Origin of the sequence: Microvirga sp. CF3062, from assembly GCF_036314045.1 — a bacterium.
Taxonomy (GTDB): domain Bacteria; phylum Pseudomonadota; class Alphaproteobacteria; order Rhizobiales; family Beijerinckiaceae; genus Microvirga.
This window is the reverse complement of record NZ_JAYGGN010000001.1, coordinates 672,940-717,183: the sequence shown is the minus strand read 5'-3', so window position 1 is coordinate 717,183 and position 44,244 is coordinate 672,940. Positions and strand designations below refer to the sequence as shown.

Sequence of the window (44,244 nt, the reverse complement as noted above, 5' to 3'; positions counted from 1 at the left end):
GCAGTCTGAACCCTTTTGCCGCCGCGGATCACGCCCAAACAGCTGCCATCACACGTCGCTCGAAATCGCGTTTTCACACGACCTCGGTCAAACTGAGTCATTCAGCGCGACCGTAACAAGGTCCGCTCTCTGGCTGATTCCTGACGTTCGTTGACTCTGGCAGTAGGATTCGACCTGCGGCTGAGCCGATGGAATCGCGGCGGAAATAGCTACCTCAGTCGAGCTTGCTTCTCACACGCTTCCCAATCCGGTTTTCTGGGAAGCAGGGCCAAACCAGATCATCAGCTAAGTGCTTGAGAAGGTTTGGTGAGCGCGCTGGGACTCGAACCCAGGACCCTCTGATTAAAAGTCAGATGCTCTACCGGCTGAGCTACGCGCTCCCAGGGGTGAGCCCGAGATAGGGGGTCTGAGGGTTCAGGTCAATCGAAAAGCCCTGCCTCCCGACCTTATTCCTCAGCTCCGAAGTCCTCAAAGGGCTAATGCCCGAACAATCTTTTGCGAGGAGGCGCCCCGGCGCCGGGCAAGCTTAGCTCTCCGACGCCATGGCCATGTTGTTGGCGTGCTGGCCCACCTCCGCCTTGCTGTCCCGCTCGCCCTTGGCCCAGCCTTCCTTGACCTCCCCGATATAGCTCTCGAGGCGCCCTTCGCCGATGGCTTTGCGCAGGCCGGCCATGAGCTCCTGATAATAGGCCAGGTTGTTCCAGGTCAGCAGCATCATGCCAAGGATCTCGTTGGAGCGGACGAGATGGTGGAGATAGGCGCGGGAATAGGTGTTGGAGGCCGTGCATTTGGACTCCGGATCGAGGGGGCTGGTATCCTCGGCGAAACGGGCGTTGCGCAGGTTCATGCGGCCGTGGCGGGTAAAGACCTGGCCGTGGCGCCCGGCGCGGGTGGGCATGACGCAGTCGAACATGTCGACGCCGCGTCGCACAGCCTCGACGATGTCGTCCGGCGTGCCGACGCCCATGAGGTAGCGGGGCTTGTCGCCTGGCATGTGCGGCTCGACCGTCTCGATCATCTGCAGCATCACGTCCTGCGGCTCGCCCACGGCGAGGCCACCGATGGCGTAGCCCTTGAGGTCGAGACCTGCGAGTTCCCTGGCGCTCTCGATGCGCAGCCGCTCCACCGCCCCGCCCTGGACGATGCCGAACATGGCCTTGCCAGGCTGCTCGCCGAAGGCAACCCGGCAGCGCTCCGCCCAGCGCAAGGACAGGCGCATGGCCTTCTCGGCCACCTCGTCGGGGCACGGGAGCTTCACGCACTCATCGAGCTGCATCTGGATGTCGGAGCCGAGCAGGCCCTGGATCTCGATGGAACGCTCAGGCGTCAGCACATGGGTCGAGCCGTCGATATGGGACTGGAACGTCACCCCCGTCTCGTCGATCTTGCGCAGGGCCGACAGTGACATGACCTGGAAGCCGCCGGAATCGGTGAGAATGGGATAAGGCCAGTTCATGAAGTGGTGCAGCCCACCCAGCCGCGCTACCCGCTCCGCGCCGGGACGGAGCATGAGATGATAGGTGTTGCCGAGCACCACGTCGGCGCCGAGCGCCTTGACCTGATCGGGATACATGGCCTTCACGGTCGCGGCAGTGCCGACCGGCATGAAGGCGGGCGTGCGGATGACGCCGCGCGGCATCCGGATCTCGCCCGTGCGCGCCGTCCCGTCGGTCTTGTTGACGTTGAAGGTGAAGGTCTCGGTGGTCATTCAAACCTCGTCTTGTCATCCTCAGCCGGAGCGAAGCGCAGGAGAAGGGGATCCATGGATCCGCAGCACATGTCAATGGATCGCCTTTCTAGGCGTTCCGCGCACCGGGGATGAACCAGAAGATCAACGTCGAAACAGCAAACTCGCATCGCCGTAGGAGTAGAAGCGATAGCCTGTCTCGATAGCATGGGTATAGGCCGCCTTCATGCACTCCAGTCCCGCGAAGGCCGAGACCAGCATGAACAGGGTCGAGCGCGGGAGGTGGAAATTGGTCATCAGCACATCCACCGCCTTGAAGCGGTAGCCGGGCGTGATGAAAATTGCCGTATCACCGGAGAAGGGCGCGATGGTCCCGTCCTCCTTGGCGGCGCTCTCCAAAAGGCGCAAGGAGGTGGTGCCGACGGCCACGATCCGCCCTCCCCGGGCTCGCGCCTCGTTGAGCGCCCGCGCTGTCTCCTCGGACACGGAGCCCCATTCCGCATGCATCCGGTGCTCAGCGGTGTCGTCGGCCTTCACCGGCAGGAAGGTGCCCGCGCCCACGTGGAGCGTCACGAATTGGCGGCTGATGCCACGCTCGTCGATACGGCGGAAGAGGTCGTCGGTGAAGTGCAGGCCGGCCGTGGGAGCAGCTACAGCACCCTCATCCTTGGCATAGACGGTCTGGTAATCCGCGCGATCCTTGTCATCGGTCGGGCGTTTGCCGGCGATATAGGGAGGCAGGGGCAGCTCCCCGAGCCGGGCGATGGCCTCATCAAGGAACGCCCCGGCAAAGGAGAAGCGTAAGCCCACATCGCCGCCCTCGCCCTTCTCCTCCACCTCGGCGTCGAGCCGCACCAGCTCGCAGGCCGTGCTCTCCGAGTCCTCGCCGAAGCGGATGCGATCGCCCACGTTGAGCTTCTTGGCTGGTCGGGCAAAGGCGCGCCAGCGGTCGGCACCCTCGCGCTTGTGCAGCATGATCTCGACGCGCGCTGCTGTCTCCTCGCGCACACGCAGCCCGTAGAGGCGGGAGGGGATGACCTTGGTATCGTTGAGCACCAAAACATCGCCGGGCTGCAGCAGATCCGGCAGGTCGCGGACGATGCGGTCTTCCAAGCCTTCCGGCTGGACCACGAGCATGCGCGCAGCATCGCGCGGCTCCACGGGGCGAAGCGCGATGCTGGTGTCAGGGAGCTCGAAATCGAAGAGGTCGACGCGCATGGTTGGTGTTCATCCTCCTCGTCATGACCGCACTAGGTGCGGCCATCCACGCCTTGAAGCGGCAAAAACGTGGATGCCCGGGACAAGCCCGGGCATGACGGGAAAAGTAGGACGTGATTACGCCGCGTCCGCCGCGACCTTCATGGAGACGATGCGGTCGGGATCGCGCACGGGCTCGCCGCGTTTGATCTTGTCCACGTTATCCATGCCCTCAGTCACCTTGCCCCAGACGGTGTACTGCTTGTCGAGGAAGCGGGCATCGTCGAAGCAGATGAAGAACTGCGAGTTCGCCGAATTGGGGGCATTCGTGCGGGCCATGGAGCAGGTGCCACGCACGTGCGGCTCGGCATTAAACTCGGCCTTCAGGTCAGGCAGGTCGGAACCGCCGCTGCCGGTGCCGGTCGGATCGCCGGTCTGGGCCATGAAGCCCTCGATCACGCGGTGGAAGACCACGCCGTCGTAAAAGCCCTCGCGGGCGAGCGTCTTGATGCGCTCCACGTGTCCGGGAGCGAGATCGGGACGCAGCTCGATGACCACGCGGCCCTTGGTGGTTTCCATGATGAGGGTGTTTTCGGGATCTGCCATAGAATTCTCCTTGAAATGGCGTGTATTTAGGGACGACGACGGCAAGCCGCTACAGGGCCTGCTGCTTTTGCGGCGCCGGCGCATCGATGAAGCGGAAGGTGAACGGACGCCCGGCAACAGCCGCGCCGAGCTTGTCGGTGAACGGCATCGGCGAGCAGCGCACGAGCGCAGCTCTCACGGCCTGCGTGAACGCCTCCCGGTTCTCGGCATCAGGTTCGCCAGCCCGGTAATGGGTGATCATGGGCTTCCCGAGCACCTCCCCGTTCCGCTTGAAGCTGATGCGGATCGTGACCTCCTGACCGGAATAGCGCACCCCGGTCGGCTGCCAGCAGGCCTGCATTGCCCGTCCGATGTCACTGAGGGTGCTAATCTGCTTCGGTATCTCCTCGCCACTGGGAGGCCGGATGATGCTGTTGAAACTCTGCGGCAGGGATGGAGGAGGCTCGAGGCGCTCGCGATAAGCGTCCGGATCGTCAAAACGCCCCACCTGCGCAAGAGCCGGCACAGCCAGACCCACGCTCAGAAGCAGCGCGGCGATCCGCACGCTGTATCGTCGAAGCTGCTGCATTACTTCGCGTCGGCGGCGAGCTGCATCTTCACGATCTTGTCCGGGCTTCGAACCATGCCGTTGGCGGCGGAATCGCCCTTCTTGATCTTGTCAACCACGTCCATGCCAGAGGCGACCTCGCCGAAGATCGTGTACTGGCCGGTGAGCGGGCCGCACCCGTCATAGCAGATGAAGAACTGGCTGTTGGCCGAGTCCGGACTCTGGGAGCGGGCCATGCCGACCGAGCCGCGCTTGTACTGGGTCTTGGTGAACTCGGCCGGGATGTTGGGCAGGTCGGACTTGCCCGTGCCGGTGCCGGTCGGATCGCCGGTCTGGGCCATGAAGCCGTCGATCACCCGATGGAAGACCACGCCGTCGTAAAAGCCGCGTTTGGTGAGGGCCTTGATCTGCTCCACGTGCTTGGGAGCAAGATCCGGGCGCAGCCGGATGGTAATGCGGCCGTCCTTAGTGTCGAGGAGGATCGTGTTCTGCGGGTCGGCGGCCTGCTGGGCGGCGGCCGGGACAATGCCGGCGAGCACAAGCGCTCCGGCTGCGAGTAAACGCTTCATGGATGTATGTCTCCCTGTGGACGATGAAACTCTATGGCCGCCTGAATTTGGCCTTCAGGCGCTCGGCGACAAGTCCCGGCACGAAGGCCGAGACGTCGCCGCCCATGCCGGCGATCTGGCGCACAAGCGTGGCGGTGATGGGGCGCACGGCGGGTGAAGCCGGGAAGAAGAGGGTCTGGACCCCTGGCGCCATGGTGGCGTTCATGGAGGCCATCTGGATCTCGTAATCGAAATCCGTGCCGTCCCGCAAGCCGCGCACGATGAGCGTGGCGCCATGCCGGCGGGCGGCATCAACCGCCAGATCGCTGAATGTCACCACATCCAGGTCAACGCCCCTCGCCTGCAGCATCGGCCCGCAGACCTCCCGCAGCATGTCGGCCCGCTCCTCGGCCGGAAAGACCGGAGCCTTCGAGGAATGGACCCCGATGGCGACCACAATCCTGTCCGCCACGCTGCAGGCCTGGCGCAGGACGTCCAGGTGGCCGTTGGTGACGGGGTCGAAGCTGCCGGTATAGAGGGCGGTGCGTGTCATGAGGCCAAGGCGTAGCGGGATTGAGGCCGCCCGGCAAGCCGTGCGTTGGCACACGGCGGGCTGGACGGAAGCGTGGAATATTCCAGCTAACCTAAAGTCAAGGTTTCAGGAGACCACCATGATTGTTCGCCTCTGCATCGTCTTTGCCACCGCCATCGCGGTCTTGAGCCCGGCCGCGCTCGCGAGCCTAGGATGATTTCACCCATTCGTGGTCAGCCCCGGATGATCCCGAAGTCTGACCACGAATGGTGGCTTACGCAACGCTCTCTCCTATAGGCAGGTAACAGTACATCACGCCTGCCCGGCACCCGATCCAGTCTTAGATGACGAAGAGGTCCTTGTAGGTCATGCTGAGCTTCTTGGAGAGCGTGGCGATCTCCACGGCCGCTTTGGAGCCCGAGCCGTCGACATCGTAAGACAGCTTTCCGGTCTTCTTGCTGTAGACGATGTAATCATCCTTATCCTTGGCCTTCTCCAAAGCGAACATGGACTTCTTGAGCTGGGCAGGAGCCGCCTCGGAGCCCTTCTTTCCGAGCTTGGTGAAGATCTTGTTCTCCAGCCAGATGGAATCGTCCACCACCTTGAAGTCCGCGACCTTGTCGAGGTTGGCCTTCTTGTTGGGCTTGGAGTCGAACACGAAGATGTCCCGGCCCGCATCCCCCTTTAGCGTGTCGTTACCTGCCCCGCCCCAGAGCCGGTCGTTACCCGCGCCGCCATCGAGATCGTCGCTGCCGGCCAAACCTTTCAAGATGTCATCGCCAAGCAGTCCTTTGAGAACGTCTTTGCTCGCCGAGCCATTCAAGATATCGTTCCCATCCGTGCCGGAGACGGGGTCCGGCTGCGGAACAGGCTCAGGGCCGAATCTGATGCTCGAAGTGGCCTTGGCAACACGTCCGCCGGCATCCTGCAGGGTGAACTCCACCTTGAGCAAGCCTGACGATGGAGGGAATGCGAAGTCGTAGAGGTAACTGATCGATCTGACGACCTCCTGGACGTGTTCGGCCGTGGCATTTCCATTGAAACTGAAATGCAGACTGCCTTCAAACGTTTCACGGAAGACACTGCCGATTTCGACATTATCGTAGAAGAGCTTGTTTTCACCTTCGGCGTTTTTGCCCTCAACCTTGAGACGTGGATTGAATTCAAGGTCAAGCGTATCGAAGAGACTCTTTGTTCCAACAAGTTTGACCACCAGGCTCTTGAGATGCCCTCCGGATGCGACCGTCGCATCGGAACCAACATCGAGAACCATCTCGCCGGTCTTATAGTTGATCGTGTCCCCTTGCAGCGCCGCTAGAACCGGCCCGGAAGCCGTTGTCGTTACGCCAGCGCCATCGGTGACGACATCAATACCCTGGTCGTAAAGGGCAATGCGCTGCGCCGATGTCAACTCGCCATTCTGAATTCGAACGTGAGTTCCCCGTACGTTGGGCTTGATCAGACTTGCTGCAGCCAAATCGGATACGTGAATTTCGGCATTGGCCGTCTCAGGCAGAATCTCAAGACGCCCGACGAAGGTCTTGCCGCGTAGATCGATATTCGCCCCGACAATCGTGACCTGATCGAGATGCTCGGATCCATCGCTGTCAATAGTTGTGACATCCGCCAGCTGATCGGCACGGATGCGGATCTCCGCCACTTCGATGACAGCTTTGATAATTTCAATGTTCTTGAAGGTTGTTAGAGCCGTAAAGTCGAAGGTTGCCGGGTACAAAAGGTCCCTTAGCTCCAGGGTGTCAATTCCACCGCCGCCATCGATTGAGCCACTAGCAAGCTCACTTCCCCGCACCGAAAAGATCTGAGACTGATCGGTTCCTACAATACTGACCGGCATGCTCCGCCCCTATGAAATCAAAGAGTTTTTGTAATATTATTATGTTTGTTTCAAAGCAACCTTTATTGCTCCCCAGAGGTTGTGACGCAGCATCGCAGCATTAAAAAACCCGCCGGTGTGAGCCGGCGGGTTTTCCATTCTGAACGGACGTCGGAGAGGCTTACTCTTCCGCAGCTTCGCCGCCTTCGGTCGCGGCGTCATCGATGCCCTCGACCTCTTCGGCGTCCTCACCCTCGATGTGCTCCACCGAGACCACCTTCTCCTTGTCGCGGGTGGAGAAGACGGTGACGCCCTGCGAATTGCGGCCGACGACGCGGATGCCTTCCACCGGCACGCGGATCAGCTGGCCGCCATCGGTGACGAGCATGATCTGGTCCGAGCTCTCGACTGGGAATGAGGCCACCAGCTTGCCGTTGCGGCCGTTGACCGCCATGGCCGTGATGCCTTTACCGCCGCGTCCGGTGATGCGGTACTCGTAGGAGAGCGTCCGCTTGCCGTAGCCCTTCTCGGAGAGCGTCAGGATGCACTGCTCCTGCGCGCTCATCTCGGCATAACGCTCCTGCGAGAGCGAAACGTTGGCGCCTGCAGCCTCTTCCGCCTCGTCCACCGCATCGGCGTCCGAGCCCATCTGCTCGCCGGTGACGGCGCGGCGCATCTTGAGATAGGCCGCGCGCTCCTCGCCGGTCGCTTCCACGTGGCGTAGGATCGCCATGGAGATGATGTCGTCGCCCGCGGCTAAGTTGATGCCGCGCACGCCCATGGAATCGCGGCCCTTGAACACACGCACATCCGTGACCGGGAAGCGGATGCACTGGCCCTTGGCCGTGGTGAGCAGCACGTCGTCGTTCTCAGAGCAGATCTGCACGTCGACGATGTGTTCGCCCTCATCCAGCTTCATGGCGATCTTGCCGCCGCGATTGACCTGCACGAAGTCCGACAGCTTATTGCGGCGAACCGTGCCGCGGGAGGTGGCGAACATCACGTCCAGCTTGTCCCAGGACGCCTCCTCTTCGGGCAGCGGCATGATGGTGGTGATGCGCTCACCTTGGCTGAGCGGCAGCATGTTCACCAACGCCTTACCCTTGGCATTCGGAGCCGCCAGCGGCAGGCGCCATACCTTCTCCTTGTAGGCCTGGCCCTTGGAGGAGAAGAAGATCACCGGCGTGTGGGTGTTCGCTACGAACAGACGGGTGACGAAATCCTCATCCCTCGTCGTCATGGCGGAACGGCCCTTGCCGCCGCGGCGCTGCGCCCGGTAGGTCGAGAGTGGCACGCGCTTGATGTAGCCGGCATGGGACACGGTGACGACCATGTCCTCGCGGGCAATCAAGTCCTCGTCGTCCAGGTCCGATTCCCAATCCACGATCTGGGTCTTGCGCGGCGTGGCGAAAGTGTTGCGGATCTCGGTCAGCTCGTCCCTGATGATGGACATGATGCGGACACGGGAGCGCAGGATGTCGAGGTAATCCGAGATCTCGGCTGCGAGCTTCGCCAGCTCGTCGCCGACTTCGTCCCGACCAAGGGCGGTGAGGCGCTGCAGGCGCAGGTCGAGGATGGCGCGGGCCTGGGCCTCGGAGAGGCGATAGGTGCCGTCCTCGTTGATCCGGTGGCGCGGATCGTCGACGAGCGCGATGAGCGGCGCGATGTCGTGCGCCGGCCAGTCGCGGCCCATGAGGGATTCGCGCGCCGCGTTCGGATCGGGCGCCGTGCGGATGAGGCGGATGACCTCGTCGATATTGGCCACCGCGATGGCAAGGCCGCACAGCACGTGAGCGCGCTCGCGGGCCTTGTTGAGCAGATACTTGGTCCGGCGGGAAACGACTTCCTCGCGAAAGTCGACGAAGGCGCGGATCAGGTCCTTGAGCGTCATCAGCTCGGGACGGCCGCCGTTGAGCGCCACCATGTTGGCGCCGAAGCTCGTCTGCAGAGGCGTATAGCGGTAGAGCTGGTTGAGCACCACGTCGGCCATGGCGTCGCGCTTGATCTCGATGACGATACGCATGCCGTCGCGGTCGGATTCGTCGCGCAGGTCCGAGATGCCCTCGATCTTCTTCTCGCGCACCAGATCGGCGATCTTCTCGATCAGCGAGGCCTTGTTCACCTGATACGGGATCTCGGTGAAGATGATCGCCTCGCGATCCTTGCGGATCTCCTCGATCTCGGACTTGGCCCGCATGATGACGGAGCCGCGGCCCGTCGTGTAGGCCGAGCGGGCACCTGCGCGCCCGAGGATCATGGCGCCGGTCGGAAAGTCCGGGCCTGGGATGATCTCGATCAGTTCCTCGGCCGAAACGTCGGGGTTCTCCATGAAGGCCAGGCAGCCGTCGATGACCTCGCCCAGATTATGGGGAGGCATGTTGGTGGCCATGCCGACCGCAATGCCACCGGCGCCGTTGACGAGCAGGTTCGGATAGCGCGCGGGCAGAACCGCCGGCTCGTCCTTGGACTCGTCGTAGTTGGGCGTAAAATCGACCGTGTCCTTGTCGATGTCGTCGAGAAGCGGCATCGCCGCCTTGGCGAGGCGGGACTCGGTGTAGCGCATGGCCGCCGGAGGATCACCGTCCACCGAGCCGAAATTGCCCTGCCCGTCCACGAGCATGACGCGCATGGCGAAGTCCTGCGCCATGCGAACCAAGGCGTCATAGATCGATTGGTCGCCGTGCGGGTGGTATTGACCCATCACGTCACCGACGATGCGGGCGGACTTCACGTATTTCTTGTCGGGCGTATAGCCGTTCTCGTGCATCGAATAGAGGATGCGCCGATGCACGGGCTTGAGGCCATCGCGGGCATCCGGCAGAGCGCGGCTCACGATCACGCTCATGGCGTAATCGAGATAGGAGCGCTTCATCTCGTCGACGATGGAAATCAGCTTGATGTCGCTGGCCGGCTTGTCCCCGCCGGGGCCGCCGGAGCGGATATCGTTCGGATCGGTCAAGGTTGGTCTTTCTTAAAACGGTCTGCCCTTTCGCGAGAGGCGGCTTTTCGATGCCGCTTCATCAAGCCATCAGGCAGGCCCGCGAATCCAATTGAAATCAGGCTCTTACATGGGGGAGAACGCCGCGGTTTTCAAGCTTTTTCACGGGTTTTCCAGAGGCAAGGCGAGAGACGAAATCCGTTTACGTTTCAGCAACTTATTGCCTGATTGAGCGGGATGGAAGGCGGGCTTGTGCCTGTGGCAGTTTCGCAGGGCTGCAGAATGGGTGAGAAACCGTCTCAGAGGCTCGGGTTAAAATCCTGATTTCATTGACTTTGATGACTTTACGGATCGTCATCCCGAACGGTGCGAGCCGATCCGGGATCGGGTGCAGGATCAAGTGCTTGAACCTCAACGCTGTCGTCCCGCGAAGGCGGGGATCCATCACCGCTGACGTCTCAGAAGGGGGCGAACCGCGTTGCGCCTCTTTCTGAGACGTCAGCGGTTATGGATCCCGGGCTCTGCTCCGCAGCCCCGGGATGACAGTTGCTTTACTCGTCTTGCGATCCCGGATCTGCGCTGCGCTTCGTCCGGGATGACGCTGGTGCGTGGCTTGTCAAAGAGCCAGCACTTTGGGGCCCGCAGCGGGTGCTGCGAGCCTGAAGGTTGATCGAGGGTGGCGCGTTGGGCAGCCGGCTCGATGTGTGATGGTGGAAGGTGAGAGCCGGACTGCTCATCACGCGCGGTTCTTTTCAGGTGGACCTGGTCAGAGCCAGGATCGACCTCCCGCGACCACAGGCTTGCGAGACCTGCGGCGGGACCGCTCCTCGCCCCACTCTTGCGACGCCTCGCGAGCGCGCCCCTCGTCGGGCGAGGATGTCCCAAGATATAGCCAAGGCTAGAGCAATTGTCAAGAACAAAGTGAGAACACTCGTGCAGCTGGTAAGCTCTTCCCCATCAGCTGCCCTCGCTTCGTCTAGCCTGAGAATGACACCATGCTCAGGCTCAATCTAGTCATACGTAAGAAGATCGAGCTACGCTCTCAACAAAATCGCCGTCGTGTCGTCGCTCTGCTTGAACCGCGGATAAAGCGTGCCATTCGGATCGCGTTCCGTTTCGATCTCCCGCGCCAGCTCGGCCAGGGGCTCGAGGCCGGCTTCCAGGGCTCGCTCCATGAGAGCCGTAGCCTCCATGGCCCGGTAGAGATCGACCAAGGCCGAGAAGCCATCGGAGGCCAGGAGGATCGACGTGCCGTCCTCACAGGGCGCTGTCTCGTGCCGCACGCGGTCGGCAGCGTCCGGGTTGACGCTCAAGAGGGCCGCCGGGATGCCGCTTTTGCGCTGGCGCTCGCGGCGCTCCCCGAGCCAGGCGAGGAAGACGGGTTCGCCGAGAATGGCGGTCGGCCGGGAGCCCGCCTGCCGCATCAGCTCGGCGGCCTTGGCGGATTCGAAGTCTCGCAATCCAGGCGCATCGCCCAGAACCTGCACCGTGCCGTCCGGCTGGCGGATATAGGCCGTCGTATCGCCGAAGTTCCAGGCATCGAGTACATTCCCCTTGCGATGTACCAGCGTCATGGCTCCGAGGGGCCAGGTGAGAAAGTCCTCATGCCGTTCCACAGGCGCGATGGCTCGATAGACAGTGCGGGCCTCCTCCATGACGTGGCGCAGGAGGGTCACCCCGTCCTCCGCGTGGGGTGCGAGGTTCGAGAGCCGCTCGTTCGCGAATTTTGCGAGCCAGACAGCATCGCTCTTCTCGTGCATGACGGGTAGCGTGCCAGGGAAGATCGAGGTGTCGATCACCCAAGCCCAATCGCCCGAGACGCCGCAGATGTCCTCGTTGGGCTTGTCCGGGTGCCCCGGCCGGCTGATCCGATCCAAAACCGTGAACATCGTCGCCCCGCCCCTCGCCAAACATCTCCGGGAAGGCCATAACGCAAAGCTTGAAGGAAGGTCCAGCCGATGCTCCTCGACTACATCTCCGCCGCCCTGGTGACCCTGCTCGTCACTCTCGATCCGGTGGCGCTCGCGCCGATCTTCGTGTCGCTGACCCGGGGCATGAACGCATCGGAGCGGCGCCGGGTGGCGTTAAGGGCGAGCCTGATCGCGTTCGGCATCCTGGCCTTTTTCGGCCTCGGGGGAGAACTGCTCCTGCGGCTGCTCGGCGTCGGAATCCCGGCCTTCCGCATCTCGGGTGGCCTGCTGCTGTTCTGGATCGCCTTCGAGATGGTGTTCGAGCGCCGCAACGAGCGCAAACAGCACACGGCCGACATCGCCATCACCGAGGACCATATCCGCAACGTGGCCGCCTTCCCGCTCGCCATCCCGCTTATGGCCGGCCCCGGCGCCATCACGGCCGTGATCCTGCTCGCCGGGCGCGCCGACGGCAATGTGGGCTATCTCTCGGCCCTGCTCATCCTGATCGCGCTGTGTATCCTGAGCTGCCTCGTGGTGTTCTCCGCCGCCGACCGTGTCTCCCGCTGGCTCGGCGTCACCGGCAACGTGGTGCTCACCCGCCTGCTCGGCGTGATCCTGGCAGGTCTCGCAGTGCAGTTCATCATCGACGGCGTGCTGGCGCTGATCCGGCAGCAGATTTAAAATCGCTTCTTAGCCTGCTGCGGCGAACGGCTGGAACTCACGAGCGACCTGCTCGTAGATGGCGCGCTTGAAGGGCACAACGAGTTCAGGAATCCTGTCGAGCGCCTCCCAGCGCCATTCGCTGAATTCCGGTTCCATGCCGCCGCGCATGCCCGCCACCACGATCTCGCTCTCCTGGCCCGTGAAGCGGAAGGCAACCCATCTCTGTCGTTGCCCACGGAATGGGGACAGCCGGTGCCATGGGCCATCATAGGGCGGAAAATCATAGGCCATCGTCCAGGAAGACTCCCCGAGATAGACGGCGCTGGTGACGCCCGTCTCCTCCCACAATTCCCGTTGGGCTGCGGCAACGATGTCTTCTCCTTCGTCCACTCCACCCTGCGGCGTCTGCCATTCATGACCGGGCAGGACGATCTCGGGCCCGTCATCGCGCAGGCGCTTGGCGATCAGCACCCGCCCCTCGCGGTCGAAGAGCGCGATGCCGACATTCGGGCGGTAGAGGGGTTCGGACATGCGATTAGCGCAGGGTCTCCAGCAGGCGCGTCATGAGCTTCTGGCGCGGTGCGATGGAGGAGATGAGGCCGTATTCCTGGAGCGTATGAGCGCCGTCGCCGTCGATGCCGAGGCCGTCCAGGGTCGGGATGCCGAGCGCCGCCGTGAAGTTGCCGTCCGAGCCGCCGCCAACGCGGGGCGCGGAGACGAGGTCGAAGCCGATCTCGGCGGCCAGCGACTTGGCATGATCGAAGAGCCGAGAGGTCGCCTCATTGCACTCATAGGGCGGCCGGTTCATGCCGCCGGTAACGGAAACTTTGAAGTCGGGATTCTGCGGCTTGAGGCCGAGGAGCGCCGCCGTCACAGCCTCTCCGTCGGCCACAGTCTCGACGCGCAGGTCCACCGAGAAACGGCAATGCTGGGGAATGGTGTTCATCGCCGTGCCGCCGGAGGCCATACCCACCGTCGTGGTGGTGCCGCGCGCATAATCCGTCATGGCCTCGATGGCGAGAATCTGGCGGGCCGCCTCGTAGATGGCATTGCGGCCGTCCCTGTGCCGCGAGCCTGCATGCGCGGGCCGGCCCTCCACATGCACGTCGAAGCGCCCTACCCCTTTACGGGCCGTGACGATCTGGCCTCCGTCGCGGGCGGGCTCGGTCACGAGCGCATAGGCCGAGCGGCGGCCGAGAGCCTCGATCATGGGCTTGGTGATCGGCGAGCCGATCTCCTCGTCAGGCGTCACCAGGAAGGTGATGGGACAGGCCGCCGTGCCCTTGCGGGCCACGTCCTTGAAGGCCTCGAGGCAGAACCAGGCCCCGCCCTTCATGTCATAAATGCCGGGCCCATAGAGACGGTCACCCTCGACCCGCAGCGGCAGGTCGCGCTCGATGGTGCCAATCGGATGGACTGTGTCGAGATGAGACATCACCAGGATGCCGGACTCCCCGGTCTGGGGGCCTGCCCGCAACACCAGCACGTCGCCCAGGCCATCCGTGCCCGGAATGCGCTCGACCGCCACCGGCGCGTCCTGCATCTGCGCGACCACGAGATCCATCATCAGGTTGACGCCAGCCCGGTCGGAGGTCGGGCTCTCGGTGCGAATCCAAGTGAAAAGCGTATCGAGACTGGGGGAGGAGCGGCTCATAATGTCCTCGTGCCGGGGGAACGTATTGGTTGGCTAAGCATCCCTGGCAGGAAACATCAAGCCCACAGATACGCGGATATCAGCCACGCGATTGGGAACCTATGTCCATATGACGCAGCGAGATGGCATGGATACCTTGTAACGACAGAGTAGTGTGCACCCTCATCTCGGCAGCATGAATCAGGTACAGTAAGAATGGCTCTCAAAATCGGTTCATTGAGTAAAAATTTCCTCGAAGGCACCCCCACTTCCGACAGCATTTACGGCGACACCGACGGCACCCGCAGTTCAAGCACCACTGCGAGCGACTCAATTCACGGCTACAGCGGGGCCGACTACCTTTATGGCGATGCGAGAACGTTCAGAGGGACGGCCCGCGGCGGAGCTGACACCATCTGGGCTGGGTCTGATCGCGATACAGTTTACGGCGATGCCTATACGATGAGTTCCTCCTCCCTCGGCGGATCGGACAAGATCTGGGGCGAGACCGGGTACGACATCCTTTATGGTGACGCCCGCAGCATGTCAGGCTCGGCAAGGGGCGGTGCCGACAGGCTTTATGGCGGGTCTGACAACGACAGCCTGTTCGGCGATTCCTACACGATGTCGAGCAAAGCAACCGGAGGCGCAGACAAGCTCTACGGCGATAGCGGCAACGACACTCTGTATGGCGACGGCCAGTCCATGAGCGGCACCGCGAAGGGCGGGGCCGATCTCTTGTCCGGCGGCAATGACAACGACCGACTCTTCGGAGACAGCTACAACCTGAAAAGCCAAGCGAGGGGCGGTGCGGACACGCTGAACGGCGACAGCGGGCTGGACACCCTCTACGGGGACGCGCAATCCCTCACTCATTCAGCGATTGGCGGAGCCGACATCCTCAATGGCGGCAGCTCCGACGACATCGTCCATGGCGATGGGCATACGATGCGCAACTCTGCCATCGGCGGTGGCGACATACTCAACGGCGGCAGCGGCCATGATCGCCTCTATGGTGATGCCTATGCCCTATACGACTCTTCAACGGGCGGCGCCGACTATCTCTCCGGCGGGAGCGGCAACAATCTCCTGTACGGCGATGCCTACAGCATGGCGGGTTTTTCGGTCGGCGGAAACGACTCGCTTTACGGAAGCACGAGCACAGACACGCTCTATGGGGATGCCCTATCCCTGAACGACCAGAGCCGGGGCGGTCACGATTATCTGAATGGCAGCTCGGGCAATGACATCCTCTACGGAGACGCTCAGGTCACGAGCGCCAATGCCGGCTATGGTAACGACACCCTGTTCGGCGGCTCCGGCAACGATCGCCTGATTGGCGATTCATCCTATGGCGGCACCGGCGCGGATTATCTGAACGGCGGTAGCGGGAATGACACCCTGGACGGCGGCGGCGGCCGCGACCTCTTCGCCTTCGACCTCTCCTCCGGCAGGGACACCATCCAGTATTTTAATCCGGGCGAGGATCAGATCGATCTCCGGGCCTAGCGCTTCGGTTCCTTCGAGGCCCTGAATATCGCTCATAGGACGGATTATTCGGTCGTCTACCTTTCTGGGACAAGCCACTACATCAAGCTCGAGAAAGTCCTGAAGGCGCAGCTCTCAGCTGTCGATTTCATTCTCTGAAAATGATCTTCATTGAGATTTAAGAGCCCAAGCACCATGCCTAGCTGGTGGTGGCTTCAATGCTGTGCCGTATCCAACGGGATCGCCAGCAGGACATTTCCTGCCGCATCAGTGACTTCCAGCTGCCAGCCGCGCCAATCGACCTCTTCGTCCTCGCCTTCCTGCCGCAGTTCCTGGATCGCTTTGATCGCCTGGTAATGAGCAGCTTCCAGATCCGAGACTTCGATGCCTGTCTCATCGAGGATTCGTTCATGCGTATGCACGAGATGAAAGAAACAATGCACTCAAAAGCAGCCTTGGGAAAACTCTTCAACCGCCGGACTTAAACCACTCCGGAGCCTAGATCTAGATGAGCAGTTTCCGTGCAATGACGCAAGGTAAGTTTTCCGTTTTGCCGGAATATCGAGACGGCATTGAACGTCAGGCGGCATTGGGAAAAGGCCACCGGCCGGCGGCCCGTCCCGATGCCCGGATTGCAGGATCTGAATGGGCAAGACCCTAGAAGGGAATGTCGTCGTCGAGATCGTTGTAGCGGGAACCGCCGCCACCGCTGCCGCCGCCGCCAGCAGGGGATGGAGCGGGGCGCCGATCCTGCGAAGGTGGCGAGCGTCCGAAGTCACCGCCTTTGGCGATCTGCCCCGGCTCTTCCTCGCCGAACTCGGACGAGCCGCCGCCGCGGCTGTCCAGGATCGTCAGCTCACCCCGGAAGCGCTGCAGCACCACCTCGGTGGTGTACTTCTCCTGGCCCTGCTGGTCGGTCCACTTGCGGGTCTGCAGCTGCCCCTCCAGGTACACCTTCGAGCCCTTCTTCAGATACTGCTCGGCCACCCGGGCCAGGTTCTCGTTGAAGATCACCACCGAGTGCCACTCGGTCTTCTCCTTGCGCTCGCCGGAGGCCTTGTCCTTCCAGGTCTCGGACGTGGCAATGCGCAGGTTCACCACCGGATCCCCGCTGCCCAGGCGCCGCACCTCAGGGTCACGCCCCAGATTGCCCACCAATATCACCTTGTTCACACTGCCTGCCATCGGGGCCGCTCCTCATTCATGTGAGGATGTTCTGGAGCCGTAAGCTTCCAGGGGCAAGCTAAGGGGCAAGTTCTGCACAGGCCTGTCCCCAGCTAACGGCTGCTGCGACCATCTCCCTCTGAAAAACTGTCTTTCTCCGTATCCTGAAAACCTCCTAGCAATGCAAGCAACAGTTGTTTTCAACGTGATAACATGTCAATATTCCTAGGGTCAGGGAGGACCAAATGACGACTTATCGCATCACCAGAAAGCAGAAGGCCCTTAAAGGGAGCAAAACAGACGACTTCTTCTTCGGTTCGAAGTTCAAGGATATTTTCGATGGCCGCGCCGGCGACGATTATATCTTTGGGGCTGACGGCACGGACAGCCTGACCGGAGGCGACGGCGACGACAGCATCTTTGGCGGCCTCGGATCGGACAAGGCGCTCGGCGGCTTGGGTAGAGACAATCTCCGTGGCGGTCTTGGCAACGACAAGCTCTATGGCGGCGAGGGCAGAGACTCTCTCAATGGTGACGAAGGCAACGACAGCCTTTATGGCGACGAAGGTCATGACGACCTCTATAGCGGCCTTGGCAATGACAGGCTCTATGGCGGCGAGGGCCGAGACTCCCTCTATGCTGATGAGGGTAACGACAGCCTCTATGGCGACGAAGGTGAGGACTACCTTTATGGCAGCCTCGGCAACGACAAGCTTTATGGAGGTGACGAGGACGACTACCTGTCTGGTGGAGAGGGCGACGACCGTCTCGACGGCGGCAAGGGAGATGATGATTTGCATGGCGGAGCCGGCAATGACTATCTGTCGGGAGGGGCCGGCGACGATTTCCTCGACGGCAACGACCCCACCCCGAGCACGGATCCCGCAAATCCGGTCGCCCCGAGCAAGGACAGGCTGCTGGGCGGCGACGGCAATGACAGGGTCATCGTTGACGATGGCGATAATGCCCTGGGGGGCAAGGGCGTGGACACGCTCGAGATCCGCATCAGTAGCAACTCGCCCGGCGAGGTGGTGTATTCGATCAACTTCTCCAAGGTGACCGGAAAGAGCTCTGCCGATATCGGCCACCTCGGCATCAAGGCCGGCCAGTTCGAGAAGGTAGACGTCGAGGTCTTCGACATGGATGTGGGTAGCGTCATCACGGGCTCGAAGGGTAACGACACGATCAGCGGTTCCGGCAAGTCCGGCATGATCAACGGCGGGTCGGGCAATGACGACCTTTACGCCGATGGATCCAATACTGAGAACCCGGCTAATGGAATCGTCGTCAACGGCGGTTCAGGCGACGACAGGCTGAGTGGCTCCGGCGACGTAACCCTTATCGGCGGCAAGGGCGATGATCAGTTTGACCTGAATCAATACTCAAATTGCACGATAGCGGACTTTTCCGGCGAGGACTTCTTCGTGATCAGCGCCAACAGCTTCACTCGAAATGATCCCATCCTGAATAAATCCGTGCCTCTCGGCTTCGATCAGGCTAATCTACTTGTCGTCGGAGCCGACCCGAAAGCCACCTCGACCCTGGCGCAGTTCCTCTACGACACTGACGACGGCAAGCTTTACTATGATCGCGATGGGGTTGGGGTCGAATATGATCTCGATCTCGTAATGACTTTGGCTAACAAAGCCGCCATCAAGGCCTCCGACTTCGTTTTCGTGATCTAAGGTTGGGTTCTCAGTTCCCTAAGGCCTGCCAATGGCGGGCCTTTTCTTTTGTCAAAATCGCTACTCAACTATTCGTATTTGCCACCGCTTTAAGGCACGACACAGGCGAAAATCAGCCTAGAGCCGATCTCACCTGAGTTAAACCGGCTCTCCTGGAAATGCCCTCACTCGTGGGCTCAGAGCACGAAGAAGTCGTCGTAATCGAGCTTTGCCTTGTTGGTGACGGTGGCAATCTTCACCTGCGCCTTCGAGCCGGTGCCGTCCTGATCGTAGTAGAGAGCCCCGCTCTTCTTGTCGTAGACGATCCGGTCTTCAGCATCCTGCGCCTTTCTGCCTTTCGCAAACATATCGGCGCTGATCTTCTTCGGCCGGGCTGCCGAGCCGGAACCCAGCTTCGTGAACACCGCGTTGTCGAGATGAAACGCGTCGTCCCTGCCTTTGAAGTCGGTGACCTGATCCACGTTCGTGTTCTTGTTCGGCTTCGTGTCAAAGACGAAAACGTCTCGGCCCACACCGCCTGAGAGCACGTCCTTTCCGGCCCCGCCATAAAGCTTGTCGTTGCCACGATGGCCCATAAGCGTATTTGCTCCCGCATGGCCGTTGATCGCGTTGGCAGAGTTCGAGCCCTCTAGCGTGTAGGTCAAGCGGCTGCTGACAAAAGCAAGCTTGAGCACTTCTACGTCTGCCGCAAGATCGAGGCGGTAGTTGCTCGAGGCAATGACCGTATCGATGCCCTGGCCGACGCTTTCCTTAACCTGGTCACGTATGTTGTCGACATAATAGATGTCGTTGCCCTCGGCACCGGTCAGGATGTCGGTTCCCGCGCCGCCGTCGAGGGTGTCATCGAAGCGGGTTCCGATGTACTGGTCGTCGCGGCCGGTACCAGTCATGCTGACAGCCTTCTGCCGAGGATCGATGATCCGGGCGTGGAGCTCTTGTCCTAGCGGGTTCGTTTCGCCCTGATCCGAGGCCCAGGAGACCACGACGCGACCATCCGCCAACGTGGTCAGGCTCTTGACATGGTTGGTTGCATGCATCCTCTCCACAAGCAGGTCCTGCCCCACTCGATTGCCGTTGCCGTCGAACGTGGCGAGATAAATGTCCATAAGATTGGAGCTGTCAGGTTCTCCAGGCACATCCCTGTAATAGGCAACAGTGAACCCACCATCGGCGAGGTGCGTGATCACAGGCTTGTGCAAGAAATCGGCTGCGTGCGACACCACAATGACTTCATTGCCATGTTCCGAGCCGTCCGATTTCAGGAGCTGCACCTTGATTGCAGTCAAGTGCCTTGCGCCGCTGTTGTAATCCTCGGTCCAGGTGACAGCCGTCAGACCGTTGGTCAGGATTGCCGTGTCGGCGGAATGGTACTTCGTGTTTGTCTGAGGCGAGATGAAATCGGCTGTGTTGATCGGTGTCGTCCCATCATTGCTGAAGGTGCGCTTGTGCAGCCACATGTCGTTGACCGTCGACTGGCCATAGATGACCGTGTAGCCTCCTGCATGGGCGACGATCTCGGGGTCTCTGTAGAAATCTGCGTCGTCTTCTGCAACGACGACTTCGCTTTTCGCATTGAGGGCAGCGGTGAAGCCCCTGACCCTTACATCACGATCTTCCGTAGTATAGGCGACAGCATACCCGCCATTGGACAGCGCCGTGATGGAGAACTCCGCCGCCCCTAAGGTGGGAGTGATGTTGACCTTGAAGTCCGAACCCAGCGGTGTGCCGTCTGCGTTGAAATGGCGGGCACGAATGACGTTGCCCCCGCCCACGTCGAACCAGGCGACCACAACCCGGCCGTCGTTCAGTTCCACCACCTGAGCGTCAGACTGCCGACCGAGTGTGGTGGAGTTGATGAGGAACTCGCCGCCTTTCTTCGTTCCATCGGCATTGAAGAATTGAGCATAGATGCCGCCGGCGCTCTTATCGGTCCCGAGCGTGCTCATGTCTTCCCATACGGCAAGGAAAGTGCCGTTCTTCAAGGCGCGCAGGCTTGGTGCGATCTGATCGTCTTGCGTCGTCGTACTGACCGGGAACCTGGATCCCCAAAATGTTGATGTCGCCATGGTTATTTCTTTCCACAGCCCCTGTTGAAGCTTTTATTATATTATTTTGTTTCGAATGTAAGACTGTTTAGGTTGTTTCAAGGCTCAAGCGTTCGCCTTTCGCCTTCTCCGGGTGCGGCTTGTGCGTTTGCGCACACAAGGCGAGATCCGCATCCCTTGCTCGCAGCCCGACAAGAGCCTCGATGCCCCATTGCCTCACGTACCCGCTTTGTTCTAGGATCTCATCCCTGGAATCATCCGCCGCATTGCACCGGCAGGTGAGACATCACATATGCGGGGGCCGGCCTGGCGAGGTCGGCACTTCTCAAAAGGCTTAAGCTCGGCAATGGCTAAACTCGACGATCTGTTCAACCGCGCCAAGGCGGGCGATCCGAATGCGCGCGTGATCTCCGTGCGCGGCGCGCGCGAGCACAACCTCAAGAACGTCGACCTCATGGTCCCGCGGGACCAGCTCGTGGTGTTCACGGGGCTGTCCGGCTCCGGCAAGTCGTCGCTGGCTTTTGATACGATCTATGCCGAAGGGCAGCGCCGCTACGTCGAGTCGCTCTCGGCCTATGCCCGACAGTTCCTGGAGATGATGCAGAAGCCGGACGTGGACCAGATCGACGGCCTCTCGCCCGCCATCTCCATCGAGCAGAAGACCACGTCGAAAAACCCACGCTCGACGGTCGGTACCGTCACCGAGATCTACGACTACATGCGCCTGCTCTGGGCACGCGTCGGCATCCCCTATTCTCCCGCCACCGGCTTGCCCATCGAAAGCCAAACGGTCAGCCAGATGGTCGACCGGGTTCTGGAGCTGCCGGAGAAGACGCGGCTCTTCCTGCTGGCTCCCGTGGTGCGCGGCCGCAAGGGCGAGTACCGCAAGGAGATCGCCGAGTTCCAGAAGAAGGGCTTTCAGCGCCTGAAGATCGACGGCGAGTACTACGCCATCGACGAGGCCCCTGCCCTCGACAAGAAGTTCAAGCACGACATCGACGTGGTGGTGGACCGCATCGTGGTGCGGGCCGACATCGCCGCGCGCCTGGCGGATTCCTTCGAGACCGCGCTCGAGCTCACCGACGGCATCGCGGTTATCGAATATGCCGACGAGAAGGATGAGAAGGGCAAGCCGAAGCGCATCGTCTTCTCCTCCAAATTCGCCTGCCCGGTCTCCGGCTTCACGATCCCCGAGATCGAGCCGCGCCTGTTCTCGTTCAACAACCCCTTCGGCGCCTGCCCCACCTGCGGCGGCATCGGCCACGAGATGCGCATCGACGAGGCTCTTGTGGTGGATGAGGCGCTGTCGCTCAAGCGCGGCGCTATCATGCCCTGGGCGAAGTCCACCTCACCCTATTACGGCCAGACGCTCGAGGCGATCACCAAGCACTTCAAGGCGTCCATGACAAAGCCTTGGGAGGAGCTGCCCGAGAAGGTACGTGAGGTCATCCTCTACGGCTCGGATGGTGAGAACATCCGCATGGCCTATGATGACGGCATGCGCGCCTATGAGGTGAAGAAGCCCTTCGAGGGCGTGATCCCCAATCTCGAGCGCCGCTACAAGGAAACAGAGAGCGACTGGGCCCGCGAGGAAATCGGACGCTTCATGAGCGAGACGCCCTGCGAGGCCTGCGGCGGCAAGCGCCTGAAGCCCGAAGCTCTGGCGGTGAAGATTGCAGGCTCCGACATTGGCGATGCAACGGCCCTGTCGGTGAAGGATGCGCATATCTGGTTCAGCGATCTGTCGAAGAAGCTCACCAAGAAGCAGAACGAGATCGCCGGCCGCATTCTCAAGGAGATCCGCGAGCGCCTCACCTTCCTGGTCGATGTGGGCCTGCAATACCTGACGCTCGCCCGCGCCTCCGGCACCCTGTCGGGCGGCGAGAGCCAGCGCATCCGTCTGGCCAGCCAGATCGGCTCCGGCCTCACGGGCGTTCTCTACGTGCTCGACGAGCCCTCCATCGGCCTGCACCAGCGCGACAACGAGCGCCTGCTCGGCACGTTGAAGCGCCTGCGCGACCTCGGCAACACCGTCATCGTGGTGGAGCACGACGAGGACGCCATCCTCCACGCCGATTACGTGTTCGATATCGGCCCCGGCGCCGGCATCCATGGCGGCGAGATCGTGGCGGAAGGCACGCCCGACGAGGTCATGAAGAACCCGAAGTCGCTTACCGGCAAGTACCTCACCGGCGAGATGGCCGTGAAGGTGCCAGGCAAGCGCCGCAAGCGCGATCCCAAGCGCATACTTAAGGTCGTGGGCGCGAAGGGCAACAACCTGAAAAACGTGACGGCGGAGATCCCGCTCGGCACGTTTACCTGCATCACCGGCGTGTCAGGCGGCGGCAAGTCGACTCTCGTCATCGACACGCTCTACAAGGCCGTGGCGCGCAAGCTCAACAACGCGCTGGAGCACCCTGCCCCGCACGAGCGCATCGACGGGCTGGAGCATCTCGACAAGGTCATCGACATCGACCAGTCGCCCATCGGCCGCACGCCGCGCTCGAACCCGGCCACTTACGTCGGTGCCTTCACGCCGATCCGCGAGTGGTTTGCAGGGCTGCCCGAAGCCAAGGCGCGCGGCTACCAGGCCGGCCGCTTCTCGTTCAACGTGAAGGGCGGCCGCTGCGAGGCCTGCTCCGGCGACGGCGTGATCAAAATCGAGATGCACTTCCTGCCCGACGTCTATGTCACCTGCGACGTGTGCAAGGGCAAGCGCTACGACCGCGAGACTCTGGAGGTGAAGTATCGCGAGAACTCCATCGCCGACGTGCTCGACATGACGGTGGAGGAAGCCCGCGAGCTGTTCAAGGCCGTGCCGTCGATCCGCGAGAAGATGCAGACGCTGGCCCGCGTCGGCCTCGACTACGTGCACGTGGGCCAGCAGGCTACCACCCTGTCGGGCGGCGAGGCGCAGCGCGTCAAGCTCTCCAAGGAGCTCTCCAAACGCGCCACCGGTCGCACCCTCTACATCTTGGACGAGCCCACGACGGGCCTGCACTTCCACGATGTGGCGAAGCTCCTCGAAGTGCTGCACGAACTGGTCGACCAGGGCAACAGCGTGGTGGTGATCGAGCACAACCTCGAAGTCATCAAGACCGCCGACTGGGTGATCGACATGGGCCCCGAAGGCGGCAACGGCGGCGGCCATATCGTCGCTCAGGGCACGCCCGAGGAGATCGCGGAGTCCAAGGACAGCCATACCGGCCGCTTCCTCAAGGAGGTGCTGGAGCGCAGGCCTTTGAAGAAGGATGCCGCTCCAAAGGCTTCTGCCAAGAAGGAGCCGACTAAGAAAGAAGCACCGAAAAAGAAGGTGACGCGACAGGAAGCGGCAGAGTAAGCAGCCCGAACCGTGTACTCACGCAGAACGTAAGCCGAGCCTGTCCAGAGCCTCCTGCGCCAACGTCCTTGTCAGTTCTCCCGCAGGAAGCTCGCGGGCTAGGCGCGCGCCCTGGCCCGACCAGAGGGACATGAAGTCGCCCGAACCGAGAGGCTCCGACTTCTGACGCAAGGGCGCGAGCGCGCCGCCGGCGAGAGGAAACTGAGGCGCGGCCGGTGAGATCGGTCCGACCTCGCGCATGACACGGTTGACGATGCCGCGCGCAGGGCGTCCGGTGAAGATGTTCGTGAGCGCCGTCTGGTCGTCCTTTGCACTCTTGAGAGCCTGCCTGTGCAGCGGAGCGATCGTCGCCTCCGGCGTGAACAGATAGGCCGTTCCGATCTGTACCGCAGACGCACCAAGAGCGAGGGCTGCGACGATGCCGCGGGCATCGGCAATGCCGCCCGCCGCGATGACGGGGACCCTCACTGCATCGGCAACCTGCGGCACCAAGGCCATGGTGCCGACCTGGGTCGCGATGTCATCGGTGAGAAAGATGCCGCGATGACCGCCGGCCTCGAAACCTTGCGCAATGATTGCGTCACATCCCATGTCCTCCAGCCAGCGCGCCTCGGCAACAGTGGTTGCGGAAGACAGGACCTTGGCGCCCGTGTCCTTCACGCGTTTCAACAGGCCTTGCTGCGGCAGCCCGAAGTGAAAGCTCACGATTTCAGGCCTGAACTCCTCGACGAGGCTTAAATAACTCTCGTCAAAGGGAGCGCGTGTTGAGGGCGGCGCAGGCGCATCGGGATCCAGGCCGAGTTCCAGATAATAGCCTTTCAGGCGCTCTTTCCATGCAGCTTCGCGGCTGACGTCGACATCCGGCACCCGGTGGCAGAAGAAATTGACATTGATGGGTTTCTTCGTGTGCCGCCGGATCCTGGCCAGCTCCTCTCTCGCCTTGTCTTGGCTCAAAAGCGCACAGGGGAGAGATCCCAGCCCGCCGGCTTCCGAGACGGCAATTACCATATCGGAGAGGTTGGCACCGGCCATGGGGGCCTGGATAATCGGAAGCTCGATGCTCAGAAGATCCAGAATGCGTCGGTCGGTCCACATGAAAGCCACCTCTCCTGCGCTGCACGAATCCGGTGTTCCAGTGCTAGGCCCGATGGGAAGCCGGCACAAGTGCGCAACCTTCGCAGGCTGATGGGCATTCTGTCATATCAGGCGAAGCTACTGACGCGGTTCTCACGCAAGACGGTGTGACTTCTTCGTCTCCGCCAGGGAAGAAAGCGAACCATGCCCGATCAGGACGTCACCTACCCTCCCCTCGACGTGCTGAAGCCCGTCGCCGAAAACCTCTGGATCGTCGACAGCGGCCCGCAGGAGGCGATGGGGTTGAGCCTGCCGGTGCGGATGACGGTGATCCGTTTGAGCAACGGCGATGTGTGGCTCCATTCACCCACGCGCTACAACGCGGAACTGCGACGCGAGATCGAGACGCTGGGGTCCATCCGTCATCTCGTCGCGCCGAACATCGCGCACTGGACACATCTCAAGGAGTGGCAGGTCGGCTGCCCGGCCGCCAAGACCTCCGCTGCACCGAACCTTCGGCAGCGCCCGCAGGTACGCAAAGCGGGCATCCGGTTTGATCGGGATCTGACGGATTCACCGCCGGATGATTGGGGTGGCGAGATCGAGCAGGCTGTCATCCCGGGCGGCGCGGGCTTTCGCGAGGTCGCATTCTTTCACCGTCCCACGCGCACGCTCATCCTGACGGACCTGATCCAGAACCTGGAGCCGGAGAAGCTGCCGCTGGGAACCCGGCTCTTCGCCAGGCTCACCGGGGTCGACGCACCCAACGGCAAGGCGCCGGCCTATTTGCGCTTCGTCGTCCGCCTGCGCCGCAAGGAGGCGAAAGAGGCGGTCTCGCGGATCGTCGCCTGGAACCCGGAGCGGGTCATCTTCAGCCACGGCCGTTGGTTCGACCGCGATGGCACGGCGATCCTGAAACGAGCCTTCTCCTGGCTGCTGGAATAGCTCTCTGCCACTTCTGCGCTCTTGCTGGCTGTTCTCAAAGGGTCAATCATCGCGGCTTTCCCGGCGGAGGAGACGATGAGCGCCACCGACGCAGCCTTCAAAGGCTCCATTCCGACGGTCTACGAACAGTATCTCGGCCCGCTGCTTTTCGAACCGTTTGCCGAGGATCTGGCGAGGCGTCTCACGGATGTCCCTCAGGGCCGCATTCTGGAGACGGCGGCCGGAACGGGCATCGTGACCCGTGCCTTGGCGAAAACCCTGCAAGGGCAGGTCGAGATCACCGCGACCGATCTCAACCAGGCCATGCTCGACCTCGCCCAGTCCAGGCTGGAGGCTCCAAACGTGCGCTGGCTCCAGGCCGATGCTCAGAGCCTGCCCTTCGAGGATGCCAGCTTCGACGCGGTCGTGTGCCAGTTCGGCGTGATGTTCTTCCCCGACAAGCTCTCCGGCTACCGGGAGGCCCTGCGCGTGCTCAAGCCCGGCGGGCGCTTCCTGTTCAACGTCTGGAACTCCCTAGACCTCAATCCGGTCAGCCGCGTCGTGTCGGAGACCGCAGCCAAGGCCTTCCCCGACGACCCGCCCCGGTTCATCGAGCGGGTGCCCTTCGGCTATTTCGACCCTGACCGGATCCGCGGCGAGGTTCAGCAGGCGGGTTTCGAGAATGTCGAGATCGATGTCGTGGACAAGGTCAGCCGAGCGCCCTCCCCGCGGGAGCCTGCCGTCGGCCTCTGCCAGGGCACTCCCCTGCGGGCCGAGATCGAGGCCCGCGCCCCGGAGCGGCTCGAGGAGATCACGGCAAGGGCTGTGGAAGCGCTCTCCGGCCGCTTCGGCGCATCGTCCTTCGAGAACCGCATGAGCGCTCTCGTCGTGACTGCCTGGAGATAGGCAGGCCGCAGCTCAGACTCGGCACTAACCCCGGGCGGGCGCCCTTGACACTCCTTTGCACTACTATATCTGCCGAGCCAAGCTTCCTGTGCAGCGACATGGAAGCCCGAAATGTGACTTCCCGAGCCGGACGGATGCTCAACTTCGAGAGACTCTCGCAAAGCCATGCAAGGAAGGTCTTCGTTTGTGGGTCGCGTAACGTCGAAGAGCCGTACTGTTTTCTGGCCCTTACAACTGCTGCTGGTCGCGAGCCTGCTCGGCCCTGGCCTGTTTTTCGCCTATACGGCCTGGGACCATTACCGCCGCATCCGCCAATACTCCGACGAGCGGATCGAGCGCGCTCTGGACGTGGTTCAGGAGCACAGCCTCAAGGCGTTTCAGACTATCGAGCGCACGATGGCCGAGACGAACGAGGTGCTGCGCGGCCTCACGCCGGAGCAGATCCTGGCCGAGGAGGCCCGCCTTCAGAGCCGCCTGAAGCGCACCCAGGACGCCCTTCCGCAGATCGAGGCGATCTGGGTCTTCGACAAGGCGGGACGCCCGCTCGTGTCGAGCACCATCCTGCCCGTGCCCCGTAATCTCGACAACTCGGAGCGCGACTACTTCAAGGTGCAGGCCGAACAGGACGCAGGCACCCATATCGGCAAGACGATCACCTCCAAGATTGGTGACATCCGGTTCTTCGTGGTGAGCCAGCGCCGCCCGACGCAGGATGGAAGCTTCGACGGGATCGTGGCGGTTTCCGTGCGCCCCGAGCACTTCCGTGAGTATTATGGACGGATCTCCCGGGCACTTGCCGATTCCATCAGCCTGATCAGGTCCGATGGCGAGTTCCTGGCACGCTACCCCTCGCGTGGCGATGAGCCCCTTCAGCTCACTCCGGGCAACATCCTCCTGCCGGCCATTCAAAGCAACGTGGAATCGGGGTTCATCACGGCTGTATCTCAAATCGATGGCATCGAGCGTCGCATCGGCTATCACAAGGTGCCGGGCTATCCTATCTACGTGACTACCGGGATTGAAACCGCCAGCATGTGGCGGGATCTTTGGTCTCAAATGGGTCAACTGCTGGCCTTCGGCCTGCCGGCGACCCTAGGCTTGTTTGGCATCAGCCTTCTTGCCCTGCAGCGCACCCGCAGCTTTCATGCCGAAATCGAGCGGCGCGAGATGGCCGAGGCCGCCCTCAAGCAGGCGCAAAGGCTGGAGGCCGTGGGCCATCTCACCGGAGGTGTTGCCCATGATTTCAATAACCTGCTGATGGTCGTCAAAGGCAATGTCGACCGGCTGCGGCGCTATCCCATGGAGGAGCGGCAGAAGCGCTCCCTCGATGCTATCGAGACTGCCGCGGGGCGCGGGGCGAGTCTGGTGCGCCAACTCCTGTCCTTCTCCCGCCAGCAGACGCATGAACCTGAGGTCGTCAATCTGTCCCGATACCTCCTCGACCTGCAGGATATGCTTCGCTCATCCCTGCGCGGCGACATTGCCGTCGACATGCGGCTACCGCCTGGCCTGTGGAACACCAAGGTCGATCTCAACGAGCTCGAACTCGCCATCCTCAACATCGCCGTCAATGCTCGCGATGCCATGCCCGATGGCGGACGGCTGCTGATCGAAGCCTGGAACCTGAACTTGCGCGATCCAGATGTGATCGGCTTCGAGGGTGATTTCGTCGCGCTCAGCCTCACGGATACGGGCTCCGGCATCCCCGAGGACGTGCTGCCCCATGTCTTCGAGCCGTTCTACACGACCAAGGACGTCGGCAAGGGAACCGGCCTCGGATTGAGCCAAGTCTATGGATTTGCGAGGCAGTCGGGCGGCACGGCAACCGCCCTTGCAGAGGCCGGGCGAGGCACCACGATCACGCTCTACCTGCCGCGCACGATCGAGGTTGCGACTGACGGAAGCGCACCGATGCCGGAAACTCCGGTTCGAAGCGGCCACGGCCATATTCTCCTGGTGGAGGACAACGCCGACATTGCCGATGTCACCCGTGTCAGCCTGGAAGAAATCGGATTTCATGTCACCCATGCGGCCGATGCGCAGTCTGCCCTTGCAGTTCTTCGGTCCGGCGCGCGGATTAACCTAGTGTTCAGCGATATCGTGATGCCGGGCAATCTCAATGGGGTTGATCTGGCACGTATCATCCGCAGCGAGTTGCCTTCCCTGCCGGTCCTGCTCGCCACCGGCTACAGCAATGTCGCTCAAGCTGCCATGGATGACGGGTTCACCATCCTCCGCAAGCCCTATGACTCGTCGGAACTGCGGGCCCATATCGACCGGGCTCTTGGATTCGTCCCGCTCAAAGTGAGCGCGTAGGCAGGCTCACGATGCCCTAATCAGGCCGCACTCGGTCAATGGACCGTTTCCGTCAGCGGCATGGAGTGGAGAAGGGTCCCGAGAGGGCATACGATGTCCAGCCGCCAGCCTGACCAATCGTCGGCCTCGATGCCGATTTCCGCTCTCAGTTCCTCAATGGCGATGAGAGCCTGTGCCTTGGCGCTCTCAAGGTCTTGGACCTCGATCCCGGCGTTATCGACAATCTCGTCATGATTGCTCACGAGGTGGAAGAAGCAACGCATGTCAGGCCTTCCACCCGCGCGCAAAGGATGAAAACTGCTAGCGGGTTTTGCCGGCGAAGTGAAGAGACCTTGCGGCCCCTCCTCCTATTCGCCTTTAGTCGTATTCTCTTCCTCTATGGGATGAAGGTTGTCCAATGACACCCAACCGATATCCGGCCGGGGTACAGGCACCAGATAGGCGCGGCTCGCCTCGATCCGCTCGATCCGACAGGTGATGGCCCTCTGATCGCCAGGGGGGCGGTAAACCACAGTGCTTCCCACTTGGATCTGGTCGGGATGGCGCGAAGCAGCGACTGTCTGTGGGGGCAGTGCCTCGGCTGCCGAATCGTGTCCGGCCCTGACCCGATCAAGTGCGGCAATCGCCAGCTTCGCCCGATCCCGATATCGTTCGCTGACCGGTCTCAGAAGCGCCCCGCGTGTCCGTCCCGGATACCATGAGACGCCGCCCGCTTTGGCCAGCTCCTCTGCAACGGCTTCAATTTCCTCGTCTGTCACACCTGCCCCCGCGATGGTTAACCCAGCAAACCGTCTCACAGCCTGACCGAAGAGACATTAACGCAGAGTAATAAACAAGTTTCATTTCTTCGTCGAAAGTTTTCTACGATCACGTCTTCTTTCTTCAAGTGACGCAGACCCGATTACCACGGAGCCACAACAGCCGCCTGCAAGATCAATAGTATTTGCCACAATGAAGCAAATACCAGTATGTGGATCGCACGATCTGCGTCCCGATAGAGCCGATGGGCAATGCAAGGCGAACTGAGGTCCAGAGAAAAGCAACACTACAGTATGTCTTACACAGTTCACGCTTCAGGGGACGTGCAAAGCATTGTAATGCGGGACAATCCTCGCGGATGCACCTGATGATTACCTCTAAATCTATCGAATGATCAGGAATATCCGCTCCAAAATGCCGCAAACGTATTTAAGCATGCTGGCTCCTTTCCTGATGATGGATGATCAGCATGGCCCGCGTCATCGACGCCTCGACCCACGGTGCAATCGCCAATGATAGCATTGATGATTCAGCCGCCATCAATGCAGCCGTGAATGCGGCACATGCGGAATATCTGAAAAATCCATCCGCAGGTCGGGTGACAGTCATCCTGCCGGCCGGCACTCTGCTCGTCAAAGGGACTGGTGATAAGAGTGATGGCGCCGTTTCCATGCTCAGCAACACAGCGCTTCAGGGTGCCGGCATGGGCCGGACGATCCTGAAAGTAGCCGACGGATGGGCAGGTGACATCACGGGCGTGGTGCGCACCCCATTCGACAAGGTCACCACCAATGTCGGTGTCTTCGATCTCTCGATCGACGGCAATCGCGATGCGACCACCGGCAAGATCGACGGCTTCTATACGGGCGTGAGGCCTGGAAGCACACAGCAGGACAGCGACATCCATGTGTCGCGCGTGGAGATCCTGGATTGCTCGGGCTACGGCTTCGACCCGCACGAGCAGACCCTGCGCCTGCTCATCGAGAACAGCGTGTCCCATGGCAATGGGCTGGACGGGTTTGTAGCCGATTACATCGTCCAAGGAATCTACCGGAACAACATCGCCTACAATAACGACCGCCACGGCTTCAACGTCACGACCACGACCACCGGACTACTGCTCCAGAACAATATCGCCTATGGCAATGGAGCAACCGGCGTGGTGGTGCAGCGGGGATCGGAGAACATTCCGTGGCCCACCAATATCGACATCGTGGGCGGCCAGTATTACGGCAATCGGAAGGAAGGCATCCTTCTCAACATGGCCGACGACGTCAACATCAACGGTGCCACGATCTACGGCAACGTGGGCAGTGGTGTGCGGATCGAGGGCTCCACTGACAGCGTCGTGCAAAACAGCCGCATCTTCAATAACGCGCAGGGCGGCGACAACCAGTTCGACGAGATCAGCATCCGCATGCGGCTGGATACCACCACGGGGCAAACCTATTATTCCGTGAATACCCAGATCCTCAACAACACGATCTATTCCGACGGCGCAATCGATGCCCGTTACGGAATCCGGGAAGAGCGGACGAACACTGCTGGCGGCCCCACCAACATCACCCTCTTCGGCAACACCATCTCGGGAATGGACTCGGGAGCGATCTTCACCCTGGTTCAGAAATGGATCGGCACAGCTGGGTCCAACGTGTTCCGCGGCACTGGGTTTGACGAAGATCTGAGCGGACGGTCCGGCAACGATACGATCCGGGCCATGGGCGGCAACGATTATGTCCTTGGCGATGGCGGCCATGACCGGCTCTATGGCGGTGATGGGCGGGACTGGCTCTTCGGCGGCACCGGCAACGACCGGCTCTATGGCGGGCGCGGGAACGATACCCTGCTTGGCGACACCGGGCGCGATGTTTTTGTCTTCGACACGAGGCTCGGGTCATCCACCACGGACCGGAAGATCAACTTCGACGCGGTCGCCCAGTACAGGGCCAAAGACGACTCGATCTGGCTCGATAATGCCATCTTCCGGAAGCTCGGCTCCGGCAGCGCCGGCAGGCCAAACAAGCTGGATGCCGACTTCTTCAATGCGGGCAACAGGCCCAAGGACGCGGACGACTACATCAACTACAACAAGAAGACCGGCATCCTGTCCTACGACTCTGACGGCTCCGGATCCCGCAAGGCGGTGGAGTTCGCCCAGTTCAAGAAAGGGCTCGCGCTGACCCACAACGAGTTCTTCGTGGTCTGAGGCCATACGAATGTCCACGGCTTAGGAATGCGGCGGATCACTGGAGTTCGGAACGAAGGCTTGGCCCAGGCATTTTTCTTCAAGCCAAGCCTTCGTAGGAGCAGTGTCATGGGTCGGTATCATCGTCATGGGGTGCAGAGCACGGCAGCCATCGCCGGGCATCCGCTTCATCACATGCTGATCGTCTTTCCGGTCGCCTTCCTGATCGGGGCATTGGGAACCGACATTGCTTTCCTGGCGATCCAGGACCCCTTCTGGGCTCAGGCCTCCTACTGGCTTCTGATCGCCGGAATCGTCACCGCACTCGTGGCTGCGGTTCCCGGCATGATCGACTTCGTGACCATCGATCGGGTACGCAATGTCTGGGTCTCATGGGCTCATATGGTGGCCAACCTGGTCGTCGTGGCCCTAGCCCTCATCAATGTGGGGGTGCGCCTGGATGATCCGGCTGCCGGCGTTCAGGGCTGGGGCATCTGGCTGTCTGGCATCCAGACGGCCCTGCTGCTGTTCAGCGGGTGGCTTGGTGGCGAGTTGGCCTACCGCTACGGCATCGGCGCAATCCAGGACTGCAGCCCCAAGGCCGAGCAGTTCCACGTGGAGGTCGACCGTCCGGACGTGGCTGAGCAATACGGCCGCCGGAGCGGATCGGGCCATCTCTGAGGACACCTGATCGCTGCCTTGCCTTTCAAAGTGCAGCCGATAAGCTCCGCTTCATCATGCAGCGCTCTTCATTCGCCATTGCTCTGATCATCGGCTTGATCCTAGCGAGCCAAGTCAAGGCCGCGCCTTCCTGCCCTCCTGGCTTCGCCATGCTCCAGGCCTCGGATACCTGCGTGCGGATCAGCGGCAGCGTCCGAGCCGATGCGCTCGCTGGTTCAGGGCGGCTCCGCACGCAGTCAGGTGCGCGCTTACAGATCGATGTAAGAAAGCAGACTGAGTATGGCCCCGTGCGAGCGGTCATCGCCGTTGGAAATATCCGCCGCTGACGCCATAAAAAAGGGCGCCCGAAGGCACCCCTTTGTCGGCTGATCAGTACTCGTAATCGTCGTAGTAGTCTTCGCGATAATAGGTGCGCCTCGGCGCTTCGTAAGCCCTGTAGGCGGGCCTCTCATAGGTGCGATAGGCCGGGCGGGCCGTTGTAGCGAGCGCACCGCCCAGGATGGCACCCGTCACGCCGGCTGCAATGGCGGCGTTGTTGTTGCGCCGCTGCACGACGTAGCGCTGAGCCTTGTGGTTCTTCTGGTGCCCATAGGCGTGGCCCTTGCCCTTTCCGGGCCGGGCATCGGCAACACCGGCGAAAGAGGTTGCAGCCAGAAGGGCCGCACTAATCGTGATCAGTACCTTCTTCATAGATGTTCTCCAATTCGAGGTCGGCAGCCAGGAGGAAGAGGGGCCGAACAATCAGCCCCTCCCGTCTGTCTTAGATAATTTACTCGCTGGTGCTCGTGCTGCTCCCAGAGGAGGAACCGCCCTGCTGGGGACGGATCGTCGTGGAGGAGTTGCCTGAACCGGATGTATTGCTGCCTCTCGAGTTGTTGTTCACATCCGTACGGCTGCGGGTCGAGACGGTGCCGGTCGTCTCAGGGGCGCTCGAGCGCGTCCGCGTGGTGGAGACATCATTGGAACGGCGCTGCTCGACAGAAACCCCGACACTCGGCGAGGTATCCTGTGTCCGGCGGATCGTCGTGCGGCGATTGACGGAAACGCTCGGCTCATTGACCTCCTCGTAGCGGCGCACGGTCCGGCGACGAACCTCCACCGGCTCGTCAACAACCTGATAGCGGCGCTTCTTCGACACGACCTTGTTGGTCTTCTTCGTCTTCTTCACCGCGACCTTCTTGGTGGGCTTCTTCTTGACCACCGTGCGGCGCACCTCGGTGTCCGGCTCCTCAATGGTCGTCACGCTGCGGCGGCGGGTGACGGACACGCTCGGCTCATCAACCTCGCGGACCGTACGCGAGCGAACGGATACACCGGACCGCTCACGGGTCTCGATGCCAACGCCGACACGGGTGCTGCCCTCTTCGCGGGTGCGGACACTGGTCTGCCCCGAGGATTCGCTGCGAGTTGCGCCGGTTGTCTCGGTCCGGTTGCTGGTCCCGGACTGGTTGCGCAGCAGGTTATTCGAGTCGGACGACTGCGGCTGGGATGTCGTGCTGGTGTTGGTCTGGGTCGATGTCTGGGCATAGGCCGCACTGCTCAACAAGAGAAGGGCGGCTCCAAGAGCGATTTTCTTCACGGAACCATCTCCATTACTGCAAAGGTGCGGGGTGAACGCAGACCTTCGGAGACTGTTCCAACGGGCGAGAAGTAACCGTGGATACCCATGAAGTCATTCAGCAAGATGAACGTTTGTTCAAAATGCTAGGGAGGCGCATCAATGCTTATAGGAGCGTCCGTTCCTAACTTTAGAACTCACCTCACCCTGAAAAAGCAGAGAGCCGCGCCAAGCCTTATCCTGTCCAGTGGTGATCACGCCTGTAATGCAGGGCTATGGTCAGGAAAATCAGCCAAGTACACTGCTCCTTAGCCGGAAGGCATGCCCGATGAGCAACGCCGTTAACTCCGCGTTAGCCCGCTATGCTACTAAAGCATAACAGGCCTACATTATTACCACTCCTCTTCGGCACCGCACACCCTTATATCCGCATTGCACACGCAAGAACAAAAGCCACCGGCCACAGGAGCCGGTCACTGATGAGGAGTTCCCCATGTTCGTGTCTTACATTCTCTCTAAAGTCCGCTCGTATATGCGTTATCGCGAAACCGTGCGCGAGCTTTCGCTGCTGTCCGACCGCGAGCTCGACGATCTCGGCATCTCCCGTTTCCAGATCGAGAACATCGCTCGCGAGCACGCTGTCGCGTAAATATCTGCTGCATTGCAGCATAAGGCCCTCGCCCGCCCCTTGGCGGGCGTTCGCTTGTCTGGAAACGGTCAGCGCCCGCCGGAAACCGGGATATTGGCGCCGGTGATGTAAGACGCCGCGTCCGACATCAGGAACAGCACCGCTTCGGCAACTTCCCCGGGCTCCCCGATCCGGCCCAGCGGAATATGGGGTCTCAGCCGCTCCAGGCGGCCGGCATCCTGGGTGCTGCGCTCATGGATCTCAGTCTTCGTCATGCCGGGCGAAACGGCATTGACCCGGATGCCGTCAGACGCCAGCTCCTTTGCCATCCCGATTGTCAAGGAATCGATGGCGCCTTTCGAAGCGGCATACCAGACATATTCGTTGGCGCTGCCGAGTGAAGCTGCGACTGACGAGATGTTGACGATGGTTCTGGCGCTCTCGCCGGGGCTTTTCGGCAGCCGGCGCGCGGCCTCGCGCGCCACCCACAGGGCGCCCAGGACATTGATGTCGATGCAGGCCCGGATCGTCTCGGCCGAGGTCTGCGCCAGCTTGTCGGATTTGCCGGTGATCCCTGCATTGTTGACTACATGCGAAATGGGCCCCAGGGCTGCCTCGGCCTCGTCGAAGAGACGAGCCACGTCGGTCTCATTGGCCACATCGCCCTGGCAGGCCACAGCTTTCGCCCCGGCGCTGCGGCAGGCGGCAAGAACCTGCTCGGCAGCCTCATGCTCCGAGCGGTACGTGATGGCGACATCATAGCCGCGCTCAGCCGCAAGCTGCGCCACCGCAGCCCCTATGCCGCGGCTTCCGCCTGTAATAAGGACAACCGGACGCCTGGATTGCATCGCGTTCAAAGCCTTTCCAAAAGTAAATCAGCTCAGCTTGACCAGGGCTCCCGAGGGAGTCAACAAAGCCGCTCGGGAGAATGACCATGAGCACCATCGAACCCATTCACGTCATCGGCGGCGGCCTCGCCGGTTCGGAAGCAGCCTGGCAGATCGCACAGGCGGGTGTTCCCGTCGTGCTTCACGAGATGCGCCCCGTCCGCGGCACCGATGCGCACAAGACGGACGGCTTGGCCGAACTCGTCTGCTCCAACTCCTTCCGCTCGGACGATGCCGAGGCTAATGCGGTCGGCCTGCTGCATCAGGAGATGCGCTCCTTAAGCTCTCTCATCATGGCCAAGGGCGACGCCAACCAGGTGCCTGCCGGCGGTGCCTTGGCGGTTGACCGCGAAGGCTTCTCGGCGGCTGTGACGGCTGCGCTCGAGGCCCATCCCCTCATCACCATCGAGCGGGGCGAGATGGCAGGGTTGCCGCCGGAGGAGTGGTCCTCGGTGATCGTCGCAACCGGCCCCCTCACCTCGCCGGCTCTCGCGCAGGCGATCCTCGACCTCACGGGCGAGACGTCGCTGGCCTTCTTCGACGCGATCGCGCCCATCGTGTATCGCGAGTCCATCAACATGGACATCGCTTGGTTCCAATCGCGCTACGACAAGGTCGGGCCGGGCGGCACGGGTAAGGATTACATCAACTGCCCCATGACCAAGGAGCAGTACGACGCCTTCATCGACGCGCTGATCGCGGGCGATAAGACCGAGTTCAAGGAATGGGAGGCCAACACCCCCTATTTCGATGGATGCCTGCCCATCGAGGTGATGGCCGAGCGCGGCCGCGAGACCCTGCGCCATGGCCCCATGAAGCCCGTCGGCCTCACCGATCCGCGCAACCCGGACAAGAAGCCCTACGCCATCGTTCAGCTGCGCCAGGACAATGCGCTCGGCACCCTGTTCAACATGGTGGGCTTCCAGACCAAGCTGAAATACGGCGCGCAGAGCGCGATCCTGCGCATGATCCCCGGTTTGGAGAATGCCGAGTTCGCCCGCCTCGGCGGCATCCATCGCAACACCTATCTCAACTCGCCCAAGCTCCTCGATCCGGCGCTTCGCCTGAAGGCCATGCCGCGCCTGCGCTTCGCCGGCCAGATCACCGGCTGCGAGGGGTATGTGGAGAGTGCAGCCGTCGGCCTGATGACCGGCCGCTTCGCCGCCGCCGAGCGGCTGGGCCGCCCGATCCAGCCGCTGCCTCACACCACGGCGCTCGGCGCGCTCACCAACCACATCACCGGCGGCCACATCGAGACCATCGACGAGGGACCGCGCTCGTTCCAGCCGATGAACGTCAATTTCGGCCTCTTCCCGCCGCTGGCGCATGCCCCGAAGGCCGAGGACGGCAAGCGCCTGCGCGGGCCGGCCAAGGCCGTCGCCAGGAAGAAGGCACTGACGGACCGGGCACGGGCGGATCTTGGAGTTTGGATGTCGGGTGGTGTGCTGCCGCAGGCTGCGGAGTAGCTCAGGCGGCTGAGGATGGGATCGGCACGTCGTCCCAAGTTTCGGAACTTTGCAGAAGCACCTTCACGTCGGCTGAAATCACGTCGACCGGCTCCTCATCGAAGCGAAACCAACTGTCCCTCCCTGAGCCATCGCAGGGCTGAAGGCGCTTACGTCGATCCGGATGAAGATCCCATGCCCTGACTTTGTCAGGCGGAATGTGCTTCCCCCAGTGAGTGATGGTTCCCGTCAGGTCGCAGCGTGCGATTTCGATGACGAAGCCGCCGCCGTGTCTATCGAATTGGAACGTAATGAGGTCGATCCAATCCTGACCGGCTCTGCGAAGATGCGGGAAAGAGCCCTTGAAGCCCGCCGTTCTCAAAGCCGGGATGACAGCTCGTTTGAGTTCGGCATCCATACTCTGACGCAGAAGATTGATGTCAGACACAGAGCATCCCCTAAAAAGGCCCGCGCCACAGCGACCAGACGCGGCGCCATTGCGGAATGTCCACCACCGTCTGGAACGGGTCGTAATCCCGCCGCTCCATGGCCTTGAGGTACGGCTCCACCAGCGCAACCGGCTGGAAGGCCGGCCTTGCGGCATTCGGGATCGTGGGGCGCAAGGCGCGCGCCTGATCCAGATGCCTGCGCGCGATGGCGCGCAGATCGGCGAGCGCTCCTTGGAGACCCGGCCCGCCACGACCCGTGACGATGTCCTCGCGCACCACGCCATGTTTGGTAAGAATATCCGCCGGCACATAGACCTGCCCTTGGCGGGCATGGATCGGGAAGGCGCGCAGCAAGCCCGCAATGGCATAGGCCACGCCGGCATGTCCGGCAGCATCGGCGGTGCCGGGGTTCGTGCCGTCGGAGAGGATAAGGCTCGAGAGCTGGATCAGGCTCGACGAGGTCTCGCCGCAATAGCCTTCCAGGTCATTGAGGCTCGGCATCGGATCCTCGTAAAGGTCGAAGATCCGGGCGTCGATCAGGTCGACAAGCGCCTGCCGCGGCAGGCGGAACTGGACGATGGTGTCGTCGAGTGCGGCAGCCACGGGATTAGCCCGCACGTCGCCCCGCGCCTCGCCCTGCAGGGCATCGCGCCACCATTGCAGGCGGATCTCACCGACGAGCGCCTCGCGGACTGCCTCGCGGACGCGGGCGATCTCGAAGTTGAAGGCATAGAGCGCGTAAAGATGCGGCCGCTTCTCGGCCGGCGCGAAGAGGCTCGCCCAGTAACGGTCCGGATCGGCCTCGCGCACGAGCGCCTCGCAATGGGCGAAGTTGGAGATTGCTTCCGCCATCTCAAGGGACGGCGATCAGGGCAGCGCCGACCTTGCGGTCTTCGGCGAGCAGGATGTTGTAGGTCCGCGCAGCCGCCCCGGTTTGCATCACGTCGAGTCCGATCCCCGCCTCGCGAAAGCGTGTGCGGAACGCCGCCGGCAGCGCCGCGATGTCAGCGCCCGTGCCGAACAGCAGGAGTTCGAGCGCATCGCCCTCGGCGAAGATCGGATCGAGCACCTCGTCCGTAAGCTCCGCCATGGAGGCGACCGGCCAAGCCCTGACACCCGAGGGCAATGCAAGCAGAGAGCCGCGGTGGGACATGTCCGCGAAGCGGAAGCCGCCATTACCGTAAGCGTCGAATTGATAGCGGCCCGGCAGGAACCCGTCGTAGAGGCGGCCAGAGCTCATGATCTCACTCCGCTGCGGCGGCCCTGCCCTCCGGAACCTTCACGGCCTCGGACCCACGCAGGCCAATGTAGATCAGCATGGGAGACGAGATGCAGATAGCCGAATACGTGCAGATGACGACGCCGTAGAGCATGACCTGCGCGAAGCCCTGGATCGCCTGGCCGCCGAACAGCACCAGTGCCAGGAGCGAGAGCGCGGTGGTCGCCGCCGTCATCACCGTGCGGGACATGGTGTGGTTGATCGACAGGTTCAACAGCTCCTCAGTCGGCATCGTCTTGTAGCGGCGCATCAACTCGCGGGTTCGGTCGAACACCACAACCGTTTCGTTGAGCGAATAGCCCACGATGGTCAGGATCGCGGCGATCGAGGTCATGTTGAACTCGTGTCCGGTGATCACGAAGAACCCGATGGTGAGCACGATGTCGTGGAGCGTGCCGAGAATGGACGCCGTCGCCAGTTCGCGCTCGAAGCGGAACCAGAGATAGAACAGCACCGCGATGACCGAGAGCACCACGCCGATGGTGCCGGATTGCACGAGCTCGCCCGAGACGCGGGGACCCACGGTCTCGACGCGGCGGAACTCATAGCCGTTGCTGAACGTGTCACGCGCCTTCTGCACCACGGCAGCCTGGGCGGCCTCGCCGCCCTCCTGGATCGGGAAGCGCAGCGAGACCTCGCCGGCGGAGCCGAATTCCTGCACCTCGACGTCGCCGAAGCCGAAGCCTTGGGCGGTCTGCCGGATCTGGCCGACATCGGCTTGGCCGGACTTGGCCTGAATTTCCATGAGCGTGCCGCCCTGGAAGTCGATGCCGAAGTTGAGGCCGCCGGTCAGGAGCATCACCGCGGTCAGGATGGAGATGACAGCCGACAGCGGGAACGAGTAGCGCCTGAAGCGCATGAAGTCGAAGTGGGAGTTTTCGGGCCAAAGGCGAACGAGGCGCACGATACGCACTCCTTAAAACGGAAGGACTTTGGGACGCATCCAGTGATACCAGAGCGCAATCATCATGCGCGTCAGGGTCACGGCGGTGAGAACCGTCGTCAGGATGCCGAGAATGAACACGACCGCGAAGCCGCGTACGGGCCCGGAGCCGAGGAAGAACAGGATCACCGCCGCGATGGCCATGGTGCTGTTGGAGTCGACGATGGTCGCGAAGGCCCGGTCGAAGCCCGCCTGAATGCCCGACACGATGGACCGGCCGGCACGGACTTCTTCGCGGATGCGCTCGTAGATCAGCACGTTGGAATCCACCGCCGTGCCGATGGTGAGCACGATGCCGGCGATGCCCGGCAGGGTCAGGGTGGCTTCCAGCACCGACATGAGGCCGAAGATGAGGCCCACATGGACGATGAGCGCGATGTTCGCGAAGAGGCCGAAGAGGCCGTAGGTGGCGAACATGAAGATGATCACGAAGATGCCCGCCACATAGGTGGCCATCTTGCCGGCCTCGATGGAGTCGCGTCCGAGGCCTGGGCCGACGGTGCGTTCCTCGACGATGGTCAGCTTCGCCGGCAGGGCGCCTGAGCGGAGCAGCACGGCGAGATTGTTGACCTGCTCGACCGTGAAGCTGCCGGAGATCTGGCCCGAGCCGCCGGTGATGGGCGATTGGATCGTCGGAGCCGAGATCACTTGGTTGTCGAGCACGATGGCAAGCTGGCGGCCGAGGTTTTCCGTCGTCGCCTGACCGAAGCGCTGCGCGCCGCGGATGTTGAAGCGGAAATTGACAATGGGCTGGTTGGTCTGCGTGTCGAAGGCCGGCTGCGCATCGATCAGGTCGCCGCCCTCGGCGATGATCCGGCGCTCGACGGGAACCCGCTGGCCGCCCGCGTCCTGCATCGGCAGCATGTCCACATCGGTCGCGCCCTGTTGGGCGAGCAGGCGGAACTCGAGGTTGCCGGTCTCGCCGAGCAGAGCCTTCAGCTGCTGCGGATCCTGGAGGCCCGGAACCTGGACGAGCACACGGTCGGCGCCCTGGCGCTGAATGCTGGGCTCGGTCGTACCGGTGGCATCCACGCGGCGGCGGATGACCTCGATGGACTGATCGACGGCGCGGCGCACGCGCTCGTTGGTGCCGATCTCCGAATAGGTCAGCGTGATCACGCCGTCCGGACTCGTGTTGATGTCGATGGTATTGCCGCCGGTCTGGCCCAGCACCGCATTGCCGGTGGGCTGAGCCAATTCCCGCAGGCGCGGCAGGAGCCGGTCGCGGTCGGCTGCATCCGGCACGCGGATCTGAACGCCGCGCTGAACCGTCTGAATGCCGTTCTGGGACGAGACGCGCGTGTCGCGCAGGATGCGGCGGACGTCGTCGCGCAGGGTTGTGACCTGCACGCGCATCAGGTCCTGGGCATCCACCTCGAGAAGCACGTGGGATCCGCCCTGCAGGTCGAGACCCAGCACGATGGCGCGGGACGGTACGAGCCAGGATGGCACCCAGCCCGGGATCGCATTCAGGAAGGCCTGACGTTGCTCGCGGGTCATGGTGCTCGGAACCGCCAGGAGGAGGCCGATCACGATTATCGCCATCGTGGCGATGATTTTCGATCTCGAGAAACGCAGCATCGTCAGCTCAACCTTTCACACTCTCTGCCGCAGCGGGCTGCGGCGAACCGGCCCATCCGCGCACGGAGGGCCGGCCTCGTCTCAATCAGGCCTTGACCGGCTCGCTCTTGGAGCGGACGTCGGAAATCATGGCCCGGGCCACCTTCACCTTCACGCCGTCGGCGATCTCGACCTCGATGTCGGCCGCGTCCTCGGTCACCTTGGTCACCTTGCCGATGATGCCGCCAGATGTGACGACGGTGTCGCCGCGGCGCACGTTCTTGATCATCTCCTGGTGGGTCTTTACCCGGCGCTGCTGGGGCCGGATGATCAGGAACCACATGATGACGAATATGAGGATGAACGGGACGAATTGAAGGATCATCTCCATTCCGCCCCCGGCGGGGGCCCCTTGTGCGTAGGCAGGTGAAATGAACAAGCGGCTCTCCATGGATAAAGGCGCGTGGCAGGCCCATTGGGGGGCCTACCCGCGCCGGACGGGGTATAAAGCGTGGCGGACTATACCCATCGAATCCGCGAAATCAATGAAGTTGCAGGCACATCGTGCGGAAAAGTGGGTACCGGTTTTCCGCGCCCAACGATGTGCCTTTCTAAGAAGGAAGCATCGGATTGCCCCCAAAAGTGGCATCCACTTTTGGGTCCGGTGCTCGGTTTTCAAAGCCCCTTCCATGGACCCTTTGACGCTTTTTGCGCTAAGCAGGCGCTTTACGCCCTTATGGCCCGAGCCTGAAATGCCCACAGACCTCAATTCTGCCGAAACACTGGCGCTTCTGACGCGCATCGCCGCTTCTCTGGAGCGCCTCGCCCCCGTTGCCACGCCTCACGCGGATTTTACGGCGGCAGATGCCTTTGTCTGGCACGCGGCGGGGCGCAGGCTCTCCCCAGTACCGAAGGTCAACCGGGTCGAGATGAGCCTCCTGCGGGGCATCGACCGGGTGCGGGACCAGTTGGCGGAGAACACCGGGCGCTTCGCCAGAGGGCTGCCGGCCAACAACGCCCTGCTTTGGGGCGCCCGGGGCATGGGCAAGTCGTCCCTGGTCAAAGCGGTCCATGCGGAGATCAACCACACCGGGCCTGCCGATTCCCGCCCTCTGAAGCTCATCGAGATCCATCGCGAGGACATCGAGACCCTCCCCGATCTCATGAGTCTGCTGCGCTCCGATCCGCACCGCTTCATCGTGTTCTGCGACGACCTGTCCTTCGACGCAGACGATACCTCCTACAAGTCGCTCAAGGCGGTGCTGGAGGGCGGGATCGAGGGGCGGCCCGACAACGTGATCTTCTACGCCACGTCCAACCGCCGCCACCTGCTGCCCCGGGACATGATGGAGAACGAGCGCTCGACCGCCATCAATCCGGGAGAGGCCATCGAGGAAAAGGTCTCGCTCTCCGACCGCTTCGGCCTCTGGCTCGGCTTCCACAAGTGCAGCCAGGACGAGTATCTCGACATGGTCTTCGGATATGTCGACCATCTCGGCCTGCAGGCCGACCGCGACGCGATCCGCGCGGAGGCGCTGGAATGGGCGACGACCCGCGGCGCCCGCTCCGGCCGCACCGCCTGGCAATTCATCCAGGATCTCGCCGGGCGCCTGGGAAAGGCGATCTGAAACGACAAAGGGACGGTGGCTGAGCCCACCGTCCCTTCATTCGATCGGATGCGAAGTTCGAACCCGACCTAAGCTTTGTGCAAGATCAGCCGCCGAGATGCTTCAGCGGGTCGACAGGCTGCGCGCCCTTGCGGATCTCGAAGTGCAGCTGTGGCGAGGTCACGTTGCCGGTCTGGCCGGAGGTCGCGATCACCTGACCGCGCTTCACCTGCTCGCCGCGCTTCACGTTCAGCGATCCGTTGTGGGCATAGGCCGAGACGAAGCCATTCTCGTGCTTGATCAGGACGAGGTTGCCGTAGCCCTTCACCTCGCTGCCCGCGTAGGTCACCGTGCCGGCTTCGGCTGCCTTCACCGGGGTGCCTTCAGGAACCGCGATATTGATGCCCTCGTTGCCGCCATTCGCGCCGAACCCGGCGATGACGCGGCCGCGGGCGGGCCAACGGAAATCGCCCGACACGCTGGCGGTCGCCTCGGGCTCCGGCACGGGAGCCTTCGCGACTTCCGGCTGCGGGGCCGGCGCCGCCGGTGCAGGAGCGATGGTCTTCACCGGCTCAGGCTGAGTGAGAGCAGCCACCTTGGGCTGCTCGACAACTGGCTTCGGCGCGGAAACGAGCGGCTTCGGGGTCGAGACGAGAGGCTCATCCGTAGCCGAGGCAACCTGCATGGGAGCCGACTTCACGGGGGCTTGGGTCTGCGCCGCCGTGGTCATGCCGGGGCGAACACGCCTGGCGGGCTCGGCGGCAGCGACGGGAGTCGTCGCGGCCGGCACCTTGGACGTGTCGACGAGGCGGAACTTGGGTTGAGCCGAAGCGGTCTGAACGGCCGGCATGGGGCGCGGCTGAACGGATGCAGGAGCCGAGGCGATGCGGGTGGGCTGCGACAGGGGCTGGGCCTGCACGGGCGGCAGGGACTGAGCCTGGACCGAAGCGGTCGGCATCGGAGCGGCCGCGTAGGACTGGGAGGCCTGAGGCTGCGAAGGAGCCGTTGCGCCGGTATCGATCCGCTCGCTGGCAGCGAAAGGATTGGAGAAGGGGTTCTCCGCAAACCGCGCGCTGTCGGTACTGCATGCCGCAGCGGCACTCCCGATCAAAGCCACCAGGGCGATCCGAGACACCGCAGCCCAATGCCCAGAACTCACACGCAAACGCATCACTGAACCCCAACCGAACGCAACTCGATGGGGCTATTAAAAGCCTGTTCAG

39 protein-coding genes and 1 tRNA gene are annotated in these 44,244 nt (G+C 62.3%); 12 read left to right on the top strand and 28 right to left on the bottom strand.

Features of this window, described 5'->3' with window-relative positions; genetic code table 11:
- Nucleotides 1-304 precede the first annotated feature (304 nt).
- The 10 genes from VB618_RS03460 to VB618_RS03415 form a co-directional block, all read right to left on the bottom strand.
- A tRNA-Lys gene (locus VB618_RS03460) sits at nt 305-380 on the bottom strand.
- A 146-nt stretch (nt 381-526) separates the two neighbouring features.
- Nucleotides 527-1,708, bottom strand: a complete 1,182-nt coding sequence (gene tgt, locus VB618_RS03455; protein ID WP_329795094.1) for a tRNA guanosine(34) transglycosylase Tgt — start codon at nt 1,706-1,708, stop codon at nt 527-529.
- Nucleotides 1,709-1,831: 123 nt separating this feature from the next.
- Nucleotides 1,832-2,905 (bottom strand): tRNA preQ1(34) S-adenosylmethionine ribosyltransferase-isomerase QueA, encoded by a 1,074-nt coding sequence (gene queA / locus VB618_RS03450; RefSeq protein ID WP_329795093.1) that lies wholly within the window; start codon nt 2,903-2,905, stop codon nt 1,832-1,834.
- A 117-nt stretch (nt 2,906-3,022) separates the two neighbouring features.
- Nucleotides 3,023-3,490 (bottom strand): peptidylprolyl isomerase, encoded by a 468-nt coding sequence (locus VB618_RS03445; protein WP_329795092.1) that lies wholly within the window; start codon nt 3,488-3,490, stop codon nt 3,023-3,025.
- A gap of 49 nt (nt 3,491-3,539) precedes the next feature.
- Nucleotides 3,540-4,058: a hypothetical protein gene (locus tag VB618_RS03440; protein ID WP_329795091.1), complete on the bottom strand. Its 519-nt coding sequence runs from the start codon at nt 4,056-4,058 to the stop codon at nt 3,540-3,542.
- Nucleotides 4,058-4,606, bottom strand: coding sequence for a peptidylprolyl isomerase (locus VB618_RS03435; RefSeq protein ID WP_329795090.1), 549 nt, complete (start codon nt 4,604-4,606; stop codon nt 4,058-4,060). The genes VB618_RS03440 and VB618_RS03435 overlap by 1 nt, the downstream gene beginning before the upstream one ends.
- A gap of 31 nt (nt 4,607-4,637) precedes the next feature.
- On the bottom strand, nt 4,638-5,138 hold the full coding sequence (gene coaD / locus VB618_RS03430; RefSeq protein WP_329795089.1) for a pantetheine-phosphate adenylyltransferase: 501 nt from the start codon (nt 5,136-5,138) through the stop codon (nt 4,638-4,640).
- A gap of 319 nt (nt 5,139-5,457) precedes the next feature.
- Nucleotides 5,458-6,972 (bottom strand): calcium-binding protein, encoded by a 1,515-nt coding sequence (locus VB618_RS03425; RefSeq protein WP_329795088.1) that lies wholly within the window; start codon nt 6,970-6,972, stop codon nt 5,458-5,460.
- Nucleotides 6,973-7,132: 160 nt separating this feature from the next.
- Nucleotides 7,133-9,823, bottom strand: a complete 2,691-nt coding sequence (gene gyrA / locus VB618_RS03420; RefSeq protein ID WP_442931631.1) for a DNA gyrase subunit A — start codon at nt 9,821-9,823, stop codon at nt 7,133-7,135.
- 1,100 nt (nt 9,824-10,923) lie between these two features.
- Entirely contained in the window at nt 10,924-11,778 is an 855-nt protein-coding gene (locus tag VB618_RS03415; RefSeq protein ID WP_329795085.1) for a hypothetical protein, read from the bottom strand.
- A 69-nt stretch (nt 11,779-11,847) separates the two neighbouring features.
- Between VB618_RS03415 and VB618_RS03410 the strand changes: the two genes are divergently transcribed.
- Nucleotides 11,848-12,483 (top strand): MarC family protein, encoded by a 636-nt coding sequence (locus tag VB618_RS03410; protein WP_329795084.1) that lies wholly within the window; start codon nt 11,848-11,850, stop codon nt 12,481-12,483.
- 9 nt (nt 12,484-12,492) lie between these two features.
- Here VB618_RS03410 and VB618_RS03405 read toward each other — a convergent pair whose 3' ends face one another.
- Both VB618_RS03405 and VB618_RS03400 read right to left on the bottom strand, forming a co-directional pair.
- Nucleotides 12,493-12,996, bottom strand: coding sequence for an RNA pyrophosphohydrolase (locus tag VB618_RS03405; protein ID WP_329795083.1), 504 nt, complete (start codon nt 12,994-12,996; stop codon nt 12,493-12,495).
- Nucleotides 12,997-13,000: 4 nt separating this feature from the next.
- Nucleotides 13,001-14,119: a M20 family metallopeptidase gene (locus tag VB618_RS03400; RefSeq protein WP_329795082.1), complete on the bottom strand. Its 1,119-nt coding sequence runs from the start codon at nt 14,117-14,119 to the stop codon at nt 13,001-13,003.
- A 216-nt stretch (nt 14,120-14,335) separates the two neighbouring features.
- Here VB618_RS03400 and VB618_RS03395 point away from each other — a divergent pair, with 216 nt between their 5' ends.
- Entirely contained in the window at nt 14,336-15,607 is a 1,272-nt protein-coding gene (locus tag VB618_RS03395) for a calcium-binding protein (protein WP_329795081.1), read from the top strand.
- Between the two features lie 194 nt (nt 15,608-15,801).
- Here the strand turns inward: VB618_RS03395 and VB618_RS19765 are convergent, their stop codons facing one another.
- Nucleotides 15,802-16,008: a DUF6894 family protein gene (locus tag VB618_RS19765; RefSeq protein WP_442931630.1), complete on the bottom strand. Its 207-nt coding sequence runs from the start codon at nt 16,006-16,008 to the stop codon at nt 15,802-15,804.
- Between the two features lie 235 nt (nt 16,009-16,243).
- Entirely contained in the window at nt 16,244-16,771 is a 528-nt protein-coding gene (gene ssb, locus VB618_RS03385; protein WP_329795079.1) for a single-stranded DNA-binding protein, read from the bottom strand.
- A gap of 224 nt (nt 16,772-16,995) precedes the next feature.
- On the opposite strand from ssb, the gene VB618_RS03380 reads away from it, so the two are divergent.
- Entirely contained in the window at nt 16,996-18,435 is a 1,440-nt protein-coding gene (locus VB618_RS03380) for a calcium-binding protein (RefSeq protein WP_329795078.1), read from the top strand.
- A gap of 176 nt (nt 18,436-18,611) precedes the next feature.
- Here VB618_RS03380 and VB618_RS03375 read toward each other — a convergent pair whose 3' ends face one another.
- Nucleotides 18,612-20,381, bottom strand: coding sequence for a calcium-binding protein (locus VB618_RS03375; protein ID WP_329795077.1), 1,770 nt, complete (start codon nt 20,379-20,381; stop codon nt 18,612-18,614).
- Between the two features lie 445 nt (nt 20,382-20,826).
- Between VB618_RS03375 and uvrA the strand changes: the two genes are divergently transcribed.
- Entirely contained in the window at nt 20,827-23,820 is a 2,994-nt protein-coding gene (gene uvrA, locus VB618_RS03370) for an excinuclease ABC subunit UvrA (protein ID WP_329795076.1), read from the top strand.
- Nucleotides 23,821-23,838: 18 nt separating this feature from the next.
- Here uvrA and VB618_RS03365 read toward each other — a convergent pair whose 3' ends face one another.
- Nucleotides 23,839-24,915 (bottom strand): NAD(P)H-dependent flavin oxidoreductase, encoded by a 1,077-nt coding sequence (locus VB618_RS03365; RefSeq protein WP_329795075.1) that lies wholly within the window; start codon nt 24,913-24,915, stop codon nt 23,839-23,841.
- A 183-nt stretch (nt 24,916-25,098) separates the two neighbouring features.
- Between VB618_RS03365 and VB618_RS03360 the strand changes: the two genes are divergently transcribed.
- The 3 genes from VB618_RS03360 (at nt 25,099) to VB618_RS03350 (ending at nt 29,040) form a co-directional block, all read left to right on the top strand.
- Nucleotides 25,099-25,839 carry a DUF4336 domain-containing protein gene (locus VB618_RS03360; protein WP_329795074.1) on the top strand — a complete coding sequence of 247 codons (741 nt, stop codon included), beginning with the start codon at nt 25,099-25,101 and terminating at the stop codon, nt 25,837-25,839.
- Between the two features lie 75 nt (nt 25,840-25,914).
- Complete coding sequence (locus VB618_RS03355; RefSeq protein ID WP_329795073.1) at nt 25,915-26,724, top strand: class I SAM-dependent methyltransferase; 810 nt, start codon at nt 25,915-25,917, stop codon at nt 26,722-26,724.
- A 186-nt stretch (nt 26,725-26,910) separates the two neighbouring features.
- Nucleotides 26,911-29,040 carry a hybrid sensor histidine kinase/response regulator gene (locus tag VB618_RS03350; RefSeq protein WP_329795072.1) on the top strand — a complete coding sequence of 710 codons (2,130 nt, stop codon included), beginning with the start codon at nt 26,911-26,913 and terminating at the stop codon, nt 29,038-29,040.
- 35 nt (nt 29,041-29,075) lie between these two features.
- On the opposite strand, the gene VB618_RS03345 is transcribed toward VB618_RS03350, so the two are convergent.
- Nucleotides 29,076-29,303 (bottom strand): DUF6894 family protein, encoded by a 228-nt coding sequence (locus VB618_RS03345; protein ID WP_329795071.1) that lies wholly within the window; start codon nt 29,301-29,303, stop codon nt 29,076-29,078.
- Nucleotides 29,304-29,387: 84 nt separating this feature from the next.
- The gene (locus VB618_RS03340; protein WP_329795070.1) at nt 29,388-29,798 is read right to left on the bottom strand and encodes a hypothetical protein; all 411 of its coding nucleotides are present in this window, start codon (nt 29,796-29,798) and stop codon (nt 29,388-29,390) included.
- A gap of 470 nt (nt 29,799-30,268) precedes the next feature.
- Here VB618_RS03340 and VB618_RS03335 point away from each other — a divergent pair, with 470 nt between their 5' ends.
- Nucleotides 30,269-32,005 (top strand): right-handed parallel beta-helix repeat-containing protein, encoded by a 1,737-nt coding sequence (locus VB618_RS03335; protein ID WP_329795069.1) that lies wholly within the window; start codon nt 30,269-30,271, stop codon nt 32,003-32,005.
- A 108-nt stretch (nt 32,006-32,113) separates the two neighbouring features.
- On the top strand, nt 32,114-32,665 hold the full coding sequence (locus VB618_RS03330) for a DUF2231 domain-containing protein (RefSeq protein ID WP_329795068.1): 552 nt from the start codon (nt 32,114-32,116) through the stop codon (nt 32,663-32,665).
- 369 nt (nt 32,666-33,034) lie between these two features.
- Here VB618_RS03330 and VB618_RS03325 read toward each other — a convergent pair whose 3' ends face one another.
- Nucleotides 33,035-33,355: a hypothetical protein gene (locus VB618_RS03325; protein WP_329795067.1), complete on the bottom strand. Its 321-nt coding sequence runs from the start codon at nt 33,353-33,355 to the stop codon at nt 33,035-33,037.
- 79 nt (nt 33,356-33,434) lie between these two features.
- The gene (locus tag VB618_RS03320; RefSeq protein ID WP_329795066.1) at nt 33,435-34,244 is read right to left on the bottom strand and encodes a hypothetical protein; all 810 of its coding nucleotides are present in this window, start codon (nt 34,242-34,244) and stop codon (nt 33,435-33,437) included.
- Between the two features lie 472 nt (nt 34,245-34,716).
- Between VB618_RS03320 and VB618_RS03315 the strand changes: the two genes are divergently transcribed.
- Complete coding sequence (locus VB618_RS03315; protein WP_329795065.1) at nt 34,717-34,872, top strand: DUF1127 domain-containing protein; 156 nt, start codon at nt 34,717-34,719, stop codon at nt 34,870-34,872.
- 68 nt (nt 34,873-34,940) lie between these two features.
- Here the strand turns inward: VB618_RS03315 and VB618_RS03310 are convergent, their stop codons facing one another.
- Nucleotides 34,941-35,699, bottom strand: coding sequence for a glucose 1-dehydrogenase (locus VB618_RS03310; RefSeq protein ID WP_329795063.1), 759 nt, complete (start codon nt 35,697-35,699; stop codon nt 34,941-34,943).
- An 86-nt stretch (nt 35,700-35,785) separates the two neighbouring features.
- Between VB618_RS03310 and trmFO the strand changes: the two genes are divergently transcribed.
- Complete coding sequence (gene trmFO, locus VB618_RS03305) at nt 35,786-37,204, top strand: methylenetetrahydrofolate--tRNA-(uracil(54)-C(5))-methyltransferase (FADH(2)-oxidizing) TrmFO (RefSeq protein ID WP_329795062.1); 1,419 nt, start codon at nt 35,786-35,788, stop codon at nt 37,202-37,204.
- 1 nt (nt 37,205) lies between these two features.
- Here the strand turns inward: trmFO and VB618_RS03300 are convergent, their stop codons facing one another.
- The 6 genes from VB618_RS03300 to yajC all read right to left on the bottom strand — a co-directional run bounded on the left by VB618_RS03300 (nt 37,206) and on the right by yajC (nt 41,799).
- On the bottom strand, nt 37,206-37,631 hold the full coding sequence (locus VB618_RS03300; protein ID WP_329795061.1) for a DUF4304 domain-containing protein: 426 nt from the start codon (nt 37,629-37,631) through the stop codon (nt 37,206-37,208).
- A gap of 10 nt (nt 37,632-37,641) precedes the next feature.
- On the bottom strand, nt 37,642-38,484 hold the full coding sequence (locus VB618_RS03295) for a phytoene/squalene synthase family protein (protein ID WP_329795059.1): 843 nt from the start codon (nt 38,482-38,484) through the stop codon (nt 37,642-37,644).
- 1 nt (nt 38,485) lies between these two features.
- Nucleotides 38,486-38,872: an Mth938-like domain-containing protein gene (locus tag VB618_RS03290; RefSeq protein WP_329795058.1), complete on the bottom strand. Its 387-nt coding sequence runs from the start codon at nt 38,870-38,872 to the stop codon at nt 38,486-38,488.
- A gap of 4 nt (nt 38,873-38,876) precedes the next feature.
- Complete coding sequence (gene secF, locus VB618_RS03285; protein ID WP_329795057.1) at nt 38,877-39,815, bottom strand: protein translocase subunit SecF; 939 nt, start codon at nt 39,813-39,815, stop codon at nt 38,877-38,879.
- Between the two features lie 12 nt (nt 39,816-39,827).
- Nucleotides 39,828-41,435: a protein translocase subunit SecD gene (secD, locus tag VB618_RS03280; RefSeq protein WP_329795056.1), complete on the bottom strand. Its 1,608-nt coding sequence runs from the start codon at nt 41,433-41,435 to the stop codon at nt 39,828-39,830.
- 85 nt (nt 41,436-41,520) lie between these two features.
- A complete protein-coding gene (yajC, locus tag VB618_RS03275) occupies nt 41,521-41,799 on the bottom strand; it encodes a preprotein translocase subunit YajC (RefSeq protein WP_196264025.1) in 279 nt (92 codons plus the stop codon).
- Nucleotides 41,800-42,166: 367 nt separating this feature from the next.
- Here yajC and VB618_RS03270 point away from each other — a divergent pair, with 367 nt between their 5' ends.
- The gene (locus tag VB618_RS03270; RefSeq protein ID WP_329795055.1) at nt 42,167-43,042 is read left to right on the top strand and encodes an ATP-binding protein; all 876 of its coding nucleotides are present in this window, start codon (nt 42,167-42,169) and stop codon (nt 43,040-43,042) included.
- 85 nt (nt 43,043-43,127) lie between these two features.
- On the opposite strand, the gene VB618_RS03265 is transcribed toward VB618_RS03270, so the two are convergent.
- Entirely contained in the window at nt 43,128-44,138 is a 1,011-nt protein-coding gene (locus tag VB618_RS03265; protein WP_329795054.1) for a peptidoglycan DD-metalloendopeptidase family protein, read from the bottom strand.
- Nucleotides 44,139-44,244: the final 106 nt, after the last annotated feature.

Bases quoted from the DNA above. Each gene is read 5' to 3' on its own strand.
- tgt (WP_329795094.1), bottom strand. From the start codon at position 1,708: ATGACCACCGAGACCTTCACCTTCAACGTCAACAAGACCGACGGGACG.
- queA (WP_329795093.1), bottom strand. From the start codon at position 2,905: ATGCGCGTCGACCTCTTCGATTTCGAGCTCCCTGACACCAGCATCGCG.
- VB618_RS03445 (WP_329795092.1), bottom strand. From the start codon at position 3,490: ATGGCAGATCCCGAAAACACCCTCATCATGGAAACCACCAAGGGCCGC.
- VB618_RS03440 (WP_329795091.1), bottom strand. From the start codon at position 4,058: ATGCAGCAGCTTCGACGATACAGCGTGCGGATCGCCGCGCTGCTTCTG.
- VB618_RS03435 (WP_329795090.1), bottom strand. From the start codon at position 4,606: ATGAAGCGTTTACTCGCAGCCGGAGCGCTTGTGCTCGCCGGCATTGTC.
- coaD (WP_329795089.1), bottom strand. From the start codon at position 5,138: ATGACACGCACCGCCCTCTATACCGGCAGCTTCGACCCCGTCACCAAC.
- VB618_RS03425 (WP_329795088.1), bottom strand. From the start codon at position 6,972: ATGCCGGTCAGTATTGTAGGAACCGATCAGTCTCAGATCTTTTCGGTG.
- gyrA (WP_442931631.1), bottom strand. From the start codon at position 9,823: ATGAAGCGCTCCTATCTCGATTACGCCATGAGCGTGATCGTGAGCCGC.
- VB618_RS03415 (WP_329795085.1), bottom strand. From the start codon at position 11,778: ATGTTCACGGTTTTGGATCGGATCAGCCGGCCGGGGCACCCGGACAAG.
- VB618_RS03410 (WP_329795084.1), top strand. From the start codon at position 11,848: ATGCTCCTCGACTACATCTCCGCCGCCCTGGTGACCCTGCTCGTCACT.
- VB618_RS03405 (WP_329795083.1), bottom strand. From the start codon at position 12,996: ATGTCCGAACCCCTCTACCGCCCGAATGTCGGCATCGCGCTCTTCGAC.
- VB618_RS03400 (WP_329795082.1), bottom strand. From the start codon at position 14,119: ATGAGCCGCTCCTCCCCCAGTCTCGATACGCTTTTCACTTGGATTCGC.
- ssb (WP_329795079.1), bottom strand. From the start codon at position 16,771: ATGGCAGGCAGTGTGAACAAGGTGATATTGGTGGGCAATCTGGGGCGT.
- VB618_RS03380 (WP_329795078.1), top strand. From the start codon at position 16,996: ATGACGACTTATCGCATCACCAGAAAGCAGAAGGCCCTTAAAGGGAGC.
- VB618_RS03375 (WP_329795077.1), bottom strand. From the start codon at position 20,381: ATGAGCACGCTCGGGACCGATAAGAGCGCCGGCGGCATCTATGCTCAA.
- uvrA (WP_329795076.1), top strand. From the start codon at position 20,827: ATGGCTAAACTCGACGATCTGTTCAACCGCGCCAAGGCGGGCGATCCG.
- VB618_RS03365 (WP_329795075.1), bottom strand. From the start codon at position 24,915: ATGTGGACCGACCGACGCATTCTGGATCTTCTGAGCATCGAGCTTCCG.
- VB618_RS03360 (WP_329795074.1), top strand. From the start codon at position 25,099: ATGCCCGATCAGGACGTCACCTACCCTCCCCTCGACGTGCTGAAGCCC.
- VB618_RS03355 (WP_329795073.1), top strand. From the start codon at position 25,915: ATGAGCGCCACCGACGCAGCCTTCAAAGGCTCCATTCCGACGGTCTAC.
- VB618_RS03345 (WP_329795071.1), bottom strand. From the start codon at position 29,303: ATGCGTTGCTTCTTCCACCTCGTGAGCAATCATGACGAGATTGTCGAT.
- VB618_RS03335 (WP_329795069.1), top strand. From the start codon at position 30,269: ATGGCCCGCGTCATCGACGCCTCGACCCACGGTGCAATCGCCAATGAT.
- VB618_RS03330 (WP_329795068.1), top strand. From the start codon at position 32,114: ATGGGTCGGTATCATCGTCATGGGGTGCAGAGCACGGCAGCCATCGCC.
- VB618_RS03325 (WP_329795067.1), bottom strand. From the start codon at position 33,355: ATGAAGAAGGTACTGATCACGATTAGTGCGGCCCTTCTGGCTGCAACC.
- VB618_RS03315 (WP_329795065.1), top strand. From the start codon at position 34,717: ATGTTCGTGTCTTACATTCTCTCTAAAGTCCGCTCGTATATGCGTTAT.
- VB618_RS03310 (WP_329795063.1), bottom strand. From the start codon at position 35,699: ATGCAATCCAGGCGTCCGGTTGTCCTTATTACAGGCGGAAGCCGCGGC.
- trmFO (WP_329795062.1), top strand. From the start codon at position 35,786: ATGAGCACCATCGAACCCATTCACGTCATCGGCGGCGGCCTCGCCGGT.
- VB618_RS03295 (WP_329795059.1), bottom strand. From the start codon at position 38,484: ATGGCGGAAGCAATCTCCAACTTCGCCCATTGCGAGGCGCTCGTGCGC.
- VB618_RS03290 (WP_329795058.1), bottom strand. From the start codon at position 38,872: ATGAGCTCTGGCCGCCTCTACGACGGGTTCCTGCCGGGCCGCTATCAA.
- secD (WP_329795056.1), bottom strand. From the start codon at position 41,435: ATGCTGCGTTTCTCGAGATCGAAAATCATCGCCACGATGGCGATAATC.
- yajC (WP_196264025.1), bottom strand. From the start codon at position 41,799: ATGATCCTTCAATTCGTCCCGTTCATCCTCATATTCGTCATCATGTGG.
- VB618_RS03270 (WP_329795055.1), top strand. From the start codon at position 42,167: ATGCCCACAGACCTCAATTCTGCCGAAACACTGGCGCTTCTGACGCGC.